The organism is Variovorax sp. P5_A3 (assembly GCF_056400665.1).
The window spans coordinates 56,612-111,966 of record NZ_JBFUKW010000025.1 but is presented as its reverse complement, the minus strand read 5'-3'; the positions used below and the strand labels follow the sequence as shown (position 1 = coordinate 111,966).

Below are 55,355 nucleotides of genomic sequence, written 5' to 3'. Positions count from 1 at the left end.
CGCGATCTTCTACAACAACGGACAGACCTGCACAGCGGGTTCTCGCCTCTACGTGCATCGCAAGGTCTATGACGAGGTCATGGAAGGCATCGTGCTCGAAGCCTCCGCGCTCACGATCGGCCACGGGCTCGACCCGGCCACGCGCATCGGGCCGCTGATCTCGGCCGAGCAGCGCGATCGCGTGGCGAACTACATCGATCAAGGCCGAAAGGCCGGCGCCGAGGTCCTGATCGGCGGCGGCAGGGTGGGCAATGCGGGCTACTTCCTGCAACCCACGGTGCTGGCCAACACGCATTCGGGCATGAGCGTGGTGCGGGAGGAGATCTTCGGACCGGTCCTGTGCGCGATGGTCTTCGACGACGACGACATCGAGAGCGTGGTGCGCCAGGCCAACGACTCGATCTACGGTCTCGCGGCGAGCCTCTACACACGTGACGTCAGCGTGGCGCATCGTGTTGCCAAGCGGCTGAAGGCCGGTACCATCGGCATCAACACGCACCATGTGGTCGACGTCGGCCTGCCTTTTGGTGGCTTCAAGCAGTCGGGCTGGGGCCGCGAGATGGGCTACGAGGCGATCGCGCAGTACACCGAGGTCAAGTCGATCGGCATCGCCCTGTGACCGCAAGGAAAGGAAGGCAGCCATGAAGATCAAGGCAGCAGTGCTCGACCGGATGGCGGCCGTGCCGCCGTACGCGAAGAGCCGGCCACTGACCATCCGCACGGTCGAGCTCGATCCCCCCGGACCCGACGAAGTGCTGGTGAAGATCGCCGCGGCCGGCCTGTGCCATTCGGACCTCTCGGTCATCAACGGCGACAGGCCGCGTCCGATGCCGATGGCGCTCGGCCACGAGGCGTCCGGCGTGGTCGAGGCGGTGGGACCTAGTGTGCGCGACCTGCAGCCGGGTGATCACGTGGTGGTCGTCTTCGTGCCGAGCTGTGGCCATTGCGCGCCCTGTGCGGAAGGCCGGCCCGCGCTGTGCGAGCCGGGGGCCGTTGCCAATGGTGCCGGCACGCTGCTGTCCGGCGAGCGGCGCCTGAGCGAGAACGGCGTACCGCTGAATCACCACCTCGGGTGTTCGGTCTTCGCCGAATACGCCACCGTGTCGCGGCGCTCTCTCGTCAAGATCGATCCGACGGTTCCGTTGGACGAAGCAGCCCTGTTCGGCTGTGCCGTGCTGACCGGTGTCGGCGCGGTGGTGAACACGGCGCAGGTGCGCCTGGGTGCCTCCGTTGCGGTGATCGGCCTGGGTGGCGTGGGCCTGGCCGCGCTGATCGGCGCGAAGGCGGCTGGCGCGCGGCACATCGTCGCTGTCGACCTGTCGGACGACAAGCTCGAGCAGGCCATGGCGCTCGGCGCGACCCACACGGTCAATGCCGGTGATCCGGAAGCCAGGGAGAAGATCCGTGCGCTCACGGACGGTGGTGTCGAGTACGCCTTCGAGTTTGCGGGCGCCATCCGCGCGCTCGACCTGGCCTATGCCGTGACGCGCCGCGGTGGCATGACGGTGACGGCCGGATTGCCGTCGTCGACCGCCAGCTTCGGACTGCCCGCCGTCAGCCTGGTCGCCGAGGAGCGCACGCTCAAGGGCAGCTACATCGGAACCTGCGTGCCGTCGCGCGACATTCCTCGCTATATCGAGCTTTACAAGCAGGGCCGCCTGCCCGTCGACAAGCTGCTGACCGGCCGATTGCGCCTGGAAGAGATCAACGAGGGCTTCGACCTGCTGCACGATGGCAAGGCGATCCGGCAGGTGGTGGTTTTCCAATGAAGGAGCAGTGGGGGACGGGCGCGCCATCCCGGACACCGCGCCCGCTCATCCACCAGGCAGTCTTGACAACTATTGATAGCCGCGCAATCATGGACACATGAGCACGAATACCATGAGTTTTGCCCTCCCCGAAGCCCTTCGCAGCTATGTCGATCAACGCGTGCGCTCGGGTCAGTATGGCAATACCAGCGAGTATCTTCGTGAATTGATTCGGCGAGATCAGGAAGAACAGGCAAAGAAGCGCCTGCGCGAGTTGATCGAGGAAGGGCTGCGTTCTGGCGGTGGTCGCACGCTCACGCGCAGGGTCGCGGCTGAGTTGAAGGAGCGTGCGTTGGGCGCTGCGCGTTGAAGCCAGCCAGGCTGCGACCACTGGCCGAGGAAGATCTTGTCGACGCCGCGACCTACTACGCGAAAGAGGGCGGGAGGGCGTTGGGCGAGCGTATGTTCGACGCGGCCCTTGCGGCTCTGAAACCGATTCAGCGTATGCCGGCGATGGGCTCGCCGCGAATGGGGCAGTTGTGCGAGATCGCCGGGTTGCGGTCGTGGCGCGTCGCGGGGTTCCCCATGCAGTGGCTTTACTTCGAAACCGAAAACCATCTGGATGTGGTTCGCTTGCTTGCCGACCGGCAAGATATAGAAGCTATTCTGAGTGCCGGCGATTGAAATTTGAACGGACCTCACCGCACGTTGATGCTCAACGAGCAATTGAAGGCGAGCATCCGTGCGAGGCTCAAAGTTCAGCGTCTCCCTAGTTCAACAACTTGCGCAGCAGATACGCGAATATTGCAATCCCGGCGAGCAAGGCCACGACTGTCGTGGCGACGCTTGAATCGGGCGAAGCAGATGGTCTTGCCGAACGCTCCGGATGTTTGACCGCCGCGGGCACCTGCGAAAGAGGATTCAAGATCGCTCCACCGGAATCGACGCCGGGAACCTGCTTCGAGTCCGGCGTTGCTGGCGCGCGTCTCGCTGGCGTGTCGTCACTCGCGGCGTCCGGCGCGGCGAATGGGTCGACTTCGCCCGCCGACGCGAGAGGGCAGGCAGCCAGGATCGCGAGAAGCAGCCCGGTCAGCAGCCTGGACGCAGCCTTCACGGCTTCGACGCGCCTGATGCCCGATCAATCCTCATCGCCATCGTGGTCGCGATCGCGATCGCGATCGCGCTCACGGTCGTCGTTCATGCGCTGCGGCACATAGCGCGGCAGGTCCCGATCGTCGAACGCGAAGACGAAGAACTGATTGGGGTTGTCGACCATTCCGCGCGTGCCATCGGTCGGAAGCTTGAGCGGATCCGCGATGGTGGCCAGGAAGTCGTTGTCGTTCGCGACGAAGAGCGTGTGCTTGGTAACGCCGTTGATCGTGACGTCCTGACCGAACGCGATGCCTTCGATCTTCGATGGGATGAGTCGCGGGTCGGTCCCTGCGGCAGTCAACTTCGCCACCACGTCGAGGAAGGGCGTCGCGCTCTTTTTCACGGCGTAGCTGCTCAGATCGCCCGATACTGCGCTGATGTCGCGGGCGCCCTCGATATCGATCACGTAGAGCTTCTTGATCTTGGCGGCCGATGCGGTGTCCGTCAGCAATGGCGTATCGGCCCTGCCGGTCCCGTCGCGCTCGTCGACCAGGAACTCGTGGTTGTTGATCGCAAGAACCTCACTGACGCCCGAGCCATCGGTGAGGAGGTACGCGTATTCATGGGTGACACCGGTGTAAGTGTCGATGGTCACGATACGCAGGCTTCCCATCTTGTCCTGCTCGAGAGCGGCTTGCATGAAGCCGACCAGCGTCCGGCCGTCGGGTGTGATGGCCAGGCCTTCCATGCCTTTGTTGGCGACACGGCCGACCGAATTGCCGTCGATCTCGACCGTGCCTCGCGTGCTCAGCTTCGTGACCGCCAGGTTGGCCGGCAGTTTGAAGCTGCGCACCCGCTTGCCGCTGGAACGGTCAAATTCGTGGACGTAGGGGCCGTACTCGTCCGAGACGTACACGCGATCGCCATCGTTCGAGACGCGAATGCTCTCCGGGTCCAGGCGGGCGTTGAGCGGATTGGTGGAAGGCTGGGCAGGATCGAAGTTGTCCGAGCGCCCGGTGAAGTAGAAGCGGCGCGCTCCGTTCAGGGCTGGCGCACCCGAACCGATCGGCGTCACTCCGTCGATGCGGTTGCCGAGGGCCACGCCGGTGCCGTAGACCAGCGGCGTCGGGCTCGACAGCAAGGTCGTCTTCCGCAAGGTCGGCGTGAGGGTGAAGGGCAGCGCCGAGCCCGCATCGCTCGGTGCCAGCGAGAGGCGCAAGGTGTGGAATCGCACGATGTAGGACACCGTATCGTCGACCAGAGGGTTGTAAGGCTTGGCATTCGGGCCGCGATCCGGCAATGCAAGGAAGGTGGTGCCTCCCGCATAGGCCAGGCCGGAGCCCATTCCGCCCAGGCGATTGCCGGGGACGCCGTTTTCGAGCGGCGCCGCGGTGCGCGCGGAGAGGTCCTCGTACGCGCCGCTGACGCTGCCGATCGCGATCAGGTCGACGCCCGCATGGGCGGCAGGGATCAGGGCCGTGGCAACCAGCGCGCGCAGCAACGATGTCTTATCGAACATTCAACTTCTCCTGTGCGCCTTGGTTGGCGTGGCCAGATCCTCGTGGCCCGCCATGACATTTCAGTGACAGTCGTTTCTCGCTCATCGATTCTTCCAACCTGGAGAGCGTCGCGCACTCGGCCTACTCCCCTTCAGCCTCGACGTAGTAGGTCTGTATCGGCGCCTCCTTGCCCTTGACTGTCACCGGCGGCATCGGCCGCAAGCGAAATTGACCTTCGACCGTGCGGCGAATGTCTTCCGTGATCAGCAGGTCGACCTGAAACTTGCCGGTGAGCCCTTCGACACGGGAGGCGACATTGATTGGATCGCCTGTGACGCTGAACTTGGAGAGCCCCGCAGTGCCGATCACGCCCGCGACCACTTCTCCGCCGTGAATGCCGACGCCGAAGCGCAGTTCAGGCAAACCCTTTTCACGCAATGTGTCGTTGTAGCGCGCCAGCTCAGTGCGCATGGCCAATGCAGCCATGACGGCGTCTCGCGCCTGCCAAGGGTTGGGTTCCATGGCGCCGAACAGGGCCAACAGGCCGTCGCCCACGAATTCGGTGACGTGGCCGTGATGGCGGGTGATCGCGACCGTCATGTGGCGAAAGTAGTCGTTCAGGATGCTCACCGTGACTGCGGGGTCGAGTCGGTCACACAAGGCCGTGAAACCGCGCAGGTCGGCAAATAGCATGGTCACCTGGCGTCGCTCGGGCGCAAACGGGTCGCCGCTACCGGTGAGTCGCTCCACCACATCAGCTGGCACGAAGCGCTCGAACTGGCCTTGCAAACGCTCCAGCTTGTCATCGGCGGCCAACAGCAGCCTTTCGAGCTGCGCGTTCCGGCGGTGACCTCGCAGGACGAGCGCTGCGGCACCCGCAATGGCGATCGCGCAGAGTCCGGCCAGAAGCCAAGCGAGCGTCATCACCTCATCAGCATGGCGAGTCGGACGGTCCCGTTCGCGAGCGCTGCGACGCCGATGGCTTCCAGCAGCGCGGCGTCGCCCAGTTCGGCCCCGAGCGCTTGCGTCGTTCGCTGAATCGTCGACGGCGTGTAGTACACCGTGTCGCGCGCCCAAGGCAGGAGGCCGGCTTCGCGCTGCGGCAGACTGGGGCAGCGCAGTGTCGTCATGGCGTTCGCTATCTCCGTGCGAGTGAGGCCCTCTTCGAGCAGCAAGCGGATCGACTCGGCCTCGCAATGCGGGCAGCCGAGCGTGCGCGCGACCACCGCGAAGATCAGCGCCTTGGCGCTGCGGCTCAGCGTTCCGGGTTCGAACGAGCCGTCGAGCGCCGCCTTCATGATGCTGCCCGCCCGCAAGCCGGCAAGCGGCGCCAGTACCACGCCAAAGGGGCCGGCTGCCAGCGTGGCATCGTCCAGCAGCGATACAGCCGGCTTGTTCGGCGCGAGCTTCTTCATCAACGGCATCGCGATGGCGAGCAGCCAACGCATCGGTCCATTGGCCATGCGTTCCAGCTTCTGCTCCGGCGGGCAAGCGATCAGCGTGGTGACACGGTTGAAGAAGCACCCGAGCGAGATCGCAAAGGCAATCTCGCCGATCTGCGTCGGCGAATAGCCACCCTTGAGCAGGGCGGCACGCTCGGCCTCGGCCGGACGCGGCCTCGATCGAGCCAGGCTTCGGCAGAAGGCGAGATACGCGCGTTCCTTGTCGTCTAGCTCGGCCATCTGCGCGTCGCGTTCGACCTGCTGTATGAAGGACTCGGAGTAGCCGATCACCTTCATGAAGGCGCGGGTCGCGCCATAGCAGTAGCGGCACGAGTTCTCCTGCGATGTCACCATGTTGCCGATGCGGTACAGCCGCTCCGGCAGGGTGTCAGGAACGTAGTTCATCGATTCGTAGGACGCCTCGCGCAGCCAGGGGATGGATGCGACCCGGCGGTCGACTTCCATGGGCTGGGCCCCGCGGCGCTTGAGTTCCGCTTCCCATGCCGCATCGCGCGTGACCGGCACGACCGGCTCACTCCACTGGATATCGCTCAGCATTTCGGCCATTGGGTCCTCCACCACATCGCACGCAAGCATTTCTCACCAGGTTGCAGCGCAGCTGCCGCAGAGCGCCCGGCGTCGTGGCGGCTCAGAAGATGCGAGCGCCCTTTGGTGGTGATTCTGACGCAAGGCCGAGCGGCCCGTTTGGCCGACCGCCGATCGAGCGTCTTGCTGCGGCTGGGCCGGCTCGCCGACATACCAGGCGTCTCGGAGGAATCGGCGAGCACGTCCAGCCAATCCGGGAGGTGCTCAGCGAATTGCCAGTCGCTCAAGGGGTCGCTAGGCGGAGGCCATCGGGGGCATCCCGCTGATTGGAATCGGGGCGGTGTCCTCTACGAACATCTGGGGGTTGCCTAGGCAGGCCGATGCTACTTCTGCCTGAAGGTGTCGTGGCAGGTCTTGCAGGTCTCGCCCAACGGGCCCATGGCGGCTTTCAGTGCGTCGAGGTTGCCGGCTTTCGCGGAGACCAGGACCTTCTCCGTGTCGGACATCAGCCTCTCGCTCAGCTCCTTGAATTTCGCCTGCTCCCGCCAGATCTCCGGCTTGGCCTTGCCGCCTTCCGTGCCGGGCCCGAATCCGGCCCAGGGAAGCCTCGATATTTCGGCCACAACCTCCGCGTTGGCCACCGCGGCCGTCGCGTCGTAGGGCACCCTGCCGCCGGCCATGGCACCCAGGCGGGCGACGTGCTGGCTCTGGAGGAACATCGCGCTCTGACGGTACTTGATGGCATCTTCGGTCTTGGCGAACTGCGCGCCGGCCGACATGGCAAAGCCGCCGCAAGCGGCAACCAGGATGAGAGGGAAAAGGGCTTTCATTCGTTGATCCTTCTTGTTCGCGCACTGCGGAGTGCGGTGATTGCCGGTTTGGATTTGCTGCGGTTCGAGACTGACGGCAGCCCTCGGCGCGGTTGATTCCGGGCTAAGGCGGAGCGTTCATTCCCGGAAACTCACGACCGGTTCAATACCCGTGAGGTAATCAAGGGCGCACCGCAACCTTGAGCACGCCAACTACATCCAGCTCAGCGTCTGGCCGCCGTCGACGGTGATGACCGCGCCGGTCATGTAGCGGCCTGCGTCCGAAGCCAACAGCAGGAAAGCGCCGTCCAGCTCGTCGAGTTGCCCGAAGCGGCGCATCGGCGTGCGCTTCAGCATGGCTTCGTGAAAGCCCTTCTGGCCGAGCACCGCCTGCATATCGGTTTCGATGTTGCCCGGGCACAAGACGTTCACCCGGATGTTCTTGCCGGCCAGTTCAAGCGCCATCACCTGGCTCAGATGGATCAGTCCGGCCTTGGATGCGGCATAGCTCGCCATGAAGCCGCCGGCGCGCAGCCCGGCGGTCGATGCTACGTTCACGATCGAACCGCGCTGCAGAACGAGCATGCGTCGCGCAGCCTCCTGCGCGACGCGAAAGGCGCCCTTCAGATTGGTGTCGACAACACGGTCGAGGTCATTGCCGGCATGCCCGACGAAGCTCTCGGCGTGAAGGACTCCGGCATTGTTGACGAGCACGTCCACCGGTGCGCCGAGCAGGCGATGCGCCTCGTCGAAGGCCGGGCTGACGGTCGTCTCATCGGTCACGTCCAGGTACACGGACGCCGCACGATGGCCGGCCGCTTCGAGCTCGGCCGCGGCCGGGGCGGTGCGTTCGGTGCGCCTCGCCGCAAGCGCGACGGCCGCGCCTGCGGCCGCAAAGGTCTGCGCCACGTGCAGGCCGATGCCGCTGGACGCACCGGACACCAGCACGGTCCTGCCCTGCAGGCTGAAGATGCCGTCCTTCATGGCCGGCCTCCGGTGCGCCAGGCCGCATCGTGGAACACGATCGCGACCGTCTCTCCTTCTGCTCGCCAGACCCGGCATCCGTCGATAAAGAACGGCTTCTGCAAGCGATGCATGGGCGCAGCGAGCGGGTCGGCGCCCTGCGGGTCGTCGCCGCCGCACAGGGCCTGGAAGGCCGTGGTCGCAATCGGTTCGAAGAGCGACACCAGGTGCGTGCAGCTCTGCCTGCCACCGAAAGTCTCGTACACCCGCGCACGCCAGCCACGGGCGAGCGGCGCGCCTACCAGCGCCGCGAACTCATCGGCCGGCGCAGTGCAGGCCGTGAACGGCGCGTCGTCGCTCGACGACTCGACGTGGCGCACGATCAGGTCGGCGTCGATCGTCACGCGGACCCACATGTCATGAATAGGCTCTCCCGCCGGAATGCGCCCCCGGCGAAAGTCATTGCTGTCGAACGCCTTGGTGTCGCGCAGATGAGCTTCGATATCCCAGAGGCCGTCCGAGCGGCGATAGGCGCGCGTCTCGACGGTGCGACGATGAACCGCTCGGCGCTCCACGGGGATCGACAGGGCCATGTGAGTCTCCGGCTTCGGTGCTTCAGGGGATCAGGCGTGCGGCACGCATGCGGGCCAGGTGCCCGAACAGCGAGGCTTCGGTCGACACCGTGTCCTGGAAGCCATGCTCCCGCAGCTTGACCGTGGAAGACATGTCGTCCCAGGTCGCGGCGAACAGGAAGTCGCCGAAGCGCCAGTTGGCCAGTTGCGACAGCCGCAAAGGCTGCAGGCCGTGGTCCGCGACGATGCGTTCCCATTGGGGCTGCGCGTCCGCGAATTCGCGCTGCAGCGAGGTCGGTGACACCCTGCCATCGGGCACGCCGAAGAACTCGGCGAGCTTCGGCCAGAGGCGGCGCCAGCGGAAGTAGTCGCCGTTGATCACGTTGTAGTCCTGGTCGGCGGCCCGCGCGTCGGTCGCCGACCAGATCATGGCGCGTGCCAGCAGGTCGCAATCGGTGCACTGTGAGATCGCATCGAACGCTGCCTGCTTGCCCGGGAAGGCAAAGGGCCTGCCCAGCGCCTTGCACAGCGTGCCGTAGGCTGCCAGCAGCGTGACGCAGTTGTGCGGGTACTGCGTGCCGACCCCCAGCACGATGTGCGGCCGCACCGTCGACCAGGTCCAGCCGCCGCGCTGGGCCCGTCGACGCATCTCGTCGTGTTGCGCGAAGTAGAACACCGGCGCCGCGCAGCGCGGATCGTCCTCTTTCGCCGGCGTCGCATAGGGGCCGAGGTGGCTGCCGTACCACTTCGTGCCGTGCACCAGACACACATGCGCAAGCCGGCTTCCCGCGCCGTCGAGTGCATCGAGCAGGTTCGCCAGCATGGCGAGGTTGGCGGCGGTCTCGCGTTGCGCATCGGCGTCGCTTGCGCGAGCGGCGAAGAACACGTGCGTGATCTCGTTGGCACAAGGCGCAAGGGCGCTGCGACAGGCTGAGGCGTCGGACAGGTCGAGCTGGACATGGCGATGGCTCGCCGGCGCGTCCGCAGGCGCCACGCCGCGCGCAAGACCCACGGTGCGCCATCCCGCGGCCTGCAGGTGCACCAGCAGGCTGGCACCGACCAGACCCAGCGCGCCGGCAACCAGGGCACAGCGCGGAGGAGCAGCAGAGGCGCCAGTCATCGGCGTTCCCGGGTCGGCAGCAGGACCATCTCGCTGACCGACACGTGCGCTGGCTGCGACAGCGCGAAACAGATCGCGCGGGCGATGTCCTCGGGTTCGAGGTACTGCGCGAAGCCCTCGTAGAACGCTTCTGCCTGCGCCGTATCGCCGTGCAGGCGGTGGCCGGCAAAGCCGCTACGCACGACGCCCGGCGCGATCTCGGTGATGCGCAGGCCGCTGTCGGTGTAGTCGGCGCGCAGCGCCTGGGCGAAGCCGCGCAGCGCATGCTTGCCGGTGCTGTAGGCAGCCAGGCCGGGTGTCGCGCGGCGCGCGGTGATGGAGCCGACGATCACCACATCGCCTGCGCCGCGCGCCAGCATTGCAGGCAGGCAGGCATGCGTGAGCCGCATCGTGGCCTCGACGTTCAGCCGCAGGCTGCTTGTCCATTCATCTACGGCATGGTCATGGAATGGCTTGCCGCCGCCCAGGTCGTGCCCGGCGCAATGGACCAGCGCCGTCACGCCTTCGAGCGCGTCCGGTGCCGCGCGCCGCAAGACCTGCGCCGGATCTTCCAGGGCCAGGTCGCCGGCACCGTAGCGGACGGCCCCGAGGCCGGCGATTTCCGGCGGCGCCGCTTCGCGTCGGCCCAGTGCCACCACTTGCCAGCCCTGCGCCGCCAATTGCAGCGTGGTCGCCTTGCCGATGCCACTGCTCGCGCCAGTGACGACCGCCAGGCGCGGCGTGGAGTGATCGAGCCTGGCCGCCATCTACAACTCCACAGACGTTGGGCGCCAGCGCGGCAACGAGATCTCGGGCGAGACATCTTCGAACCAGACTTCGACCTGGAGGCCGGCCCGCACGCGTTCCGGTTCGATGCCGGTCAGCAGGCCGGGGACCAGGAGCCCGGGCTGCTCGGCCAGTTCGACGATGGCGCTCACGAAAGGCACCAGGCGCTGCCAGGCAACATCGACTGTGCGCCGCACCACGATCCAGCTGTAGATGCGGCCGCGGCCCGACATGTCGATCCAGGTGAAGGCCGGCGATGCACAACGGTCGCAGCCGGATCCCGGATAGAAGCGGAACTTGCCGCAGCGGTCGCAGCGCTGGACGATCAGTCGGTGGTCGTGCGCCGCCTCCCAGAAGGGCGCCGTGGTGCGCGTCGGCCGGGGCAGGGGAAGGTCGATCGTCTCCGTGTTCATGCATCCACTCCGAGGATCAGTGCGCTGCCTGTCGAGGTCGCACCACCGGCCGTGACCAGGCCGAGTTCGGCGCCCTGCACCTGGCGCCTGCCCGCATGCCCGCGCAACTGGCTCACCGCCTCCACCGCGTTGTTGAGCCCATGGATGTAGGCCTCCGACAGCAGACCGCCGGCGGTGTTGACCGGCAGCTTGCCGCCGATGCGCGCATGGCCTTCCCGGAAGAAGGCGCCGGCCTCACCCTTCCTGCACAGGCCGAAGTCCTCGAACTGGCCGATGACGCTGTAGGTGAAGCAGTCATAGACCTGCGCGAAATCGAGGTCTCCGCGTTCTATGCCGGCCATGCCAAACAACCGATCGGCAATGAAGCGTGCATAGCACTCGGCATGGTCGGGCCACGAGTTGCCCCACATCAGGCCCCGATTGGCCGGGCCGCTGCCGGTGACGCCGGCACGCACCGTCACCGGCCGATGGCGCATGTCGCGTGCCCGCTCGGTCGAGGTGATGAGCAGCGCGCAGGCGCCGTCGCTCTGGAGGCAGCAGTCGTACATGCGAAACGGCTCTGCGATCCAGGGCGAGGCGCGGTAGTCGTCCAGCGTCATCGGCGTGCGCTTCATCGCGCGCTCGTTGTCGGCCGCGTGCGCGCGGCTGTTCATCGCGACGGCCGCCAGGTCTTCGTCAGTCGTCCCGTACTTGATCATGTGCCGCCGGCACAGGAGCGCGAAATGCTGGGCCGGCATGGTGATGCCGCAGGTGTCCAGAAACTGCGGTTCCGAATCCGAATGGATGCTGCTTTCGGCCAGCAGTTCGGAAAAGCGCGCCCCGCCGTAGCGCACGCCCGAAGCACCGTTGAGCGCGCGGTAGACCAGCACATTCGTGGCCTGCCCGGTCGCCACCGCCATCGCGGCATGCAGCACCACGCCGCAGGCCATGTTGCCGCCGGCACCGTAGTCGGCGTAGTGGTTTACCACCGGCAGGCCGAGACCTGTGGCGACCACGCTGGTGGTGGCCGTGTCGCCGAGGCCAAAGCTGACGATGCCGTCCACGTCGGCCGGCACCAGCCCGGCGTCGTCGATGGCGTTGCGGCAGGCTTCGAGGGCGAGCGCATCCACCGGCTTGCCGCTGTTGCGTGTGTAGTCGGTCCAGCCGATGCCGGCGATGGAAGCTGCGCTGTTGAAGTTCATGTCTTGCATTCGGGAGGGGAGGCCGGACGCACGCGGGGTGCGGCATCCGGCGCGATCCAGGTCTGGTCGGTGACGCCGCGCTCGCGCAGTTCCTGCTTGCGCACCTTCTGCGTCGGCGTCTTGGGCAGCGCCGCGAAGAATTCGATGAAGCGCGGCACCGCGAAGGACGGCATGCGCGCCACGCAGAAGGCATGCAGCGCGGCGGCGTCGGTCGCCGCGCCCGCCTTGCCTACCACGCACACCTTCACTTCCTGCTCGTTCTCGTCGTAGGGCGATCGGATGCCGATGGCCGCCACCTCCGCCACCGACTCGTGCTGCATCACCACCTGCTCGACCTCGAAGGAGGAGATGTTCTCCGCGCGCCGGCGGATGCAGTCCTTCATGCGGTCGACAAAGTAGTAGTAGCCGTCGGCGTCGCGCCGCATCGCATCTCCGGTGTGGAACCAGAGGTTGCGCCAGGCCTTCACGGTCTCTTCGGGCATCGCGTTGTAGCCGGCCATGAAGCCGTGCGGTGCGTGGGCTCGGACCTGCAACTCGCCCACTTCGCCGTGCGGTAGTTCGTGGTCGGTTTCAGGGTCGGCGATGCGGCAGGCGAACCAGCGTTCCACCACCTTGCCGCACGAACCCTCGCGGCGCGGTTCGCCGCGTGGCTGGTAGAGCGGGCAATTCGCTTCGGTGGAACCGTAGAGCTCGGTCAGCTGCACGCCGAAGCGGGCCTCGAAGTCGGGCGCGAAGGCCGGCATCGGCACCGCGCTCGCGATGCGCAGTGCGTTGTCGCCGTCATCCCGCGTGGCCGGCTGCCGATGGACGAAATCCGTCATCACCCCGAGCAGGTTGGTGACGGTGGCGCCGCTCGCGCGCACCTCGGGCAGCCAGCGGCTGGCGCTGAACTGCGCGGCGAGATGCACATGACAGCCGGCGATCAATGCCCCGTAGACCTGCAACGCCAGTGCGTTCGTGTGGAACAGCGGCAGCGCCGAATAGAAGATGTCGTCGCGGCCGATGCCCATCTGCTCGATGTAGACCTGCGGATTCAGGAACATCTGGGCGTGGGGAATCATCACGCCTTTCGACGTGCCGGTGGTGCCTGAGGTGTAGACGATGGCCGAGAGGTCGCGCGGCGTGACCTGCGCGTCGAGTTCGCGCTCCGGTGCGCGGCGCAGCGACTCGAAGTCGATGGCCTGCAGGCGCTGCGGGCGCGGCGCCGCTTCGGCGACCGGCCCCGCAACCACCAGGATTTCGAGGGCCGGCATCGCCGCTTCGGAGGCCAGCACCACCGGCAGGAACAATGCGCCGACCACCATCACGCGCGCGCCGGAGTTGCTGGCGAGGTGTTCGAGGAAGCTGCCCCGGTAGGCGGTGTTGACCGTCACCAGCACTGCTCCGAGCCGATTGATGGCGAACCAGGCCTCCACGAACTCGGTGCAATTGGGCAGCATGACCAGCACGCGATCGCCGAAGCCGACGCCCAGTTCGCGCAGGCCGTTGGCGATGCGGCGCGAGCGCAGCTCCATCGCGCCGACCGTGAGCGCAGGCCCGCCCACCATCGAGAAGAACGCGCGCTCGGGCGTTGCGCGGGCGCGCGCTTCGAGCACGGCGGGAAGGGACCAGGAGTCGCTCATGGAGAGGTGGTGTCGGATGAAACGGAGGTCGTCGCGTGCGCCGCGTGGCGCCCGGCGATGCGGCCAGAAGTGAAGGCCCAGCCGAGGTGATGGCCGTGACCTTCCAGCAGCAGGCCGCCTTGGCCGGTGGAGCCTGCGGCGTAGAGGCCGCGCACCGGCGTCGCACCGCGCACGACCACCTGCAGATCGGGCGTGACCCTGACGCCGCCGTCGGTCAGCACGACAAAGGCGTGGATCGGACCGAGCGCATGGAAGGGGCCTTGCGTCAACGCGCCTTCGATCGCGGTCGTGGCCAGCACGTCCGGGGGCATTCCCAGTTGCGCAGCGAGCGTCTTCGCATCGGGCGCCTTCGTATGCAGGTCGGGGCGCGTGCGTACGTAGTCGCCGAAGTAAGCCCAGGCAATGCCCGGTGCAGTCGACACCGCATGCGGCGGCGCGCTGTAGCGCTGCGCCAGCCGCGCGTCGAAGACCAGCCAGGCGCTGCGTGCGGGCGCCGCGGCCACCGCCTTGCCCAGGCTGCCCTCGACGGGTGCGATGCGCCGGCCGTTGCGGTCGACCAGCAGCACACCGTCGGCGAAAAGGTGCGCCTCGGGGCCCAGCACCGTGGTCATGAAGCGCATCACCAGCGGGCGCACCGCCGCGCTGGGCAGGTGATGCAGCATCCACGCCATGACCCGCGTGAGCGGTGCCCACGGCGGCATGCGCTGCGCCAGGCTCTTGCGTCGCGGCGCCGCGAATCGCATCACCGGGCCGAGGATCAGGTCGCCGTTGAGGATGTCGCCGCCAATGTCGAGCACCATGCGCTGGCAGTCGCCCGTGTTGGTTTCGTTCACTGCCGGAACACGCGCCAGGGCGTCGGAGCCAAAGCGCGCCTTGAACTCGGCGCTGCCGCTGTAGTCGCCGCCAGCCAGCACCACGCCGCAGCGCGCGCGGTAGTGCACCGGCTGGTCGTCGGCATCGCGTGCATCGATGCCGCGCACCGTGTTGCCGTCGCCATCCAGCACGACGCGTTCGGCGCGGGTCGAGACGTGGATGTCGACACCGGCGCGCCGCGCCGCACGCGTCAGGTGGTAGACGTACGAGCCGGAGGTCGGCAGCACGTTGTGCATGCGCGGAAGCCGGTGCGGCGGCTCCGGGCCGGGGCCGAAGAATTCGATGCCATGGCCGCGCAGCCAGGCGACGGTCTCGGTCACGTTCTGCACCAGCGTGCGGCGCAGCGCGAGGTTGTCGCGTGGTGCGAGCGCCCCGGCCAGCTTGGCCATGTCCTCGAAGTGATGCTGCGGATCGTCCTCGATGCCCTTGCGGCGCTGGTCCGGCGTGCGCGTTGCGGTGATGGAGCCGACTGACCAGCCGGTGCTGCCGCCGGTGCGCGAGTTCTTCTCGATCAGGACGACGCGGCGGCCCGCGCCGGCGGCTTCGATGGCCGCGGCCAGACCGGAACCGCCGCCGCCGACGACCAGCACATCGGTGTCGACGGTTCGAAGGGGCTTCACACGGGCGTCCATCGCATCGCTCACAGCGCCAGCAGGCCGCGAATTTGTTCCACTTCACCGCGCGCCGCATCGCCGCTGGCGCGGTAGACAACGCGGCCGCGATCGAGGACGGCGAGCTCGTCGGCAATGGACAAGGCGAAGCGCAGGTCCTGCGCCGCCACCACCATGGTCTGGCCGCTCTTCTTCAGGTCGTGGATCGTGCCGGCCAGCGATTTCACGAGGATCGGCGACAGGCCCTCCGTCGGCTCGTCTACCAGCAGCAGTCGGGGGTTTCCCATGAGCGCGCGCGCGATCGTCAGCATCTGTTGCTGCCCGCCGCTGAGCAGTCCGGCGCGGCGGTGGCGGAATTCCTCCAGCGCGGGAAAGGCGCGGAAGGCCTCGCGCCGCGACCAGGCGCCCCGGCGCACTTCGGCAATCTCGAGGTTCTCTTCCACCGTCAGGTCGGCGAACACGCGCCGCTCCTCGGGCACGTAGCCGATGCCCGCTTGCGCGATCTTGTGCGGCGGCAGCCCGCGCAGGTTCAAGCCGTCGAAGACGATGTCGCCCGAGCCCGGCGGCGTGATGCCGATCATGCTCTTGAGCAGCGTCGACTTGCCCACGCCGTTGCGGCCGAGCACCGACAACACCCGGCCTTCGGCGACGTCCAGGCTGATGTCGAACAGCACGTGGGCCGGTCCGTACCAGGTGTTGAGTTCAGTGCAGCGCAGCATCTTCGTTGTCTTCGCCGAGGTAGACCTCCTGCACGCGCCGGTCGGCGCGCACCGACTGCGGCGCGCCGTCGGCAATGCAGCTGCCCTGATGCAGCACGGTGATGCGGTCGGCGATGGCGAACACCATGTCGATGTCATGCTCGGTGAACAGCACCGCCACGCCGCGCTCCGCATTGATCTTGCGGATGAGGTTGATGACGACCGCACGCTCGTCGGGGCTCATGCCGGCCGTCGGCTCGTCCAGCAGCATCACGGTCGGCTTGCCGGCCATGGCGATCGCGAATTCGAGCCGCTTGCGGTCGCCCGCCGCCAGCTCGCCCGCGGTCCGGTCGGCCTGTGCGTCCAGCCGCACCAGCTGCAGCAGCGCTTGCGCCTCGTCGCGCTGCATCGAGGCCGCGCTTCGGAACATGCGCGAGCACAGCCCGCGCTGAGCCAGGAGCGCCATCTGCACATTTTCGAAGACGGTGAAGCCGGAGAAGATGCTGGTGATCTGGAAGGAGCGCGCAATGCCGCGGCGCGCGGTCTCGTGCGGCGGCCGTCCGCAGATCGGGCTGCCGCGAAACAGCACCTGTCCGGCACTCGGGGACAGGTGGCCCGAAACCACATTCAGCAGCGTGCTCTTGCCGGCGCCGTTCGGGCCGATCAGCGCGTGCACGCTTTTGTCGCGGAGTTGCAGGTTCACGCGGCTGAGGGCATGGAAACCACCGAAGGTCTTGCCGATGTCCTCGATGGACAGGATGGCGTCGCTCATCGTGATGCCGCCTGTGGTTTCCGGACCCGCCGCGCCAGCGTTCCGACAATGCCGTTCGGGAGGAAAAGAACGATCAGCAGCACCAGCGTGCCGAACACCATCAGCGGGTACTCGAAGCGGCTGGTCACTGCGAAGTTGGTGAAGACGAAGACCGCTGCGCCGATGATCGGTCCGACGAAGGTGTTGATGCCCCCGGCGAGTGCCATCAGCACCGGGTCGGCCGACTGGGCCCAGCCCAGCAGTGACGGAAATGCCATCTGCTGCAACGGCGCGCGCAGGCCGCCGGCGATGCCGGCGAAGGCACCGGCCACCATGAACACCTGCAGTTCCAGCCGGCGCACGTTGAGGCCGATATAGGCCGCGCGCTGGCGGTTGTCGCGGATCGAGCGCAGGGCCATGCCGAACGGCGATTGCGTGACGCGGTAGATCAGCCAGATGCACAGGGCGACGATGAACAGGCTGAAATAGTAGTAGTTGCGCGCCGACAGCATCCAGTCCGGCAGCGCCACCGGCAAGCCGTCGTCGCCGCCGGTGAAGCTGTACCAGCCGAGCACGAGGGTGAAGACCAGCTGCCCGAAGGCGAGCGTCAGCATGGCGAAGTACATGCCGGTCACGCGTACCGACAGCCAGCCGATCGCCAGCGCCCCGAGGGCCGCGACGACGGGTGCGGCAGCCAGGCCAAGCCAGGGCGGCACACCGTACTTGTTCTGCAGGATGGCCACCGCATAGGCGCCCAGCCCGTAATACGTGGCATGCCCGAACGACAGCATGCCGGCCTGCCCGAGCAGCAGGTTGTAGCTCATGGCGAAGAGCGACATGATGAAGAAGTCGACTGTCAGGAAGACGTAGCTCTCGCCGATCGTGAGCGGCAGCAGAGCGAACACCACGGCAGCGATGCCCCATGCGATTGCGCTGCGCGAACGTCGCTGGACCGGCAGCATGGGCGCGGGCAGGGTTGCACTCATTGGCGTGGTTCTCGCAAGGATCGTCCCGTCAGGCGGTGCTGCGCCCGAGCAGGCCCTGCGGCCGAAGCACCAGCACCGCGCACAGCGCGATAAAGATGAAGGCGATGGCCAGCTTCGGCGCGAACAGGATGCCGACCGACTTCGTGACGCCGATGATCAGCGCCCCCAGCAAGGCGCCGCCGACGCTGCCGACGCCTCCGATGATCACGACCGCGAAGCACTCGATGATGATGGAGCTGTCGATGCCCAGCGAAATCGAGCCGACCGGCGCCGCCAGTGCGCCCCCGAGTCCGGCGAGCCAGGCGCCGAGAGCGAAGACACCGGTGTACAGGCGCGGCACGTCGATGCCGAGCGCACCCACCATCTGGCCGTCGGCCACCGACGCCCGCAGCACTTTGCCGAAGCGCGTGCGCGCGAGCAGCACGTGCAACGCGAGCGCGACGACGGCGCCGACCGCGATCAGCATGGCGTAGTACGTCGGGAACGGCGTGCCGAAGATCTCGAAGGCGCCGTCGAGGGCCGCGGGGCGCGGCACCGTGCGGTTGTCGCGGCCCCAGATCAACTTGACGGCATCGGCAAGTATCAGCGTCAGCGCGTAGGTCAGGATCAACTGATACTGGTGCGCACGCGTGGCGATGCGACGCAGGAGGAAGCGCTCGATGACCAGGCCCAGCAAGGCCACGCAAAGCGGTGCGACAAGCAGCGAGAGCAGAAAGCCACCGGTGCCACCACCGATCGAGCGGGTGATCGTGAAGCTCAGGTAGGCGGCGATCATGTAGAACGAGCCATGCGCGAAATTCGCCACCCGCAGCGTACCGAAGATCAGCGTCATCCCCGAGGCGACGAGAAACAGCACCATGCCGCTGCTGACGCCGCTCAGTGCCTGGACCAGGATGCTTTCGAACATGCGCTCCCCGTGTTCTCGTGGGGGTCTTACTTGACCGCGGCCCGCGCCTGTTCGATCTCGGCCGGGCTCGGCCAGATGCTCTCGGCCGGCAGGTACTTCACGTCCGTGAGCGTCTTGAATGGGTACTTGTCGCTCTTCGCGACCGTGCCGATGTAGGAGCCGACGGTGCCCTGGTGGTCGAGTCCGCGAAAGGTGATCGGGCCGCGCAGGCCGTCGTACCGGGTCTGCTCAACGGCCTTGACGATGGCGTCAGATTCGAGCGTGCCGGCCTTCTGGATCGCTTGCGCGAGGATCTGCATTCCTTCGTAGCCCATGATGGCCCAGTCGGCCGGATAGTCGTTGTACTTGGCGCGGAACTGTTCGGTGAACTTGCTCATCCGGTCGCCATCGATCGAGAAGAAGGGGGCGCGCATCTGGGCAATGAGCCCATCAGGCATCTCGTCGCCCAGCGCCTTCAGGTCGTCGAGAAAGACAAGGCTTGCCACCTTGGTCTTCGTGAACACGCCGTAGGGCTTGCCCTGCTTCACGAAGCCGATCAGGTCGGCACCCCACAGGTAGGAAAAGATCACGTCCGGCTTGGACGACATCAGGCTCGTGATGTAGCTGCTGTAGTCGGGCTCGCCGAGCTTGGGCCAGGCTTCGGTCACCACCTGGGCTTGCGGGTTGACCTTGGCCAGCCAGTCCTTGAAGTACTTCAGGCCCTGGTGCGCGGCTTCGTAGTCGCCGCCAATGAAGGCGATGCGCTTGTTGCCAGGGCCGATGGCGGCAGCCATCGCGCGCGCTTCCATCACGCCGGATGGGACGACGGTGAACACGTAGGGATGGAAGGCCTCGGTGGTGATGCGCGGCGAGTTCGGAATGGTCATCATGACCACCTTCTTGTACTGCTTGGCTACCGCCGACACCGTCATGCCGACGGCGCTGCCGTCGGGGCCGATCAGGAAGTCGACCTGCTCGCGCGAGATCAGGTCGCGCGTGTGCGAGGTGCCCAGATCGGGCTTCAGCTGCGAGTCGCGCACCAGCAGTTCCAGCTTGCGCCCGAGCAGCCCACCGCCGGCGTTGATCTGGTCGATGGCGAGCTGCACGCCATTGACCTGCGAGCGGGCGTAGGCCGCGGCGATGCCGGTGAGATCGGTGGTGAGGCCGACCTTGATCGGCTTGTCCTGCGCCGATGCGATGCCCGGCAGCAGCATGGAGGCGAGCAGGGCGGCGGTGCCGATCGCCAGTGCGGCGCACCGGGAACGCAGGATGGAAGCGAAACGGTGAATGTCCACAGCGTTGTCTCCTTGTTGTGATTCGCCGCCGGACGAACGCCGTCGGACGTGAACCAAAGGTGCTTTTCTCTTATTTGAATGAGGCCTCATTCAATTTTATTCTTGCGCAGAGGTTCTACCCTGTCAAGGGGAGGGACCCCTGTAGGCTCGATCGCTCAGCGCGAAGTGATGCCGCCGTCCACCGGCAGCAGTACGCCAGTGATGGCACTGGCCTGGTCGCTGCACAGGAAGACCGCAGCGGCGGCGACTTCCTCCACCCGGATCAGGCGGCCGATCGGAATGCCTGCCGTAAGTTGCTCGATGGAAGGGCCGACGGCGTTCGCGGCCGCCGAACTTCTGCGGAACAGGGGCGTGTCCACCGGTCCGGGGCAAAGGGCATTCACCCGGATGCCTTCGGGTGCGAGTTCCAGCGCGAGCGTGGAGGCCAGCCCGGCGACGCCGTGTTTCGACGCACCGTAGGCGGAAAAACCCGGCCGCACCATCAGCGACTGGATCGATCCGGTGAACAGGATGCAAGGCGAGCGGCCGTGCCGGGCTGACTCGCGCAGCGCCGCAAGCGCCGCACGACTCATCAGGAAAGGGCCGAGCAGATTGGCGTCCAGCACCGCGCGCAACGCGTCGACGTCGAGAGCATCGAGCGCGCCACGCGCCAGCACGCCTGCGTTGTTATGCAGGATGTCGACGTGGCCAAAGCGCGCCAGCGTCTCTTCGACCACGCGTGCGTTGTCTTGCTGCAGGGTATGGTCGCACCGCAGCGCGCATGCGCGCGAGCCGAGACGCGCGGCCAGGCGGCCAGCCGCGTCGCTGTCGAGATCGGCCAGCATCACACAGGCTCCCTCGGCAACGAAGCGCTCGGCCGTGGCGGCGCCGATGCCCGATGCGGCACCGGTGACGATCGCAACCTTGTCAGCGAGTGCGCCCTGCAGCATTGGCGCGTTTCCGGGGAGGGGCCTTCACGGCCTTGGGCATCGCTATCTGCTCGACGATCGGCCCGAGTAGCATGTCGATGCCGACGTCGACATAGTCCTCGCGCGTGAACTGGCCCTTGAGCCGCCAGGAATTGAGCGCCCACGAATGGACGAAGACGACGATGTGGTAGGTCATCATCGCGACGTCAATCTTGCGGAAGTGCCCGGTGTTGATGCATTCGCTCACCCGCTCGGCAATAAGCGCGGTGGATTGCGTCTCCTTCGCCATCAAGCCTTTGGTCAGCGCCTTCGACAGCGAACGGGTCTCGCGATAGCCGAGCAGCGCCGCCTCGCGGTGTTCATCGATAACCCGGCAGTACGCATGCACCGCAGCACGAAAGCGCGACAGCGGATCATCCGGTGCCGCCGCCACCGCGAGCGGGATCTCGGCGAGGTAGGCGTCGAAGATCTGGCCGATCGCCGCAGCCAGCAGGTCTTCCTTGTCCTTGAAGTACTGATAGATGAGGCCGACGCTCACATCTGCGCGCTCGGCGAGATCCTGCGTCGTCGTCCGATGGAAGCCCTTGGTGCCGAAGAGATCAAGCGCCGCGGTGAGGATCTGCTGGCGGCGCGCCTCCACGAGTCCGTCGACCTTCTTGCGTCCCCGCTTGCGCGGCAGGACCAGGAGCGATCCGGCGGTTCGCCCGGGCTGGGCCATCGAATTGTTTGAATCAAGCCTCATTGAAAGAATATAAAGGGCCGCCGGCGGGCTGTCGATAGAAAAGCTCGAACCTGGATGCCGCGCCAATCCTACGATGGCCGACCGGGCCGCTCGCGGTGTTGTCGCTCGGCTCGCCTATCGCAAGACGGGGCTACCTTCGGGGTCTTGTTGTGGCTGTGGCTGACCTGCGTGGGCGCGTGGTTGAATGTGGCGAGGCAAATCCTTGGAGCGAGCAGTGGCGTCAACAAATCCCGACAACATACTCTTCTTCATCCCGGACATCAGCGGCTTCACGAAGTTCGTGACCGAGACCGAGGTGAGCCATAGCCAGCACATCATCCAGGAGTTGCTGGAGTTGATCGTGGACGCCAACCAACTCGGGCTGGAGGTTTCCGAGTTCGAAGGCGATGCGGTGCTGTTCGTTCGTCCCGGCGCGCCGCCGTCGCTGGACGAGCTTCTGGCACAGGCACGGAAGATGTTCGTGGACTTCCATTCGCACATCAAGCGGATCGAGATCCTGCGCACCTGCGCATGCGGGGCCTGCTCCAACGTCCATTGCCTGTCGCTCAAGTTCGTCGCGCATTTCGGGCCGGCCAGGACCATGCAGGTCAAGGGACATTCGAAATTCATCGGCAAGAGCATCATCGTCGCGCACCGACTGTTGAAGAATCAGGTGCCCGAGTCCGAGTACCTGCTGGTGAGCGAGGAGACGCTGAACCAACTGGCCGACGGCACCGCGACGGCCTCGTCGTTCGAGTGCGGCAACTGCAGCTACGACGAGATCGGGGAGGTCGCGTATCGACACCATTCGATGGCGCCGTACCTGGCCGAGGCGAAGGCTACGGTTTGAAGAACCAGATCGTGCCGGTCCACGACTCCGCGAAAAGTCCGTGCGGCTCATTAAGGGGGCAAGGGAAATCTACTAGAGGTGGGGATCTGGATCCGGCGAACCTAGCGCCACTTTGCCGCTACTGATGGATCGCAGAGTGGAGAGCACAAACCCACTGACATCCACAGATGACGACACAGCAGCGGGCTCCGATGGCTTGAGTTCAGGTATGGACCGGTCGCCGTCACCACAAGGCTGATAAGCCTGACCGAGGTCGGCTCACAATCAGGCCACGGCTCTCGAGCAGGAGGTACGCGCGCCGACAGGAACGCCATCTATAGCGCCGATGAGATCGCGCGGCTCGAGCTGTTGGCCCCGCATGTCATGAAGGCGCTGGCTTCCGGGCATGTTGCTACCTGATTGCCACCGCTTCGGATCTGTCCGGTTGCCAACCACCACCAAGTGCCTTGAAGGCAGTGACCGCGGCGCGTGCTGATTCGGTTTGCGCCCGGACTCGCGCATCGGAGGCACGCAGCAAGTTTTCGTCGACTTGCAGGACTTCGGTCAGACTGATGACGCCCTTTTGATAGGCCGCAAACGAAGCTTCTCGCGCGCGGCCGAGCGAATCCACTCCCTGGGCGAGTACGGCAGCCTGCTCCTCGCGCTTGACCAGGGCCGAAAAGGCGTTTTCCACGTCCTCGGTTGCCCGCAATGCGGCAAGCCGATACGCGGCCAACATCTCGGCCTCCTGGCCCTTGGCCTGGTTGATCTGCGCGTCGATGCGGCCAAAATCGAACAGACGCCAGCGCAGACCCAGCACGCCGGCGGCCTGACTGGCGCCGCTGGTGAACAGATTGCCACTGGACACCGTTGTCGCGCTGCCAATCAGTCCACTCAGGGAGAGCTTGGGGTAGTACTCGGCAATCGCGACACCAATACGCGCGTTCGATGCGGCCAGCCGACGCTCGGCCACTATCAGGTCGGGTCGGCGTCTCAGCAACTCACCCGGCGATCCGGTGGCTGCGATCTTCGGGGCGACCGGGATAACGCCAGCTTCAGCCAGTTCCGTCCGATGCGTGCCGGGCGGCGAGCCCAGCATCACATCGATTGCGTTCATGGCCGCGTCCAGACCCGCCTCGAGCTCTGGTACGGAAGCCTGAACCTGGGCAAGTGCTCCCTCGGCCTGCCTTACTTGAAGATCGGCCGCCAACCCCTTGCCATACAGAAGCTTGATGGTTGAGAGCAGTTCCTGCTGCGTCTGCACCTGTCGTTGGGCAACTCCCAGACGGGTTTGCAATCCACGGATGCTGATGTAGATGTCAGCGGTCTGTGCCGCCACGGCCAATTGCGTCGCCGCTGCGCCGGCTTCCGAAGCTTGGTACTCGGCGAGCGCCGCTTCCCGTCCACGGCGCAGGCCTCCGAACAAGTCCAGTTCCCAGCTCGCGCCGACATTGACCTCGTAATCATTGCCGTAGCGGTCGAAACCAGGTGTCGAATTCAAGATGCGCCCCAAGGGGTTTTCGACAGATAGATAGGCTCTGGCCGCTTGGCCGGTGACGTTGCCGGAAGGCAGCAACGCGGCATTCGCCGCGCCAAGTCCGGCACGCGCTTGAGCGACGCGAGCGGATGCCTGCGCCAGATCGAGGTTCTGTTCCTGTGCAAGCGTCACGAATCGAGTCAGTTGCGGATCCCCAAAACCCGTCCACCATGCAGCGAGGTCGGCACTGGCAGTTGCGTGCCGGTGATCTACTGCGGCCTCGCCCTGGAACCGCTCCGGCACGAGCACATGAGGCCGGACGTAATCGGGGCCGACGGCGCAGCCGGTCGATAGGCTGGCAACAATGAATGCGGCAAGGGTAGATTTGGCCAGCATCGGGTTTTTTCCATGCAAAACAGTGGTGACTATATTACCATATAGTCACACGTTGTCCAATCATTCCGACTGGCGTAAGCTGGACCCATGAAGCAATCTAGTACTTATGCCGTTTCGGCTCGGGGCCCAGCTGATCACGAGGTGCGAGATCAAATCGTTGTCGCAGCCACCGAGCACTTCAGCCGCTACGGCTACGAGAAAACGACCGTCTCCGACCTTGCCAAGGCCATCGGCTTCTCCAAGGCGTACATCTACAAGTTCTTTGAGTCCAAGCAATCCATTGGCGAGATGATCTGCGCGAACTGTTTGCGCAAGATCGAAACCGAGGTCGGTGCGGCTGTCGCAGAGACCGATCTGCCGCCAGAGAAGTTGCGGCGAATGTTCAAGGCCATTACTGAGGCGAGCCTTCGCCTGTTTTCCCAGGACCGCAAGCTTTACGAGATTGCCGCATCGGCCGCTACAGAGCGCTGGCAGTCGGTGCTTGCCTATGAAGAACGCATTCAGAAGTTGCTTCGGGACATCTTGCAGCAAGGCCGGCAGACCGGAGACTTCGAGCGCAAGACACCCCTGGACGAGACGGCGATGGCGATCTACCTGGTCATGCGCCCCTACCTCAACCCATTGCTCTTGCAACATAGCTATGACTATGCCGAGGAGGCGCCGGCTCACCTGTCCAACCTGGTGCTTCGCAGCCTGTCGCCTTGATGGTATGTGACTATTGACTAAATTAGTCACTAGTACCATAATGAAAGTCCAGATCACTTCGTCAATGGGACTTTCATGCTCCGGCGTTGCTTCGCTACATCTACAGTCATTTGTGCATTGCCGTTTGCGTTGGTCGCCTGCGGCGCAAAGGCACCGACCGATCCGCGTACCGAGGCGCCACTGGTACGGGCAGCTGTCGTCCTGGAGGCAACCCCCGCGTCACGTTCGTTCACGGGAACCGTAGCCGCCCGGGTGCAGAGCGACTTGGGGTTTCGCGTTTCCGGCAAGGTGCTGGAGCGGCTTGTGGATGGCGGGCAACCCGTCAAACGCGGCCAGCAGCTCATGCGCATGGATCCCATCGATCTGAAGCTTGCCGCGCACGCGCAGCAAGAAGCGGTCGCTGCCGCGCGAGCACGGGCGCAGCAGACCGCGGAGGATGAATCCCGCTACCGCGACCTGCGCGGTACCGGTGCAATATCGGCTTCGGCCTATGACCAGGTCAAGGCTGCGGCGGATGCTGCCAAAGCCCAGCTCAACGCAGCCGCAGCCCAGGCCGACGTTGCCCTTAATGCAAGCCGCTATGCGGAGCTCGTGGCCGATGGCGACGGTGTCGTCATGGAAACGCTGGCCGAACCCGGCCAAGTCGTGACCGCGGGACAAACCGTGGTGCGCTTGGCCCACGCCGGGCCTCGCGAAGCCGTTATCCAGTTGCCGGAAACCCTGCGCCCTATGGTCGGTTCCATCGGGCAAGCCACGCTCTTCGGCAAGGAAGGCGCAAGCGTGCCGGCCAAGCTCCGGCAGCTCTCGGATGCTGCGGATCGGCTCACCCGCACCTTCGAGGCGCGGTACGTGCTGGAGGGAGAGCTGGCCCATGCTCCGTTGGGCACCACGGTCACGATCCAGATTCCGGAAGAGCATTCTTCGGTACAAGGCGCCTTGCAGGTGCCGATTGGCGCCCTGTCCGACGCGGGCAAGGGACCAGGGGTGTGGGTCATCAACGGTGAGCCGGCAAAGGCTTCCTGGCGACCGGTCGAAGTCCAGCGCCTGAATGACGACAGTGCACGCGTCGCCGGCCAGATCAAGCAAGGCGATCGGATCGTTGCGCTCGGCGCGCATTTGCTGCGCGAAGGCGAACAGGTCCGGGTGGGAGTCCGCCCGTGAGCGAGGGGCGTTTCAATCTCTCAGCGCTGGCCGTACGCGAGCGCGCCATCACCTTGTTCCTGATTCTTTTGATCTCGCTGGCGGGGGGAGTCGCCTTCTTCAAACTCGGCCGCGCCGAGGACCCCGCATTCACGATCAAGGTAATGACGATCATCACTGCCTGGCCTGGCGCCACCGCGCAGGAGATGCAGGATCAGGTCGCCGAGAAGATCGAGAAGCGCATGCAGGAACTGCGCTGGTACGACCGCACCGAGACTTACACGCGACCGGGCTTGGCCTTCACAACCTTGACCTTGCTCGACAGCACACCGCCTTCGGAAGTACAGGAGGAGTTCTATCAAGCGCGCAAGAAGGTCGGCGACGAGGCGCGCAACCTGCCGTCTGGCGTGATCGGGCCGATGGTCAACGACGAATACGCAGATGTCACTTTCGCGCTGTTCGCGCTCAAGGCCAAGGGTGAGCCGCAGCGCTTGCTGGTGCGCGACGCGGAGACGCTGCGCCAGCGGCTGCTGCACGTGCCGGGCGTGAAGAAGGTCAATATCGTCGGCGAGCAGTCAGAGCGCATCTATGTTGAGTTCTCGCACGAGCGATTGGCCACGCTGGGTGTCGCTCCCCAGGACGTGTTCGCCGCGCTCAACAGCCAGAACGCTCTGACGCCGGCCGGCTCCGTGGAGACCAAGGGGCCGGAGGTGTTCATTCGCGTCGACGGCGCGTTGAACGAATTCCAGAAGATCCGCGATACGCCCGTCGTGGCGCAAGGCCGCACGCTGAAGCTCTCGGACATCGCCACGGTCAAGCGCGGCTATGAAGACCCGGCGACTGTCATGATTCGCAACGGCGGCGAGCCGGCCCTGCTGCTGGGCATCGTGATGCGCGACGGCTGGAACGGGCTCGACCTGGGCAAGGCCCTCGATAGCGAGGTCAGCACGATCAACGCCGAGCAGCCGCTGGGCATGAGCCTGAGCAAGGTCACTGACCAGGCCGTCAACATTAGCGCTGCGGTCGATGAGTTCATGGTCAAGTTCTTCGTCGCACTGCTGGTGGTCATGCTGGTGAGCTTCGTGAGCATGGGCTGGCGCGTGGGCCTCGTGGTCGCCGCCGCCGTGCCGCTGACGCTGGCGGTGGTCTTCGTGGTGATGCTCGCGACCGGCAAGAACTTCGACCGCATCACGCTGGGATCCCTGATCCTGGCGCTTGGACTGCTGGTGGACGACGCCATCATCGCCATCGAGATGATGGTCGTGAAGATGGAAGAGGGCTACAGCCGCGCCGCTGCCTCCGCCTATGCCTGGAGCCATACCGCAGCGCCCATGCTCTCGGGCACGCTGGTCACCGCTGTCGGCTTCATGCCCAATGGCTTCGCTCAATCCACTGCGGGCGAGTACACCAGCAACATGTTCTGGATCGTCGGCATAGCGCTCATCGCGTCGTGGGTGGTTGCCGTGGTCTTCACACCCTACCTGGGCGTCAAGCTGCTGCCCGACTTCAAGAAGGTCGAGGGCGGTCACGAGGCGCTCTACGGCACGCCCCGCTACAACCGCTTCCGCCAACTGCTTGAGCGCGTCATCACGCGCAAGTGGCTGGTCGCCGGCTCGGTCGTGGGCCTCTTCGTCCTGGCCGTACTCGGCATGTCGGTGATCAAGAAGCAGTTCTTCCCGATCTCGGACCGCCCTGAAGTGCTGATCGAGGTGCAGATGCCCTATGGCACGTCGATCACTCAGACCAGCGCCGCCACGGCGAAGGTGGAAGACTGGCTGGCCAAACAAGAGGAAGCCAAGATCGTCACCGCCTACGTCGGCCAGGGCGCGCCACGCTTCTATTTCTCGATGGGACCGGAGCTGCCCGATCCGTCGTTTGCCAAGGTTGTGGTGCGCACGGACAACGAGGACGAACGCGAAGCGTTGAAATACCGGCTGCGGCAGGCCGTCGCCGATGGTTTGGCCCCCGAGGCGCGCTTGCGCGTCACCCAGCTCGTGTTCGGCCCATATTCGCCGTTCCCGGTTGCCTACCGGATCACCGGCCCCGACCCCGACAAGTTGCGCAAGATCGCGGCCGACGTGCAGGAGGTCATGGACGCCAGTCCGATGATGCGCACGGTCAACACCGACTGGGGCACGCGCGCGCCCACGCTGCACTTCACCTTGCAGCAGGACCGACTGCAGGCCGTGGGGCTGAGCTCCAGCGCCGTGGCGCAACAACTGCAGTTCTTGCTGACAGGAGTGTCTATCACCGCCTTGCGCGAGGACATTCGCACGGTGCAGGTCGTCGCACGCTCGGCCGGCGAGATCAGACTCGACCCGACCAGGATCGGCGATTTCACGCTGGCTGGCGCCAACGGGCAGCGCATATCGCTGTCGCAGGTAGGCAAGGTCGATGTGCGCATGGAAGAACCAATCATGCGTCGGCGTGACCGAGTGCCGACGATCAACGTCCGGGGCGACATCGCCGATGGCTTGCAGCCGCCGGACGTGTCGGCCGCCATCACCCGGCAGCTCCAGCCCCTCATGGAGAAACTGCCGAGCGGCTATCGCATCGAGGAGGCGGGTTCCATCGAGGAATCAGGCAAGGCGACGGCCGCCATGTTGCCGCTCTTCCCCATCATGCTGGCCATCACCCTGCTGATCATCATCTTGCAGGTGCGCTCGATCTCCGCGATGGTCATGGTCTTCTTGACCAGCCCGCTGGGGCTGATCGGCGTGGTGCCGACCCTGATCCTGTTCCAGCAGCCATTCGGCATCAACGCGCTCGTCGGCTTGATTGCGTTGTCAGGAATTCTGATGCGTAACACGCTGATATTGATCGGACAGATCCACCACAACGAACAGGCCGGATTGGACCCCTTCCGCGCGGTCGTCGAGGCCACCGTGCAGCGTGCCCGGCCGGTGATCCTGACTGCCTTGGCCGCCATCCTGGCTTTCATTCCGCTGACCCATTCGGTGTTCTGGGGGACGCTCGCTTACACGCTGATAGGTGGGACCTTTGCAGGGACGATTTCGACGCTGGTGTTCTTGCCGGCCATGTATTCCATCTGGTTCAGGATCAGGCCCGGCAGCGACAGCAGGTCCTTGGTCGAGAAACCAGCATGAATATTGACCCGCTCTTTATCACTATCCCTGTACATGGAAAAGGAATTGCTATGTTGAATTCGACAATCGTTGTCGTTACCGGTGTGTCATCGGGCATCGGACGTGCCGCCGCCGAGAAGCTTGCCAGGCGGGGTTGCCGCGTATTCGGCACCGTGCGCAGTATCGGCAAAACGGTCCCACTACCCGGCGTCGAGCTTATCGAGATGGATGTTCGGGACGACGCTTCCGTTCAAGGTGGAATCAAGCTCGTCATCGACCAGACCGGCCGCATCGACGTACTGGTCAACAACGCGGGAATGAACATGATCGGCGCGGTGGAGGAAACAACGACCAGCGAGGCGGCATCTCTGTTCGACACCAACGTATTCGGCATATTGCGCACTGCACAGGCGGTACTCCCGCACATGCGAACGCAACGTCACGGAAGGATCGTCAATGTCAGCTCGGTGCTGGGCTTTCTCCCGTCTCCGTACATGGGACTCTATTCCGCCTCTAAGCATGCTGTGGAGGGGTTGTCTGAAACCCTGGATCATGAGGTGCGCCAGTTCGGCATTCGCGTAACACTGGTCGAGCCGTTTTATACCAAGACCAATCTGGAAGCCAATTCGCCTCAGGCAAAGTCAAAGATCGCGGACTATGACCGCGAACGCGACCTCGTCTCGCACACTGTCGCTGATAGTGTCAATGGCGCACCTGAGCCCTCTGAGGTGGCAAACACGATCGTCGAAGCGGCGCTTGGCACTTGGCGTATGCGCCGCACTCCCGCCGGACAGGCATCCCTCCTGAGCAAATTGCGCCGCTTCATGCCTGCAGGCCCTGTCGATGCAAGCCTGAGGAAAACGTTCGGCCTCACCTGAAGAACCTCACCGTGAAGCCATTCACTGGCAGTCCGATAAAAGAAAAAACCCATGACTCCAATGACCATCGACTGGACCGCTCAGCAGGAAGCCTCACGGCAACGATCGATTGCAGGCGGTGGCAAACCTGGTCTCGCCCGAATGGAGCAGATCGCCGGCAAGAGCGGGCGCGCGCGAACAGGTCACATCCACGCTATCTCAGAGACTTTGCCATTTCAGACATCGTGCGCTTGCTCTGCCCCACATTCACTCCCTCGTCTTCACGAGCGCGCGCTGCTGGTACCCCATTGATTCGGCAACAATGATCTTGAAGCAATGCGAACCCCGGCGAAGGCAGCCACCGCGCGGAGGTAGTGCACGCCAGGATGTCGCTGTATGGCACTGGCCACTCCGAAGCCATCACCTATCAAAGAGGGCTCAAGCGCTATTCGAGTGGTGCTAATGACTACGGGGCACCTGATCCTTTCGTTTTTGTGTTCTTGCGCGTAGTTCGGGGGGCGGAGAAAATTATGGACAGCCTAGAGCTTTTGCGAACCTTCAGCGAGGTTGCGGTTTCTGGCAGCTTTTCTCGCGCCGCCAAGCGTCTCGAACTATCGAGAGGCACCGTGAGCAAGTACATTTCGACATTGGAGAATCGGTTTGGTGTCCGTTTGCTGAACCGGACCAGCCGTGCTGTTAGCCTTACGGATGCAGGCGCATTGCTGCTTGAACGGAGCAAGCCAATCCTGGAGATGGCGGATCTTACGCAGGCAGAACTCCAGGACCGAGCGGCAACTCCGCGCGGACGCCTCCGAATTTCTGCGCCGCACGGTATTGATCAGACAGAACTACCAGTACTTGTGAATGCGTTCTTGGGTCACTATCCACAAGTTCGCATAAGTCTTTTTCTTACCAATCGCACGGTCGACCTGGCTGGCGAAGGTATTGATATTGCCTTGCGTTTCGGTCCAACTACCAATGAGAATCTCATTGTTCGAAAACTGCTTTCGATGAACTTGGCGGTCTGCGCCGCCCCAATGTATTGGAAGAGATACGGGATTCCAGAGCATCCTAGCGAGCTTGCCAATCACAACGCACTGATCAGTACGCAACTAAATCCTCTGTCTTCGTGGGGCTTTGAAGTCGACGGTGCACCGTTGGAAGTTGCGGTACATGGTCGACTAGACGCGACGGAGGCTAGTCCCTTGATTCAAGCTGCGTTGCAGGGAGCGGGCGTACTCTACTTGCCTTCAATAATGCTGCAACCGTACGTGGAGAGCGGTCGTCTTGTTCCAGTGTTGTCAGAGTTCGTTCGAGGCGACATGTGGCTCTCGGCCGCCTACCTGCAGCGCCGACATAACACGGCGGTTCAGCGCGCCTTTCTTGATTTCGTCGAAAGTCGGATCAAACCTCGCAGAGCAATGCAAAAGGGCTTGGTAGGTCGGCCGTCGAGCGCTCTGGCTTAAATCAGTGGAAGTTGGGGTCCAATGAACATCCCGCCACAGGTTCGAGGACGAGCTTCCAGAGGGCTTGCTCGCCCTGCAGCGCATGCAGGGAATGCATGAGCCCCAGTTCGCCGAAGACCGAGGTCAGGTGCTTCGCAAAAGTCTCTGTCCCGTCCATTTCCTGGGCCAGCGGCACGATCTCCTTGTCGTCCACGCGTCGCAGGCTGTCGACCGGGGCTTCCTGCAGTTCGGTGTAGTCCCGATGGTGCTGTTCGCACCCCCGCATGGAAAGAATTGCGCCTGCACATCATCTGTGCGGTCTCCACGGACGACGCTGGCACCAAAGAGGCTCGGCAGCCACTGTGACGCGATGCCACGCCTGCCGATGCGCTGACTGCTCAACCCTGTAGCAGTCCAACGGGAAAACCCGCACGCCGACACGCGCGGACTGGCCGGTATTGCAGCAGCAGGGAGTTCCGGCGCATGGCATGGCATTTGCCCCTCGAAGCTGCGGAGGACGCGTTCGCCGAGCGTTTCCGCAACCCACGACCCACCCTCTCAAGGAGACACCATGCAAATGAAGCTCTTGCCCGCGCTCATCGCGATTGGCCTGGCCGCCGCAACGGCCCATGCGCAAGTCACGGACCAGATGATCAAGTCCGAGGCCACTGCCAAGGGCAACGTCCTGACCTGGGGGATCAACACCCAGGGCCAACGCTACTCGCCGCTGAAGCAGGTCAATACAAGCAATGCCGCGAAGCTGACGCCGGTATGGGCCTTCTCGTTCGGCGGCGAGAAGCAGCGTGGGCAGGAATCGCAGCCGGTGATCGCGAACGGGAAGATGTTCGTCACCGCGTCGTACTCGCGCATCTACGCGCTCGACGCGACCACCGGCAAGAAGCTGTGGAAGTACGAGCACCGCTTGCCGGAAGGCATCATGCCGTGCTGCGACGTGGTAAATCGCGGAGCCGCGCTCTACGACAACCTGGTGATCTTCGCGACCCTCGATGCACAGCTGGTCGCGCTCGACCAGAACTCCGGCGACGTGGTTTGGAAGGAGAAGATCGACGACTACGCTGCCGGCTACTCGGCCACGGCCGCGCCGATCATTGCCGACGGTGTGATGCTGACGGGCGTGTCGGGTGGCGAGTTCGGGGTTGTCGGCCGCGTCGAAGCGCGCGACCCGAAGACCGGCAAGTTGCTGTGGACCCGCCCGACCGTGGAAGGCCATATGGGCTACACCTACGACAAGGACGGCAACAAGAAGGAGAACGGCATCTCCGGCACTGTCAACAAGAGTTGGCCGGGCGATTTGTGGAAGACCGGAGGCGCGGCCACGTGGCTCGGAGGCACCTACGATGCCAAGACTGGCCTGGCCTATTTCGGAACCGGCAATCCGGCGCCCTGGAACAGTCACCTCCGGCAGGGCGACAACCTTTACTCCTGTTCGACCGTGGCCATCGACGTCAAGACCGGCCAGATCAAGTGGAGCTACCAGGGCACGCCCAATGACAGCTGGGACTTCGACGGTGTCAACGAATTCGTCACCTTCGACATGGATGGCAAGCGGGTCGGCGGCAAGGCCGACCGCAATGGCTTCTTCTACGTGAACGACGCCAGCTCGGGGAAGCTTCTCAACGCCTTTCCGTTCGTCAAGAAGATCACCTGGGCCAGCAGCATCGACCTGAAGACCGGGCGACCCAACTTCATCCCGGAGAATCGTCCCGGAGACCCGATCGAGGGAACTGATGCCAAGAAGGGCAGTGCCGTGTTCGCCGCGCCGGGCTTCCTCGGTGGAAAAAACCAGATGCCAATGGCCTACAGCCCCGACACCAAGATGTTCTACGTGCCGTCGAACGAATGGGGCATGGACATCTGGAACGAACCTGTCGCGTACAAGAAGGGCGCGGCCTACCTCGGCGCGGGCTTCACGATCAAGCCGCTCAACGAGGATTACATCGGCTCGCTGCGCGCCTTCGACCCGAAGACCGGCAAGATGGCCTGGGAAGTCAAGAATGGCGCGCCGCTGTGGGGTGGCGTGCTCACGACCGGCGGCAACCTCGTGTTCTGGGGAACGCCCGAGGGCTACCTGAAGGCTGCCGATGCGAAAACCGGCAAGGTGGTCTGGCAGTTCCAGACCGGTTCCGGCGTCGTGGCGCCGCCGATCACCTGGATGCAAGGCGGCGAGCAGTACGTCAGCGTGGTCTCGGGCTGGGGCGGCGCAGTGCCGCTATGGGGCGGGGAGGTGGCCAAGAAGGTGAACCTGCTTGAACAGGGCGGCATGGTCTGGGTCTTCAAGATTCCCGGGGCGGCCGGCGCATCGCGCACGGCACAGGCAGTCGGCAGCGCCAAGGTTGCGTCCAACTGAGGGACCGAGTCATGGAAGACATCGACAACGGCGCATCCGTCGGGGTGACGCGGAGAACCTTCAGCGGTCGCTTGATGGCCGGCGCCTGCTTCGTGGCGTTGGTGCCTGGCGCAGCATGGGCCGAGGCGCACGTCGAGGAATCCGACGAGACCGCGATCGGCCTGGGCTACAAGCACGACACCAAGGCCGTCGACGCGAAAAAGTACCCGAAGCATGCGGCAACGCAGCGCTGCGTGAACTGCGCGATGTGGCAAGGCTCTGCGACGCAGCCGTGGGCGGGCTGCGCGATGTTCGGACGCAAGCAGATCGCGGCCGAGGGCTGGTGCATGGCATGGGCCGCCAAGCCGGCCGGAGCCTGACCCTGAAGCTCGGGCGGCCAGGGCCTGCCGGGCCCTAGGCCGGCTCGAGCTGAAGTCCGGGCGTGGCCTCCCATCGACCGGCCTTGTCGACCCACAGGGCGTCGACCTTCCAGCGATGCGCCAGCGCACGCGCCTGCAACGGACCCGCCACGAAGAAGACCTTGGTCAATGCATCCGCCATGGCGCCGCTCTCGGCCACGACGGTGACGGCCGAGAGCGTGCGGGGCGAGTAGCCGGTATGCGGGTCGAAGATATGGTGATGCAGATGGTCGGCACTGAAGGCGGTGCGGTTGTCGGCGGACGTCGCGATGCATCGACCGTCCGCCATCAGTCGCGCAATCAGCGTGGACTCGGCGTGCGGGTCGGCGATGCCGAGCGTCCAGGGGCGCGCATCGCTGTTGCTGCCCAGCGGGGCGAACTCGCCCGCATCGATCAGCGCATGCCGAATCCCGTGTGACGCGAGCACCGCGCGCACCTGATCGGCCGCATAGCCTTGCGCGATACCGTTGAGCGTTGCGGACATGAACGGCATGTCGAAGCGGATGAGGTGCGAAGAGACATCGAGTGCGCGTCAGTCCACTCGGGCGCGCGCGCTGGCGTACATGTCGGAGAAGGTGTCGTTTCGTGTCCCGCCACGAGCAGTTCGACGCCGCTGCCTCCGAAGGCCTTCTCGACCATGCCTTGCGTGATGCGCACGTGCTGCACGAGGCCGGCCTGCAGCAGGGCGTCCCAGGCCAACGGCGAATAGGTGTCGCGCCGCACGTGCGCCACCAGGCCGGGTTCTTGTCCTGCCGCAAACCCGAGTCTCTCGCGCGCCACGCGCAGCGCGGACGACAGCAGGCTCTGGTTGAGGATCCGCACGGAAGCGGTCGCCTTGGCCACGCCGTCGATGTAGACGTTGGCGCTGCCGCGCTCTTCACCCCGGTTGGCGTTGGAGCCGATCTTGATGTTCTGCGTCAGGGAGAGCCCCGCGTACTGGTCGGCGAAGCGCATCAGCGGAGCTTCGCCCAGCCCGTCGAGAAAGACGGGCTCGTGGTGCGAGAGAACCTGCACGTCGATGAACTCGCCCTTGGTGTCGAGCGCGACGAGCAGGTTGAATGGCGTGCCGGAGAAGCCGCGCCTGCCTGTGCATGACCCGAGAGGAGAAGCAGCACTGCGACCACCCAGCTCACCCACGGCCGCAGGCCGTGGACCTTCATGGAACGGCGCCCGCCGCGCTGAAGGCGCGCGAGTTGTCGTCGCTGCGGTACACCAGGCCGGCGCCGCGGCTTGCACCCGGCACGAAGCGCAACGGTTGGGTTGCAAGGGCGTCGGCGCGCTCCATCGCAGCGGCGTCGAGCATCTCGTCGATGCGACCTCGATGCGCGCTTTTCGGGCAAACCGGGTCTGTTGCCGCCGCGTCGCCGGTGACAAGAAAGGCCTGGCATCGGCAGCCTCCGACGTCGCGGTGCCGTTCGTCGCAGCCGCCGCAGGTGGGGTCCATCCAGGCCTGCCCTCGGTAGCGATTGAAAGCCTCGCTGTCATGCCAGGCCTCGCGCACGGACATCGCCTGCAGATTCGGCAGCGCGGGACCGGGCAACATGCGCGCGCTGTGGCATGGCATGGCGACCCCATCCGGCGCGACAACCATGAACACCGCTCCCCAACCGGCCATGCAAGGCTTGGGTTTGGCGTCCGCGTAGTCGGGCGATACCCAGAGGATCTTCATCCGGCCGGCCGGTCTCGCGCGGTGCGTCTCGACGACGGATTCCGCTTCGCGCAGTTCCGCCGCCGTCGGCAACAGTGCTGCGCGGTTGAGCCACGCCCAGCCGTAGTACTGCGTGTTGGCCAATTCGAGGAAGTCCGCACCCATGGCCTCGGCCATCTCGATGATGCGATCGACATGCTGAAGGTTGAAGCGATGCATGACGCAGTTCAGCACCATCGGATAGCCCGCGGCCTTGATGATTCCGGCGACCTTCGATTTCCGGTCGAAGGTCTTCGTGGAGCTCAGGAAGTCGTTGAGCTCGCGCGTCGAGTCCTGGAACGAGAGCTGGATGTGATCGAGGCCGGCCGCCTTCAGGGCGCCGGCGCGCGCCTTGGTCAGGCCCACGCCCGAGGTAAGGAGGTTGGTGTAGAAGCCGAGCCCGCGTGCGTGCGCAACGAGTTCCTCCAGGTCGTCGCGCAACAGCGGCTCGCCGCCCGAGAAGCCGAGTTGCACGGCGCCGAGCGCGCGGGCTTCGGTCAGCACGCGTCGCCAGGTCGCGGTGTCGAGTTCATCTTCGTGGCGCGCATAGTCGACCGGGTTCGAGCAGAACACGCAGTGCAGTGGGCAGCGATAAGTCAGTTCCGCCAGTAGCCAAAGGGGCGGTCGTGCCGCGCCGTGGCTTGCGGGCGTCATGACTGCGCCTCCTGCAACCAGCCGCGTTGCAGCGCCTGGCCCAGGAAGGCGACCACGTCGTCATGCAACGGCGTTTGCGCGAAGGCGATTTCGAGTTCCGCGACGATCTTTTCCACGGTGCGCCGGCCGTCGCAGCGCTGCAGGATCTCGGCGGCCGGAGCGTTGAGGCGCACCATGCCTTCGGGGTAAAGCAGCACCCAGCTGTCCTGTGTCGGCTCGAACTGCAACCGGTACAGGGCCGATAAGCGGGGGAAGTCATCGGCGCTGATCACGGCCGTTGCTCCGCCGGCATGTCGTCGGGAAAGCCGCGCTCGATCGCGTCGAGCATCGACCAGAGGATGTCGAGCTTGAAGTGCAGGATGGACAGCGCGCGTTCCTGGCGTGCGCGTGTCGTGCACCAGCGCCGCGCGATCTCGAGACCGTGCTCGACGTCGCGCGTGGCAAGCGGAATGCGCTCACGAAAGTAGGCCAGCCCCTCGACGTCGATCCACGGGTACAGCGTGGGCCAGTGGGCCAGGCGGTCCGCATGGATCTTCGGCGCGAACATTTCGGTGAGCGACGAAATGGCGGCTTCCTCCCATGGTCGAAGCCGAGCGAAGTTGACATACGCATCGACCGCAAAGCGCACGCCCGGTTGCACGTGGCGATGCGACCACAGGTCAACGGGGTCCAGCCCCACGGCCGCCGCAAGGCGGCTCCACGCCTCGATGCCGCCGGCGTCGTCGCCCGTGTAGTCGCCGCGGCCGTCGTGGTCGAGTATGCGCAGGATCCAGCGGCGACGTTCGGTGCGGTCCTGGCAGTTGGCCATCACCGCCGCATCCTTGCGGGGGATGTTGACCTGGTAGTAGAAGCGGTTGGCGACCCAGGCGCGCACCTGGAACGGCTGCAACTCACCGCGATTGAGGCGCTGGTTGAAGTGGTGGTGGATGTGATAGCGCGACTCGCAGGCGCGCAGGCGCGCCTCGAACTCGTTGGAGGCCCACAGGCGCTGCAGTTCATCGCGTGCCGCCTCCCGTGGCTTCAGGCGGGCCTCGAGGGTCTCGGTCATAGCTTGATCTCCATGCCGTCATAGGCGACTTCGATGCCATGGCCGTTGAGCACGCGGCGCTGCGCGCTTTCCTCGTCGAGGATCGGGTTGCTGTTGTTGATGTGGATAAGGACCTTGCGGCGCGCGGCGGTATTCAGCATCACGTCGACCATGCCGATGCGCGCGTCGTCGCCCATCTGCGGCAGGTGCCCCATCTCGCTGGCTGTCTTGCGGCTGAGGCCGGCGTGTTGCATCTCGTCGTCGACCCAGAAAGTGCCGTCGACCAGCAGGCAGTCGGCATCGTGCATCCACTGCATTTCGTGAGGGCCCACGTCCGCCAGGCCCGGCGAATAGAACAGCCGCTGGCCATCGGTCAGGTCTTCGATCAGCAGCGCGATGTTGTCTCCCACCGTCTGCTCGCGCCGGTGCGGCGAGTAGGGCGGTGCCTTTCCTGGAATCGCGACGGCCCTGAAGCGCAGCGACGGGAAGCCGTCCACGGTGAAGGCTGCGCTGTCTACGGTGCCGGCCACCGGCAGCATGTGCCAGCGCGTGCCGCAATAGTGTTCGAGCACGCTGAGCAAGGGAAAGACAGTGGTCAGGTCCTCGAAGACACAGGGCGTGGCATAGACATCGATGCAGGGGCCTTCGCGCATGCCGAGGAGACCGGTGACGTGATCGATCTGGGCATCCATCAACACCACGGCCTTGATCGGCGTGTCGCGAAGGCCGTGGCGCGGATGCAGTTGAGGATGCTCTCGCAACTGCTGGCCGATATCGGGCGAGGCGTTGAGGAGCACCCATGATTCGCCATCGGCGGATACGGCGATCGAACTCTGCGTGCGCGCATGCGCAGTGACTTCGCCGCGGCGCTGACCGGCGCACTGCCGACAATTGCAGTTCCATTGAGGAAAGCCGCCACCGGCCCCGGAGCCGAGCACAAGTATTTTCATGGGAAGCGATGTTTGGGCCGACGGCGGGCGGGACCCCCGCGCTGCCGCCGGCTTGCGATTGCTCAGCGGTGCGAGATGTACATCGTGATCTCGAAGCCAAAGCGCATGTCTTCAAACGCGGGTTTCGACCATTGCATGTGGTTTCCTTTGCAGCAGAACAGACTCAGGGCGGAATTGCCCAGTGGGCCCGGACTGACCCCGCAAATCGCGTGCCCGTGGCGGCGAGGCGCGGCGCAGGCAGAAAGACTGGTGTTTGCACTGATCCCGGGGTTTTGGAAGGGCACAAATCGGCCCCCGGAAGCCCTGGAGCAGAGAGACTCGCGTGGACAGTGTTCCAGGCTGGAACTGCGGCGTTCGACGCCGGTACAGGGAAGTCCCCTAGGACCGCGCCTCGCCTGGCGGGCTCACTTCCCCCAGCGAAGCTTGCGATAGATGGTGTTGCGGCTGATGCCCAGGCGCTTCGAAGCGACCGAGATATTTCCGTTGGCGGCGGCCAACGTCCTGCGTATCAACTCCACTTCCGCCTCGCCGAGCGTGCGAGGCGGGCTGGATTCGGACATCGCCTGCAGGGGCGCCGGCTCGATGCCGGATTCCGGCACGCGCTCCTCGGGCAATTCCGCAGAGCGCAACGGCACGGGCTCGGCCACCGGCGGCGCAACTCGCATCGCCACGGAGGCTTGCGGCGCCTGCACCGCGCGCCCACTCTGGACGTCTTCCAGGAAGTCGTCCGAGAGATGGTGCTCTTCGATCCGGTCTTCGCCCGCCGCCATGACGGCGGCAGTGCGCAGAACGTTGGCGAGCTGCCGCACGTTGCCAGGCCATGTGTAGCTCTTGAACAGCGCCATCACCGACGCGCTGATCTCGGGCGTGCCATGCGGGCAATCGTTGAGCAGGATGCGACGGGCCACCACATCGAGGTCGCAGCGCTCGCGCAGCGCGGGCAGCTTCACCACCAGGCCGTTCAGCCGATAGTAGAGGTCTTCCCGGAAGGATCCCGCCTCGATCATGTCGCGGAGCTTGCGGTGTGTCGCGCCGATCACCGCGATATCGACCGGAATCGACTTGACGCTCCCCAGCGGCGTCACGTTGCGCTCTTGCAGCACCCGCAGCAGGCGCGCCTGCAATGCCAGCGGCATGTCGCCGATCTCGTCGAGAAACAAGGTGCCGCCGTTGGCCTGCACGATGCGGCCGACCGCGCCCTTGCGTCGCGCGCCGGTGAAGGCGCCGTCTTCATAGCCGAACAGCTCGGCCTCGATCAGGGACTCGGGAATCGACGCACAGTTGACGGCCACGAAAGGCTGCTTGGCGCGGTTCGAGTCCTGGTGCACCGCCCGTGCGAGCAATTCCTTGCCCGTGCCCGTCTCCCCGAGGATCAGCAGCGGGATGTCGCGGTTGATGACGCGTTGAACCTTCTGCACCAGGGCCGCGACCTGCACGTCGCCGGTATTGAGGTAGTGCAGGCCCGAGAAAAGCGTTCCGTCTGCCGAGTCGGCCGTGGCGCCGGCCAGCGGGCCGCGGGGCTTGCGGGCTTCGATGGCCGCCGGACGGTGGTCGACGGGATCGGCTCGCTCTTCCGCGCCCGCGCCATGCGGCTGCATGGCCATCGATCGCTGTGGCCCGTTGAACCGTGCGCTCACATGGAATTGGCGGCCATTCGACAGGCTCAGTGTCATTGGTGCGGGAAGCGGCGTGCGGAAGTGGTCGAAAACCGCCGGCGCGGTCGTGCCGAAAAGGCTGGTGAGGCTTTGCATGCGCAGCGCGGCGCTGCTCATGTCGAGTTGGTCCAGTGCGCTGCGGTTGGCGCCGAGGATCTTGCCGTCCGCGCCGACCACGATGATCCCCTCGAGCAGCGTGCCGATGAACTCCACGCGGCTGTGAAAGTGCAGGCGCAGGCGATTGCCGTAGTCGTCCGACAGCCACTGGTTCTCGATCATGCGGGCCGACATGCGCACTAGGCCCATCGTGTGCTGGTGGTACGACCGCTGGTCGCCGGTGACGTCGAGCACGCCGAGCATGTTGCCGCGCGGGTCGAAGATCGGCGCTGCCGAGCAGGTGAGGAAATGGTTGGCGTGGATGAAATGTTCGCCGCCGTGAACCACGGTGGGCGCTTCCTCGAACAGCGCCGTGCCGATGGCGTTGGTGCCCTTGGAATGCTCTGCCCAGTTCACGCCCGGCGTCAACGCGACCTTGTCGGCACGCTGCAGGAACTTGTCGTCGCCAACCGAGTGAAGGATGGTGCCCGACACGTCGGCCAGAACGATCATGCTATCGGAGTCGACGATCTGCTCGAACAGCATTTCCATGACCGGCGCCGCGTGCGTGAACAGGCGTTGGTTGCGTTCGCGCGCGACGGTGAGGTCACCGCGCATCAGGGGTTCGAAGTCGGGGCGTTCGACACGCGTCAGCCCGAGCGCCGAGCAACGCTGGTGCCACTGTTCAATGAGTTCTGTGCGCGCCGGCTGCTGCGGAAAGGGCAGTTCTGCAGGGGTGGTCCAGGTCCTGGCGGCGGTGGCCGGCGTACGGGGGGGTGCAACCATTGTCTTGTCTCCACTGCCTCTATGCGAGCAGGTGTTCATCCAAAAAACTCTGTCTCGTCGCCTCGTGTGTCCCGTTTTGGCACAGGGGGAAGCGCCTCTACCTGTCACATCGCTTCCGTCAGTCTCAAAGGATGCCACACGGGTGGCGTTTCACGCAATTTGTGTTCCCGCCTGAAACACCTTCCGCGTGGCATAGCGTTTGCGGATTCATCCGTGTTTTTAGTTGCACACGAATGGAGATGACATGACGGACATCAAATCGCAGACAGGACGAGCCCCTTACCGGGTATTCCATAAGGGCCCGACGACGGGTCGGACGACTCGCAAGGCAGCCATGTTGCTGGCCGCTGCGCTGGGCATGGCCTGTGCCGGCCTGGCTTGGTCGCATGGCGACGTGACGCCGCAGGCCGTGGACACTGCTGGCTTGCCTGAACTCGGCAAGGAATGGCGCGCAGAGAACCCCTATCGCGCCAACGCCACGGCGATCAAGATCGGAACCTCCGCCTACAACCAGAACTGCGCGCGTTGCCACGGCATCGAGGCGATCTCCGGCGGCATCGCGCCCGATCTGCGCAGGATCGACAACGACTGCGCCGCGCAGAAGGATGCCGCGAAGAAGGCCGCCTGCCTCAAGGAGATGGACGACTATTTCCTGACGACCGTGCGCCACGGCCGAACGCGCAATGGCGCCGTGTACATGCCTCCCTTCGAGGGTGTGATGAAGCAGGAAGCGATCTGGTCGATCAAGGCCTACCTCGAGACGCGCCGCGAAAAGCCGATGTAGGAGGCCTGGATGAGCGCATCACATATTTCCCGCCGCGCCTGCCTTCATTGGATAGGCGCGGCAAGCCTCGGGGCGTCGTCGCTCGTCACGCGCGCGGCGACGCTCGACCGCATCCGCGAGCGCGGAACACTCTCGGTCGCGCTCTACAAGGACATGCCGCCGTTCCACGTGGACGGCAAGGGCGTCGACGTCGAACTGGCACAGGCGCTGGCGGACGCGCTCGGCGTCAAGCTCTCGACGATGCCCTTCAATGCTGACGAGAACATGAACGACGACCTGCGCAACATGGTTTGGCGTGGTCACTACCTGGGCTTCGGACCGGCGGACGTGCTGATGCACGTACCGGTCGACAAGCCGCTGATCGACGAGACGCCGCAGGCCCGGATCTTCGCGCCGTACTTTCGCGAACGCGTCGTGATGGCGCGGCGGCTCGACCGCCTGCTACAACTCGACACCTTGTCGGCGCTGGGCACGTCGAAGGTGGCGGTGTCGGGGCAGACGCTCGCCGGCTGGCTGATGATCGGCGCCGACGGGGGCGCCTATCGCGGCCAACTCGACACGCAGGCGAAGGACGGCGTGGCGGCCGCCCGCGCGTTGCAGCGAGGCGAAGTCGATGCAGCCGCTGGACTCGCGTCGGAGATGGAATCCGTCCTGCGTGGCGACGCACGCTTTGCGATCGCGCCATTGCCGTCCCCGCGTGCGCAGCGCAATGGCTGGGCAGTGGGGATGGCGGTCAAGAAGGACGCGACGGACCTCGCGCAGGCACTGCAGGCGGCCCTCAACGACATGGCCGGCGACGGACGTTTGCGCGAGATGTTCGAAAGCGGGAACGTCGGCTGGCAAGCACCCTGACGGGACACTGACTGGAAGGCGAGGGAGGCCGGCTACGGCCGGCCCTGCGCCTCCAGGGCTCGCCATTCCTCATCCTCGTACAGACGGGAACGCGTCAGGAAGCGCAACCCGGTCGGGCGTTCCAGCGAGAACATCCCGCCGTTGCCCGGCACCGCATCGATGATCAGGTGCGTGTGCTCCCAGTATTCGAACTGCGATCTGCTCATGTAGAAGGGCACGCCTGCGATCTCGCCGAGGGCGCTCGATGAGCGCCTGCGCGGCCGGAGTCACGGACACGCGAGAGACCGCCGCGGCAGCGGGGTCGGTGGCGCGTGTGTCGGACATGGGCGATTCGATCAGAAGAAGCCCAGCTTGTTCGGGCTGTAGCTCACCAGCAGGTTCTTGGTCTGCTGGTAGTGGTCGAGCATCATCTTGTGGTTCTCGCGGCCGATGCCCGACTGCTTGTAGCCACCGAAGGCCGCGTGGGCCGGATAGGCGTGATAGCAGTTGGTCCAGACCCGGCCGGCCTGAATGCCGCGGCCCATGCGGAAGGCGCGATTTACATCGCGGGTCCACACGCCCGCGCCGAGCCCGTACAGCGTGTCGTTGGCGATCTCGAGGGCTTCTTCTTCGGTCTTGAAGGTCGTCACCGACAGCACCGGGCCGAAGATCTCTTCCTGGAAGATGCGCATCTTGTTGTGGCCCTTGAACACCGTCGGCTTGATGTAGTAGCCCGCTGCCAGTTCACCGTCCTTGACATTGCGCTCGCCGCCGGTCAGGCACTGGGCGCCTTCCTGCTTGCCGAGGTCGATGTAGGAGAGGATCTTTTCCATTTGCTCCCGCGAGGCCTGTGCGCCGAGCATGGTCCCGGTGTCCAGCGGATGACCTTGCGTGATCGCCTCGACACGCTGGATCGCGCGTTCCATGAACCGGTCGTAGATCGATTCCTGGATCAGCGCGCGGCTCGGGCAGGTGCAGACCTCGCCCTGGTTGAGCGCGAACATCGCGAATCCTTCCAGCGCCTTGTCGAAGAATGCGTCGTCGGCCGAGAACACGTCGTCGAAGAAGATGTTGGGCGACTTGCCGCCGAGCTCCAGCGTGACCGGGATCAGGTTCTGGCTCGCGTACTGCGAGATCAGCCGGCCGGTGGTCGTCTCGCCGGTGAAGGCGATCTTGGCGATCCGCGGACTCGACGCCAATGGCTTGCCGGCTTCGAGGCCGAAGCCGTTGACGACATTGAGCACGCCCGGTGGCAGCAGGTCACCAATGATCTCGAGCAGCACCAGGATCGACGCTGGCGTCTGCTCGGCCGGCTTCAGCACGACGCAATTGCCCGCGGCCAGTGCCGGCGCCAGCTTCCACACCGCCATCAGGATCGGAAAGTTCCAGGGAATGATCTGGCCCACCACGCCGAGCGGCTCATGGAAGTGGTACGCATAGGTCTCGTGATCGATCTCGCTGATGCCGCCCTCCTGGGCCCGCACGCACGACGCGAAGTAGCGAAAGTGGTCGATGGCCAGCGGCATGTCGGCAGCCATGGTCTCGCGCAGCGGTTTGCCGTTGTCGAGCGTTTCGGCCACGGCCAGGGTCTGCAGGTTTTGCTCCATGCGGTCTGCGATCTTCAGAAGGATGTTGGCGCGCTCGGTCGGCGAGGTGCGGCCCCATGCGGCCTTCGCCTTGTGCGCGGCATCGAGCGCAGCCTCGATGTCCTTCGCGTTCGAGCGCGGAATGCTCGTGAAGATCTGGCCCGTCACAGGCGTCAGGTTGTCGAAATACTGGCCGTCGATCGGCGGAACCCACTCTCCGCCGATGTAGTTGCCGTATTGCTTCTTGTAGGGGTTCGCAATGCCGAGATTGCGCATTTCAGCCATGTCCATGAATTCATCTCCGTTGAGGTTGAGGAAGGAACGCATTGACTGCTTCGCAATCGGCGGGCCAATGCGTGCCAGCAGATGCAAGTCCTTGCGGCGCAATGGTTTTGCAAGGGGAGTGCTCCATGGGGGCGTCACCCGATGCGCCGGTTCATGTGCGGAAGTGGAGCAGGTGTGGCAGATTGAACCAGCGCAGCGCGCCTGTGCACAGGCATCGGTCTTGCACGCTTCAACTGCTTGACAGATGGAATCGAAACGCAGGGTCTCACCATCCCGCGGGCGCTTCGGCGATGTCTGCAATCCCGGGGACATGCAAGTCGGCATCGTCAGCCAGGTGTCGGATTGCGCCGCCCTCACTGCGTGCGTGCATGACATATCGCGACGATGGCAGCGAACCTGCCCGCAAGGACTTGCGCGGCAAGGACGGGTGCCGCGTGAAGCACACGCGCATCCCGGCTTCGTGCGCGATGGTCAACGCTGATCTGGAACCCTGGGCAAGTCGCGCAGGAACCGAGCGGGGCGTCGGTCCGGAGGCGTTACTTCGTTTCAGGCTTTGTGACCAAATACTCGCGGCGCATCGCCGCTCAGGGATTACCCGCGTCGGTACGGCTTTCGCACTGAATAGGATGGGCAACGCCCAATACGTTTAGATACAAATGCCAAAGATCGATCGCCGAATCTCGCCTTTTTCGAACCAACTCGTGCCCAGCGCGAACGGACAAGTCCTGCGGCGTCGCGACTTCGCCGCTTGGCTGGCTGTCGCGACGGCAAGTGTTGCCGTGGCCGGCCCGGCGTGGTCCCAGGCGGGACCGCTCAATCCGGCGGGTAATGCCCCCTTTGCACGATTGCGCATCGTTATTCCAGCGAACGAAGGTGGCGGCTGGGACCAAACCGGCCGGGCGTTGGGTGCAGCAATGCAGGCGGCGGGCGTGGTGAGCGTCATCGATTACGAGAACATCGGTGGCAAGGGCGGCACGATCGGTTTGGCGAAGTACGTGGAGAAGTACGATGCGGACCCGAACGCGCTGCTGATGGGCGGCATGGTCATGGTGGGCGCTGTCGCGCTGCAGAAGCCCGCCATCGACATGAGCCGCATTCAGCCGATTGCGCGGCTGACGAGTGACTACGAGGTGGTGGCGGTGAAGGCCGACTCGCCCATCGCCACCGTCAAGGACTTGATCGGCAGGCTTCGCGCCTACCCGGACACGACTGCAATCGCGGGCGGATCCTCGGGCGGAGTCGACCACATGTTTGCTGGCATGCTCGCGCGACTGGCCGGCAGCACGGCCAATCTCGTCTATCTTCCCAACGCGGGCGGCGCGCAAGTCGTGGAGGCGCTCGAGTCCGGCAAGGCCGTGGCCGGCATCTCGGGCTACAGCGAATTCAGCGAAAGCATCGCCAGCGGCAAGCTGCGTGCCATCGGCGTGTCCGCGAAACGTCCTTTCCTCGGGATTCCGTCCGCGCGCGAGCAGGGCGTCGACGCCGACCTCGCCAACTGGCGCGGCATCTTCACCGGGAAGGCGGTGCCACCCAAACGCCAGCAGGAACTGGTCGCTGCGGCACACCGCGCCGTTCAGACCGAGGCCTGGCAGAAGACGCTCAAGCGCCAGAACTGGGACGCATCCTGGATGGACGGAAAGGACTTCCAAGGCTACCTGGAACTTGAATTCGCCATGGCCGGCGTGATGACAATGCTCCTGAAGCTGAAGACAGGCTGAGCGGGGAAGCGCCGATGAACTGCCGGTCTGCGCTTCGGGATGAGCGCGTTGCGCATCCCTCGGATCGCCACGACAATTCAGGCGCGCCCACCGCTGGGCGCTGATCGACCTGAAGCATGTCCACAAGAAGGAAGATCACGGTGACATCTGACCCGGCTCTTCGATAGGCCCCCCGAAGCGCGGCCGGACGCGCCCCGTCGTCAGGTATCGGCGTCTGGCCCAGGTAGTCGGTTCCGGTCGGCGGACGCATCGCCATCGACTTGACCGCGTCGATCATCTCCGAATGTCTCTTGCGGACACTGTATGTGATGTGGAAAAAGAGATTCGTCGCCGAGTACGCGAACAGTTTGTGAAGATGCTCTTCAAGGCGAAGATCGTTGGGCTGCCCTGACTTCAATGCTTCGAACACTGCGATGTCCACACCGCGCCTCCGCAACACGAAATCGCGCCGGCCTGCATAGCCCGCGCTGGTGAAGCCGCCCGGCAACTGCTCGTGGGCCTGCCAGCCAAAAATGCCTTCGAGCCGGGATTCGACGATCGTGGTGAGGATGCCGTTGTAGTCATCCTCGTGAAACTTGTCGCCCGGCAGTCCCAGGAAGGACAGCGTTCGCTGAAATCCTGCCAGCGTGTCCCGGAATGCCTCTGTCACCACTGTCTCTAGGGACGGTCTTATATGGGCGGCTCCCGGATCGCAAGTAACTCGTGTGTGAAGAAGCAGGAGGCAGGGCTGCAGTCTTACTGGAATGGACGCCCCCTTTCTTCGGCGTCCGCCGGCTGCCAGAGTTGTCAGCGGGCGATGTTGCCCGCTTGCATGACGGAGGCAGCTCATGAAGATCGAAATGCACTGGCCCCACCGCTTGGCTGCGGATCAACTCGGCCGCGTCATCGGCCAGGTCCTCGATGGTGTATGTACCGGCGCTGGCCGGACTGCGACCATGGCCCCGGTGGTCGTATCGCAGCACGGTGTAGCGGTCTTCCAGCGCGATGGCGATGTCGTTCCACATGGCCAGATCACAACCCAGGGCATGGCTCAGGACTACGGCCTTGCCCTTGTTGCACAAAATTCAGCCGGGGCATAACGCGTTCGAGCAAAGGGCGATCAGTCGAGCGTGGCGCCAGATACTTTCACCCGTTCAGCCTCCACTTTGAAGTCTTGTGCCAGAAAGTTCTTGTACTCCACGGGCGTAGAGCCGATAGCCACATAAGAATAGGCGTCGATCTGAGTCCTGCGGAATTCGGGGTCCATCAGAACCTTGCGAACGTCGTTGGCGATTTTTTCAATCACGGCCGAGGGCGTTCCCGCGGGTGCCACGAACCCGATGTTGAAAGCACCATTGATGTCTTTCACGCCCGCTTCCTTGAACGTTGGCACTTCCGGCAAGGCAACACTGCGGTTGTCGCCGGAAATTGCCAGCGCCTTCAGCTTGCCCGATTTGACATGTTGCTCGACGACCGAGACACCGAGGATCGCCGAATCCACCTGACCCGAAATGATATCGGGGATCAGTGGTGCTGCGCCTTTGTAGGGGATGTGGACCATTTCCAGATTCTCTTGTTTCGCAAACATTGCCAGGGGGAGATGGACAATCCCGCCAGCGCCGGAAGAACCGTAGCTCATCGGTGTTTTTGCGTTATGCGCCAGTTGCACAAACTCTTTCAGGGTATTGGCCTTCGAGTTTTGAGGTACCAAAAATACCATAGGCACGGTGATCAACCGAGAGATGGGTGCAAAGTCCTTTTCAGCGTTATATGGCAATTTCTTGTACAGGTGCGGGTTCATGGTCAGGGCCGCCTCCGTTGCCGCAAACAAGGTGTAGCCGTCGGGCGGGCTCTTGGCGACGAAATCGGCACCAATAATCTCATTGGCCCCCGTTTTGTTGAGAATCAGCACTGGCTGTCCCCAATCCTTAGTCAGTTGATTGCCCAAGGCCCGAGACAGATTGTCCACAGGGCCGCCCGGGGCGTAAGGCACCACGATAGTCACGGGCTTGGTAGGGAAAGTTTGGGCGACAACTCCGTGCGAAGCAGCAGCAACGACAAGGGTCAGTGCAATACCAAAAAGATTTTTCATACAAATTGTGTGAATTGGGATGACAGAAGCAAGAAGATGGGTTGACTTTTTGTTCTCGAATATGGCACTAGAGATGATGCATCTTGCTTGGAAGCGCATGAAGATACCCCCATGTGAACTGACTGCTCGCAACGATATCGCGCTCCCAACCCCACGCGATAGGACAAATGCGCGCCTGAATTTGGATGATTGCGACATCGTCGGATGCGGCGTCGAAGCTTTCATGATTCCGCGGCTTGGCAATCCTATCGATCCCTTGGCGCTCGGGCGAAACTATCGATTATTGGTCGTCCCGGCAACCAGCGGTTTGGAGTGATGGCTGCGGGCCATGTTGCCCCGCAGGCGAGCTGGGTCGATGTTCCTGATTAATAGCCAAGGATTACCCGAAGAAGACTTCCTGCGAGATCGTGTTGGCCACCTGACGACGATGGAGATCATTCATGGCTCCGGCTACGCGCTTCTTCCGGAGAAGGTCTCCGAGGCTGCAGCTGTGCTTGTCTCATTCGCGCAGTCGATCGACGCGGCGAAGGGCGACGGGCCTGAATCTACCTAGAACGCGTATTTCAAAGAGCCAGCTTCTTCGTGGCTAAAGATCTTCCCAGCTCCGTTTTTCATGCGGAGCGTTTTTCCCAAAGCTCAATCTTTTCAGGAGAATTCCATGAGCATTCAACGCATCGAACCGGGCGCCCGCATGAGCAACGCCGTCGTCCACGGTAGCACCGTCTATCTCGCCGGCCGAGTCGGCGAAGGCGAGAGCGTCACTGACCAGTGCAAGAGCGCGCTTGCCCAGGTCGACAACCTGCTCGCTGCCGTCGGCAGTCACAAGTCGAAGATTCTGCAGACCATCATCTACCTCTCGGATATCGCCAATTTCGGCGAAATGAACGCCGTCTGGGAAGCTTGGATCGATCCGGCCAACCCGCCGGCCCGCGCCACCAGCGAAGCTAAGCTCACAACCCCGAAATACAAGGTCGAGTTCATCGTCACGGCTGCGATCTGATCGCTCCGATATTAGAAAGCCGGCCCTCCGATAGGCCGGCGATCGAGACGACGGAGTATCGTTCAATCGGGAGAGATCGATGATCTTCTCCCCTTCAGCCCCGTATCAGCCTGATCCGGCAGCGGAGTCCGTCGACTTGGAGATACCGGATTCTGGAACCGGGCTGGTTAGCCTGAGGCGGCTCAAGGACGAGAGCGTCAAATTCATGAAGCTGCTTGCGAGCAGTCGCTCGAGGTGATCGTTAGTGGATTATTGACCAGGTTGAGCCGCCATCGGGTTTATCTTGCTCGAAGAAGCAACTACCGAGTGAGCCAAGTTTGTGTAAACTGACATTTTCGATCGCAATAAGTCCAAATCCTGATCGCTTTTTGCGATTCTTTCGCAGAGAGAAACCCATTGCGGCGGCATCACGTCATCCACACTGACTCTTGATTGTCGTGCTTGTGATGGGGTCGTCGCAAACTGACTTCGGAAACTTCGATTGAAGTGAGAGCTATCGGAGAATCCGGTGATTGTCGCGATTTCAGTTATCGACTTGGAGCTGTTCAAAAGCAGCCAATGTCCATAGGCGAGTCGAAGTTGGCGGCAATATTGCTGGACCGGCTGCTTCATTTCCTGCTGAAAAAGCCGTTCTATCTGCCGCTTGGAAATCCCTAAAGAAGACGCAAGAGATTCAACCTTCATTGGCTCTTGTCCAAGATTTCTTTCGATAATCTTGAGCGCCCGAAGTACTCTCGCATCGAGTGGATTTTCTCTTGGTTCGGAGTTCTGCTCAGTTTCAGTGGAGGAGACCGAAAGCTCTTGCGGTGCGGGAATCTCGGCACCGATTGCGGAATAATGACGTTCCAATAACCATGATCCGAGTTCCAGCGCCGCCAGGCCTCCCGCGCAGCTGACTCGCCTGCCACTCACCATTAAGTTGACGCCTGAGACTTGCTGCACCTCCGCAAAGCGGGTATCTCGATCAGCGCCGTGATACCAATCTGTCGCGCAGGGCAATCTATCGAAAAAGCCGGCTTCGATTAACACGAACAGCCCCGAACCTGCTCCGATCAGAGTCGCGCTATTCAAATCGGCTTCCGTTAGGGCTTCCAGAATCGATCGGCGGTCTTCAATGGGAGCCGCTATCTTCCCACCTATCACGAAAACGTAGTTGCAATCGCGAGCAGCTTGGAGGGGCGCGGTCGGGGGTATTTGGATGCCGCAGGTCGTTTGAGCTGGCTTTTGTCCCAGGACTACATATTCAAAATCGACTCCGACTGCGGCTGCCGGGTCGGTGCAATGCTTCAAGATATAGACGAGGGCAGAGTACGAAAACATCGTGAAGCCCGGAAGGAGGATGAAGCCGACCTTCACTCGCCGCCGCGCCAGCTTGGCGGTTTCGGCCTTCGCACCAAAAACCGGCATCATCATGGAATCTCCTGCCACAGGGTTGCTCATCCTAACAGTTGCAATATGTCCACGCACAAATTGGATGCTCATGCCACTTGTTGCATAGAAGGTAAGCGGCGGCGGTCTTGCCGGGGGGCATCTCCATCGGTTGCCGGTAGTGCAGCAGGAGATCGTCGTTGCGGCTGATCGTGTGCACGGGCAGATGCTGCAGGACGTCCTCGAGGTACAGAGTGCGCCCTTTATCCGGCGGGAGTTCGCCGCAGGCTGGTGAGTCGCGGAAACGGCGCACTCAGCGTCGCGGGAGCGCCGGCGCGGCCGCCGCCAGGTCCCAGAACAGGCCCGTCATCAGTTGCAGCGCCTCGCGCGCCACCGGTGCCAGCAGGTGCTCGTCGGGTGCGTGCTGCTGGCAGGCGGCGTAGCTGTGCGGCACCCACACGGTGGGCAAGCCCAGGATGTCGGCGAACACATCATTGGGCAGGCTGCCGCCCAGATTGGGCAGCAGCACGGGCTTCTTGCCGGTGCTCTGCTCGATGCTGGCCAGCGTGAAGCGCACCCATGCGTTATCCGGGTCCAGCCGGGTGGCGTGCATGACCTCGGGTTCGCCGACTTCGATGCCTTCGAAGCCGTGCGTCGACAGGTGCTGCTGCACGACGTCACGCAGGCGGCTCACGTCGGTGCCGACTACAAAGCGCATGTGCATGAAGGCGTGTGCTGCCGGCGGGATGGCGTTGACCGGGAAGTCCGGGTTGCCGGTCTTGTAGGCCAGCACTTCCAGTGTGTTCCAAGCGATCACCCGTTCGGCCGGAGTCAGTCCGGGCTCGCCCCAGCCGGGGTCGACTTCGGGGTCGCCGGCGTCACCACCAAACTTCAGGCCCTGCAGCGCGGTGCGCACATTGTTCGGAATGGGCGGCGGGCGCAGGCCCTGGACACGGATCACGCCGTGGGCGTCCACCATGCTCGCAATGGCGTTGGCCAGCACCGTGCCGGGGTTGCGCAGCAGGCCGCCCCAATTGCCGCTGTGGTGCCCACCGCCGCCGCGCAGGTTCAGCGTCAGGCTGAAGTTCGCCACACCGCGCGAGCCCAGGAAGACGGTGGGCTGGTCGCGGCCCACGCGCGGGCCGTCGCTTGCGATGAGCACATCAGCGGCCAGCAGTTCCCGGTGCGCAGCGCAGAACGCGGCCAAGCCTGGCGAGCCGGTCTCTTCGCCGGTTTCCAGCAGCCACTTGACGTTGAAGCCCAACTGGCCGCGCAGCGCCAGCACGATGGCCAGCGCGGCGATGTTGATGCTGTGCTGGCCCTTGTTGTCGGCCGTGCCCCGGCCATAAAGGCGCTCACCGTCTACCGCCAGCGTCCATGGTCCCTGGCCGCAAGTCCAACTCTTTTCCTGGCCACGGATGACGTCGCCGTGGCCGTACATCAGCACCGTGGGCAAAGCATCACCTTCATGGCGGCTGGCCACCAGGAGCGGCCCGTAGGCGGGCTCGGGATTGGGGTGGATGCCGAAGCTGAAGCCCAGTCTGGCCAATGAAGGGCCGATCTCGTCGTGCAGGTAGGAGGCCAGGGCCGGCCCGGAATCTGGCTCTTGGCTGGCGGTGCGGAAGGCGACACGGCGCGACAGGTCGCGCACGAAGTCGCCCCTATCGAAATGGCCGGCAGCCTGGGCCAGTGCGGCTTCGCGTGTCATGCAGTCTCCCGCAGGCCTTCCCGAGGGAGTCCGGCCTTGTTGGGGGGGACACCCCCGATCCTGGAGAAGGTGCACTTTGGCAGGAAACGCATGAAGACACTCCGATGTGAACTGACTGCTCGGAACGATATCGCGCTCCCAACCCCGCGCGATAGGACAAATGCGCGCCTGAATTTGGATGATTGCGACATCGTCGGATGCGGCGTCGAAGCTTTCATGTTTCCGCGGCTTGGCAATCCTATCGATCCCTTGGCACTCGGGCGAAACTATCGATTATTGGTCGTCCCGGCAACCAGCGGTTTGGAGTGATAGCTGCGGGCCATGTTGCCCCGCAGGCGAGCTGGGTCGATGTTCCTGATTAATAGCCAAGGATTATTCTCAATGAAACTATATTGGTCATCGACATCTCCATTCGTCAGGAAAGTCATCGTAAGCGCCCACGAGCTGGGGCTGCGCGACAGGTTGGAGACGATCCCGACTCGCGTCGCACCGAACAAGCCCGACTTGGCTCTGTTGCCATATAACCCCCTTGGGCAACTCCCGACGCTCGTCCTGGATGACGGGGCCGCTCTCTACGACAGTCTCGTCATCATCGAGTACCTCGAACACATGGCAGGTGGTGCCAAGCTCATTCCGTTGTCGCCGGAAGAGCGAATTGAGGAGCTTCGACTGCACGCGTTGTGCAATGGCTTTCTCGACCTGCTTGTGCAATGGCGCATCGAATCGATGAAGGACACCAAGCAGATTGCGCTTATCAATGCGTTCAACTTGAAGTCGAGCATGATATGGGCAAGGCTGGAGGCGGCAGCCGAGCGCGTCGCGCAACGGCCTTTCGGGTTGTCGTCAATTACCCTGGCCATCATTGCTGAATACGCCGACTTCCGGTTTCCGCGGCTCGGCTGGCGGGAAAAATGCCCGGCGCTCTCTAGCTGGCACCGATCCATGCAGTCACGGCCCTCTTTGGCCTCTTCCAGATTTTTCGATAGCTCGAATCCTCAGTAACCAGCAAATTAGGAGACAAAATGTCAAAACTCGAGCGCAAACTGATCCCAACGCATGAAGGCCAGGTTGAACTTCTGGTCGAAGGTGAGGGCCCCCGCATCGTCTTGCTCCCCTCGCTAGCGAGAGGAGCTACTGATTTCGATGAAATTGCTCCGTTAATTGCTGCGGCTGGCTTCCGAGTCTTGCGACCTCAGCCACGCGGCATAGGCGCGAGCCGGGGGCCGACCGATGGCATCACCTTGATCGATCTTGCCGCCGACGTTGTCGCTGCGATCGAAGCTGATTGTGCGCCGGGGAAGCCTGAAGCATTGTGTGTGGTGGGCCACGCATTCGGCAACTGGGTCGCGCGGGTTCTCGCCCATCATTGGCCTTCGATGACCAAGTCCGTCGCGCTTCTCGCAGCCATTATTGGCAGCACGATCTCGCCCGAGCTCCTGATTTCCGTCAATGTCGTATCCGACAACGCCAAGCCGGATGAAGATCGCCTATTTTATTTGGAGCGCGACTTCTTCGCCCCAGGGCATGATGCTTCCGTATGGTTGAGCGGGTGGCATACGGAGGTCTCCAAATTCCAACTGGCAGCGACGAACGCAACGGCCGACAGCAGTTGGACCGAAGTAGGCAAGAATCTTCCGGTGCTCTATGTGGCGCCTGAATTCGACAAGATCGCACCGGTACCCGAAGAAGACTTCCTGCGAGATCGTGTTGGCCACCTGACGACGATGGAGATCATTCATGGCTCCGGCCACGCGCTTCTTCCGGAGAAGGTCTCCGAGGCTGCGGCTGTGCTTGTCTCGTTCGCGCAGTCGATCATGCGCGGCGAAGGGCGACGGGCCTGAATCTACGTAGATTTCGCCAGCTTTCAGCGCATCGAACCAGGCGCCCGCATGAGCAACGCCGGCGTCCACGGTAACCCCGCCTATCTCGCCGGCCGGGTCGGCGCTCGCCAGAAAAACATCCCGCTTCACCGTTCTTTTTCCCTGGAGACATCGAATGTCGATCATGTCGGAAGCGTCACCCCCTGAAGTCGATCTGAAAACGCTGCGCAAAGTGATCTTCGCGGCATCGGTCGGCAATTTCGTCGAGTGGTTCGACTTTGCCGCGTATGGTTTTCTCGCGACCATCCTCACGCGTGAGTTCTTCCCGAGTGACGATCCGGCAGTCGGGCTGCTCAATACCTTCGCCGTTTTCGCCGTCGCATTTGCCTTCCGGCCGCTGGGCGGCATTGTGTTTGGCGTGGTGGGCGATCGCATTGGCCGCAAGCGCACTCTCGCGTTGACCATCCTGATGATGGCCGGGGCGACCACGCTGATCGGTTTGTTGCCGACGTATGCCGCGATCGGCGCGTTCGCGCCCTTCCTGCTCACGGTCCTGCGCTGCGTGCAGGGTTTCTCCGCCGGCGGTGAATATGCCGGCGCGTGCGCCTACGTGATGGAGCATGCGCCGCAGCACAAGCGAGCGCGCTACGGTAGCTTTCTACCGGTATCGACGTTCTCGTCGTTCGCGTTGGCTGCGATCGTGGCCTACGCGCTCGACGCTTCGCTTTCCGCCGATGCCATGAGCAGCTGGGGCTGGCGTGTGCCGTTTCTGGCCGCCGCGCCCACCGGCCTGATCGGTCTTTACCTACGGATGAATCTCAGCGAAACCCCGGCGTTTCGCGCGCTTGAAGGCGAGCACAAAGTCGCGCATTCGCCGCTGCGCGACACGCTGCGCACGCAGGCAGCGGGCATTCTGAAACTGGGGGCGTTCATCTCGGTGACGGCATTGTCGTTCTACATGTTCACCACCTACTATGCGACTTACCTGCAAGTGGCGGGCGGGATGAACCGCGCGACTTCGCTGCTCATCACGGTGATCGCGTTGGTTTTCGCTGCGGCGCTGTGTCCACTGGCCGGTCTGTACTCGGACTGGGCAGGCCGCCGGAAGACCATGTTGACGGCGTGCG

The 55,355-nt window shown here is 64.1% G+C and carries 56 protein-coding genes and 1 pseudogene (2 of these 57 running past the window's edge); 21 read left to right on the top strand and 36 right to left on the bottom strand.

Going from position 1 to position 55,355, the window contains the following annotated elements; translation table 11 throughout:
* From AC1D3B_RS28970 to AC1D3B_RS28955, 4 genes are all read left to right on the top strand, one after another.
* Positions 1-619, top strand: the 3' end of a protein-coding gene (locus AC1D3B_RS28970; RefSeq protein WP_478194116.1) for an aldehyde dehydrogenase family protein. 884 nt of this gene lie to the left of the window's left edge; the window shows 619 of its 1,503 coding nt (coding positions 885-1,503); its start codon lies beyond the left edge, outside the window; its stop codon occupies positions 617-619.
* Between the two features lie 22 nt (positions 620-641).
* Complete coding sequence (locus AC1D3B_RS28965; protein ID WP_478194115.1) at positions 642-1,769, top strand: zinc-dependent alcohol dehydrogenase family protein; 1,128 nt, start codon at positions 642-644, stop codon at positions 1,767-1,769.
* A gap of 97 nt (positions 1,770-1,866) precedes the next feature.
* Positions 1,867-2,118: a type II toxin-antitoxin system ParD family antitoxin gene (locus AC1D3B_RS28960; protein WP_478194114.1), complete on the top strand. Its 252-nt coding sequence runs from the start codon at positions 1,867-1,869 to the stop codon at positions 2,116-2,118.
* Positions 2,115-2,432 (top strand): type II toxin-antitoxin system RelE/ParE family toxin, encoded by a 318-nt coding sequence (locus AC1D3B_RS28955; RefSeq protein WP_478194113.1) that lies wholly within the window; start codon positions 2,115-2,117, stop codon positions 2,430-2,432. Before AC1D3B_RS28960 ends, AC1D3B_RS28955 begins: the two co-directional genes overlap by 4 nt.
* Before the next feature lie 454 nt (positions 2,433-2,886).
* Here AC1D3B_RS28955 and AC1D3B_RS28950 read toward each other — a convergent pair whose 3' ends face one another.
* The 19 genes from AC1D3B_RS28950 to AC1D3B_RS28860 form a co-directional block, all read right to left on the bottom strand.
* Complete coding sequence (locus AC1D3B_RS28950) at positions 2,887-4,359, bottom strand: esterase-like activity of phytase family protein (protein WP_478194112.1); 1,473 nt, start codon at positions 4,357-4,359, stop codon at positions 2,887-2,889.
* A gap of 121 nt (positions 4,360-4,480) precedes the next feature.
* Positions 4,481-5,263, bottom strand: a complete 783-nt coding sequence (locus tag AC1D3B_RS28945; RefSeq protein ID WP_478194111.1) for an adenylate/guanylate cyclase domain-containing protein — start codon at positions 5,261-5,263, stop codon at positions 4,481-4,483.
* Entirely contained in the window at positions 5,263-6,348 is a 1,086-nt protein-coding gene (locus tag AC1D3B_RS28940; protein WP_478194110.1) for a carboxymuconolactone decarboxylase family protein, read from the bottom strand. Before AC1D3B_RS28940 ends, AC1D3B_RS28945 begins: the two co-directional genes overlap by 1 nt.
* A gap of 362 nt (positions 6,349-6,710) precedes the next feature.
* Complete coding sequence (locus tag AC1D3B_RS28935; protein WP_478194109.1) at positions 6,711-7,157, bottom strand: c-type cytochrome; 447 nt, start codon at positions 7,155-7,157, stop codon at positions 6,711-6,713.
* Between the two features lie 192 nt (positions 7,158-7,349).
* Positions 7,350-8,120, bottom strand: coding sequence for an SDR family NAD(P)-dependent oxidoreductase (locus AC1D3B_RS28930; protein ID WP_478194108.1), 771 nt, complete (start codon positions 8,118-8,120; stop codon positions 7,350-7,352).
* Positions 8,117-8,692: a DUF2889 domain-containing protein gene (locus AC1D3B_RS28925; RefSeq protein ID WP_478194107.1), complete on the bottom strand. Its 576-nt coding sequence runs from the start codon at positions 8,690-8,692 to the stop codon at positions 8,117-8,119. Before AC1D3B_RS28925 ends, AC1D3B_RS28930 begins: the two co-directional genes overlap by 4 nt.
* 22 nt (positions 8,693-8,714) lie before the next feature.
* Entirely contained in the window at positions 8,715-9,791 is a 1,077-nt protein-coding gene (locus tag AC1D3B_RS28920; protein WP_478194106.1) for an SDR family oxidoreductase, read from the bottom strand.
* Positions 9,788-10,537, bottom strand: a complete 750-nt coding sequence (locus tag AC1D3B_RS28915) for an SDR family oxidoreductase (RefSeq protein WP_478194105.1) — start codon at positions 10,535-10,537, stop codon at positions 9,788-9,790. Before AC1D3B_RS28915 ends, AC1D3B_RS28920 begins: the two co-directional genes overlap by 4 nt.
* Entirely contained in the window at positions 10,538-10,969 is a 432-nt protein-coding gene (locus AC1D3B_RS28910; protein WP_478194104.1) for a Zn-ribbon domain-containing OB-fold protein, read from the bottom strand. It abuts the gene before it with no gap.
* A complete protein-coding gene (locus tag AC1D3B_RS28905; RefSeq protein WP_478194103.1) occupies positions 10,966-12,150 on the bottom strand; it encodes a thiolase C-terminal domain-containing protein in 1,185 nt (394 codons plus the stop codon). The genes AC1D3B_RS28910 and AC1D3B_RS28905 overlap by 4 nt, the downstream gene beginning before the upstream one ends.
* Positions 12,147-13,772 (bottom strand): AMP-binding protein, encoded by a 1,626-nt coding sequence (locus AC1D3B_RS28900; RefSeq protein ID WP_478194102.1) that lies wholly within the window; start codon positions 13,770-13,772, stop codon positions 12,147-12,149. The genes AC1D3B_RS28905 and AC1D3B_RS28900 overlap by 4 nt, the downstream gene beginning before the upstream one ends.
* Positions 13,769-15,265 (bottom strand): FAD-dependent oxidoreductase, encoded by a 1,497-nt coding sequence (locus AC1D3B_RS28895; protein ID WP_478194101.1) that lies wholly within the window; start codon positions 15,263-15,265, stop codon positions 13,769-13,771. The genes AC1D3B_RS28900 and AC1D3B_RS28895 overlap by 4 nt, the downstream gene beginning before the upstream one ends.
* A gap of 20 nt (positions 15,266-15,285) precedes the next feature.
* On the bottom strand, positions 15,286-15,975 hold the full coding sequence (locus AC1D3B_RS28890) for an ABC transporter ATP-binding protein (protein WP_478194100.1): 690 nt from the start codon (positions 15,973-15,975) through the stop codon (positions 15,286-15,288).
* Complete coding sequence (locus AC1D3B_RS28885) at positions 15,959-16,726, bottom strand: ABC transporter ATP-binding protein (protein WP_478194099.1); 768 nt, start codon at positions 16,724-16,726, stop codon at positions 15,959-15,961. Before AC1D3B_RS28885 ends, AC1D3B_RS28890 begins: the two co-directional genes overlap by 17 nt.
* Positions 16,723-17,691, bottom strand: a complete 969-nt coding sequence (locus AC1D3B_RS28880) for a branched-chain amino acid ABC transporter permease (protein WP_478194098.1) — start codon at positions 17,689-17,691, stop codon at positions 16,723-16,725. The genes AC1D3B_RS28885 and AC1D3B_RS28880 overlap by 4 nt, the downstream gene beginning before the upstream one ends.
* A gap of 28 nt (positions 17,692-17,719) precedes the next feature.
* Positions 17,720-18,598: a branched-chain amino acid ABC transporter permease gene (locus AC1D3B_RS28875; RefSeq protein ID WP_478194097.1), complete on the bottom strand. Its 879-nt coding sequence runs from the start codon at positions 18,596-18,598 to the stop codon at positions 17,720-17,722.
* Positions 18,599-18,624: 26 nt separating this feature from the next.
* The gene (locus AC1D3B_RS28870; protein WP_478194096.1) at positions 18,625-19,872 is read right to left on the bottom strand and encodes an ABC transporter substrate-binding protein; all 1,248 of its coding nucleotides are present in this window, start codon (positions 19,870-19,872) and stop codon (positions 18,625-18,627) included.
* A 155-nt stretch (positions 19,873-20,027) separates the two neighbouring features.
* Positions 20,028-20,801, bottom strand: a complete 774-nt coding sequence (locus AC1D3B_RS28865; protein WP_478194095.1) for an SDR family NAD(P)-dependent oxidoreductase — start codon at positions 20,799-20,801, stop codon at positions 20,028-20,030.
* Positions 20,779-21,588: a TetR/AcrR family transcriptional regulator gene (locus AC1D3B_RS28860; RefSeq protein ID WP_478194094.1), complete on the bottom strand. Its 810-nt coding sequence runs from the start codon at positions 21,586-21,588 to the stop codon at positions 20,779-20,781. The genes AC1D3B_RS28865 and AC1D3B_RS28860 overlap by 23 nt, the downstream gene beginning before the upstream one ends.
* Positions 21,589-21,736: 148 nt before the next feature.
* Between AC1D3B_RS28860 and AC1D3B_RS28855 the strand changes: the two genes are divergently transcribed.
* Positions 21,737-22,351 (top strand): DUF2652 domain-containing protein, encoded by a 615-nt coding sequence (locus AC1D3B_RS28855; RefSeq protein WP_478194093.1) that lies wholly within the window; start codon positions 21,737-21,739, stop codon positions 22,349-22,351.
* 391 nt (positions 22,352-22,742) lie between these two features.
* Here AC1D3B_RS28855 and AC1D3B_RS28850 read toward each other — a convergent pair whose 3' ends face one another.
* Positions 22,743-24,203, bottom strand: a complete 1,461-nt coding sequence (locus tag AC1D3B_RS28850; protein WP_478194092.1) for an efflux transporter outer membrane subunit — start codon at positions 24,201-24,203, stop codon at positions 22,743-22,745.
* A gap of 87 nt (positions 24,204-24,290) precedes the next feature.
* On the opposite strand from AC1D3B_RS28850, the gene AC1D3B_RS28845 reads away from it, so the two are divergent.
* The 5 genes from AC1D3B_RS28845 (at position 24,291) to AC1D3B_RS28825 (ending at position 31,457) form a co-directional block, all read left to right on the top strand.
* A complete protein-coding gene (locus AC1D3B_RS28845) occupies positions 24,291-24,908 on the top strand; it encodes a TetR/AcrR family transcriptional regulator (RefSeq protein WP_478194091.1) in 618 nt (205 codons plus the stop codon).
* A 75-nt stretch (positions 24,909-24,983) separates the two neighbouring features.
* The gene (locus tag AC1D3B_RS28840) at positions 24,984-26,069 is read left to right on the top strand and encodes an efflux RND transporter periplasmic adaptor subunit (RefSeq protein WP_478194090.1); all 1,086 of its coding nucleotides are present in this window, start codon (positions 24,984-24,986) and stop codon (positions 26,067-26,069) included.
* On the top strand, positions 26,066-29,155 hold the full coding sequence (locus AC1D3B_RS28835) for an efflux RND transporter permease subunit (RefSeq protein WP_478194089.1): 3,090 nt from the start codon (positions 26,066-26,068) through the stop codon (positions 29,153-29,155). The genes AC1D3B_RS28840 and AC1D3B_RS28835 overlap by 4 nt, the downstream gene beginning before the upstream one ends.
* A 50-nt stretch (positions 29,156-29,205) precedes the next feature.
* A complete protein-coding gene (locus AC1D3B_RS28830) occupies positions 29,206-30,012 on the top strand; it encodes an oxidoreductase (protein WP_478194160.1) in 807 nt (268 codons plus the stop codon).
* 509 nt (positions 30,013-30,521) lie between these two features.
* On the top strand, positions 30,522-31,457 hold the full coding sequence (locus tag AC1D3B_RS28825; protein WP_478194159.1) for a LysR family transcriptional regulator: 936 nt from the start codon (positions 30,522-30,524) through the stop codon (positions 31,455-31,457).
* A 1-nt stretch (position 31,458) separates the two neighbouring features.
* Here AC1D3B_RS28825 and AC1D3B_RS28820 read toward each other — a convergent pair whose 3' ends face one another.
* Positions 31,459-31,722: a hypothetical protein gene (locus AC1D3B_RS28820; RefSeq protein WP_478194088.1), complete on the bottom strand. Its 264-nt coding sequence runs from the start codon at positions 31,720-31,722 to the stop codon at positions 31,459-31,461.
* Positions 31,723-32,007: 285 nt separating this feature from the next.
* Between AC1D3B_RS28820 and AC1D3B_RS28815 the strand changes: the two genes are divergently transcribed.
* The gene (locus AC1D3B_RS28815; protein WP_478194087.1) at positions 32,008-33,804 is read left to right on the top strand and encodes a PQQ-dependent methanol/ethanol family dehydrogenase; all 1,797 of its coding nucleotides are present in this window, start codon (positions 32,008-32,010) and stop codon (positions 33,802-33,804) included.
* Between the two features lie 11 nt (positions 33,805-33,815).
* Positions 33,816-34,163, top strand: coding sequence for a high-potential iron-sulfur protein (locus AC1D3B_RS28810; RefSeq protein WP_478194086.1), 348 nt, complete (start codon positions 33,816-33,818; stop codon positions 34,161-34,163).
* Between the two features lie 34 nt (positions 34,164-34,197).
* Here AC1D3B_RS28810 and AC1D3B_RS28805 read toward each other — a convergent pair whose 3' ends face one another.
* The 8 genes from AC1D3B_RS28805 to AC1D3B_RS28770 all read right to left on the bottom strand — a co-directional run bounded on the left by AC1D3B_RS28805 (position 34,198) and on the right by AC1D3B_RS28770 (position 41,057).
* Positions 34,198-34,686, bottom strand: a complete 489-nt coding sequence (locus AC1D3B_RS28805) for an FAD:protein FMN transferase (RefSeq protein WP_478194085.1) — start codon at positions 34,684-34,686, stop codon at positions 34,198-34,200.
* On the bottom strand, positions 34,596-35,339 hold the full coding sequence (locus AC1D3B_RS28800; RefSeq protein ID WP_478194084.1) for an FMN-binding protein: 744 nt from the start codon (positions 35,337-35,339) through the stop codon (positions 34,596-34,598). The genes AC1D3B_RS28805 and AC1D3B_RS28800 overlap by 91 nt, the downstream gene beginning before the upstream one ends.
* Before the next feature lie 19 nt (positions 35,340-35,358).
* Positions 35,359-36,543 carry a pyrroloquinoline quinone biosynthesis protein PqqE gene (pqqE, locus tag AC1D3B_RS28795; RefSeq protein ID WP_478194083.1) on the bottom strand — a complete coding sequence of 395 codons (1,185 nt, stop codon included), beginning with the start codon at positions 36,541-36,543 and terminating at the stop codon, positions 35,359-35,361.
* Positions 36,540-36,815 (bottom strand): pyrroloquinoline quinone biosynthesis peptide chaperone PqqD, encoded by a 276-nt coding sequence (gene pqqD / locus AC1D3B_RS28790; RefSeq protein ID WP_478194082.1) that lies wholly within the window; start codon positions 36,813-36,815, stop codon positions 36,540-36,542. Before pqqD ends, pqqE begins: the two co-directional genes overlap by 4 nt.
* The gene (gene pqqC / locus AC1D3B_RS28785; RefSeq protein WP_478194081.1) at positions 36,812-37,591 is read right to left on the bottom strand and encodes a pyrroloquinoline-quinone synthase PqqC; all 780 of its coding nucleotides are present in this window, start codon (positions 37,589-37,591) and stop codon (positions 36,812-36,814) included. The genes pqqD and pqqC overlap by 4 nt, the downstream gene beginning before the upstream one ends.
* Complete coding sequence (gene pqqB, locus AC1D3B_RS28780; RefSeq protein ID WP_478194080.1) at positions 37,588-38,520, bottom strand: pyrroloquinoline quinone biosynthesis protein PqqB; 933 nt, start codon at positions 38,518-38,520, stop codon at positions 37,588-37,590. Before pqqB ends, pqqC begins: the two co-directional genes overlap by 4 nt.
* A gap of 62 nt (positions 38,521-38,582) precedes the next feature.
* Positions 38,583-38,657, bottom strand: coding sequence for a pyrroloquinoline quinone precursor peptide PqqA (gene pqqA / locus AC1D3B_RS28775; RefSeq protein WP_478194158.1), 75 nt, complete (start codon positions 38,655-38,657; stop codon positions 38,583-38,585).
* Positions 38,658-38,924: 267 nt separating this feature from the next.
* Positions 38,925-41,057 (bottom strand): sigma-54-dependent Fis family transcriptional regulator, encoded by a 2,133-nt coding sequence (locus AC1D3B_RS28770; RefSeq protein ID WP_478194079.1) that lies wholly within the window; start codon positions 41,055-41,057, stop codon positions 38,925-38,927.
* 334 nt (positions 41,058-41,391) lie between these two features.
* Here AC1D3B_RS28770 and pedF point away from each other — a divergent pair, with 334 nt between their 5' ends.
* On the top strand, positions 41,392-41,841 hold the full coding sequence (gene pedF, locus AC1D3B_RS28765) for a cytochrome c-550 PedF (protein WP_478194157.1): 450 nt from the start codon (positions 41,392-41,394) through the stop codon (positions 41,839-41,841).
* Between the two features lie 9 nt (positions 41,842-41,850).
* Positions 41,851-42,693 carry a substrate-binding periplasmic protein gene (locus AC1D3B_RS28760; protein WP_478194078.1) on the top strand — a complete coding sequence of 281 codons (843 nt, stop codon included), beginning with the start codon at positions 41,851-41,853 and terminating at the stop codon, positions 42,691-42,693.
* Positions 42,694-42,725: 32 nt separating this feature from the next.
* Here the strand turns inward: AC1D3B_RS28760 and AC1D3B_RS28755 are convergent.
* A pseudogene (locus AC1D3B_RS28755) lies at positions 42,726-42,941 on the bottom strand (DUF779 domain-containing protein); the annotation flags it as partial.
* 87 nt (positions 42,942-43,028) lie between these two features.
* Positions 43,029-44,549 carry an aldehyde dehydrogenase gene (gene adh / locus AC1D3B_RS28750; RefSeq protein WP_478194156.1) on the bottom strand — a complete coding sequence of 507 codons (1,521 nt, stop codon included), beginning with the start codon at positions 44,547-44,549 and terminating at the stop codon, positions 43,029-43,031.
* Between the two features lie 695 nt (positions 44,550-45,244).
* Between adh and AC1D3B_RS28745 the strand changes: the two genes are divergently transcribed.
* Positions 45,245-46,261 (top strand): Bug family tripartite tricarboxylate transporter substrate binding protein, encoded by a 1,017-nt coding sequence (locus AC1D3B_RS28745; RefSeq protein WP_478194077.1) that lies wholly within the window; start codon positions 45,245-45,247, stop codon positions 46,259-46,261.
* Here AC1D3B_RS28745 and AC1D3B_RS28740 read toward each other — a convergent pair.
* The 3 genes from AC1D3B_RS28740 to AC1D3B_RS28730 all read right to left on the bottom strand — a co-directional run bounded on the left by AC1D3B_RS28740 (position 46,143) and on the right by AC1D3B_RS28730 (position 48,332).
* Positions 46,143-46,910: a hypothetical protein gene (locus AC1D3B_RS28740; RefSeq protein ID WP_478194076.1), complete on the bottom strand. Its 768-nt coding sequence runs from the start codon at positions 46,908-46,910 to the stop codon at positions 46,143-46,145. The two genes, AC1D3B_RS28745 and AC1D3B_RS28740, sit on opposite strands and share 119 nt — an antisense overlap.
* Positions 46,822-47,265 carry an alpha/beta fold hydrolase gene (locus AC1D3B_RS28735; protein ID WP_478194075.1) on the bottom strand — a complete coding sequence of 148 codons (444 nt, stop codon included), beginning with the start codon at positions 47,263-47,265 and terminating at the stop codon, positions 46,822-46,824. The genes AC1D3B_RS28740 and AC1D3B_RS28735 overlap by 89 nt, the downstream gene beginning before the upstream one ends.
* A gap of 95 nt (positions 47,266-47,360) precedes the next feature.
* Positions 47,361-48,332, bottom strand: coding sequence for a Bug family tripartite tricarboxylate transporter substrate binding protein (locus AC1D3B_RS28730; RefSeq protein ID WP_478194074.1), 972 nt, complete (start codon positions 48,330-48,332; stop codon positions 47,361-47,363).
* A gap of 355 nt (positions 48,333-48,687) precedes the next feature.
* Between AC1D3B_RS28730 and AC1D3B_RS28725 the strand changes: the two genes are divergently transcribed.
* Positions 48,688-48,885, top strand: a complete 198-nt coding sequence (locus AC1D3B_RS28725; RefSeq protein ID WP_478194073.1) for a hypothetical protein — start codon at positions 48,688-48,690, stop codon at positions 48,883-48,885.
* A 105-nt stretch (positions 48,886-48,990) separates the two neighbouring features.
* Complete coding sequence (locus tag AC1D3B_RS28720; RefSeq protein WP_478194072.1) at positions 48,991-49,332, top strand: RidA family protein; 342 nt, start codon at positions 48,991-48,993, stop codon at positions 49,330-49,332.
* 249 nt (positions 49,333-49,581) lie between these two features.
* On the opposite strand, the gene AC1D3B_RS28715 is transcribed toward AC1D3B_RS28720, so the two are convergent.
* Positions 49,582-50,814, bottom strand: a complete 1,233-nt coding sequence (locus AC1D3B_RS28715) for a GlxA family transcriptional regulator (RefSeq protein WP_478194071.1) — start codon at positions 50,812-50,814, stop codon at positions 49,582-49,584.
* 199 nt (positions 50,815-51,013) lie between these two features.
* A complete protein-coding gene (locus AC1D3B_RS28710) occupies positions 51,014-52,408 on the bottom strand; it encodes a M20 family metallopeptidase (RefSeq protein ID WP_478194070.1) in 1,395 nt (464 codons plus the stop codon).
* Between the two features lie 381 nt (positions 52,409-52,789).
* Between AC1D3B_RS28710 and AC1D3B_RS28705 the strand changes: the two genes are divergently transcribed.
* The 4 genes in view from AC1D3B_RS28705 to AC1D3B_RS28690 are tightly spaced (at most 48 nt apart) and all read left to right on the top strand, a layout consistent with a single transcriptional unit that may run on beyond the window.
* Positions 52,790-53,410 carry a glutathione S-transferase gene (locus tag AC1D3B_RS28705; RefSeq protein ID WP_478194069.1) on the top strand — a complete coding sequence of 207 codons (621 nt, stop codon included), beginning with the start codon at positions 52,790-52,792 and terminating at the stop codon, positions 53,408-53,410.
* A 20-nt stretch (positions 53,411-53,430) separates the two neighbouring features.
* Positions 53,431-54,249 (top strand): alpha/beta fold hydrolase, encoded by an 819-nt coding sequence (locus tag AC1D3B_RS28700; protein ID WP_478194068.1) that lies wholly within the window; start codon positions 53,431-53,433, stop codon positions 54,247-54,249.
* 48 nt (positions 54,250-54,297) lie between these two features.
* Positions 54,298-54,435 carry a hypothetical protein gene (locus AC1D3B_RS28695; protein WP_478194067.1) on the top strand — a complete coding sequence of 46 codons (138 nt, stop codon included), beginning with the start codon at positions 54,298-54,300 and terminating at the stop codon, positions 54,433-54,435.
* On the top strand, positions 54,404-55,355 hold the 5' portion of the coding sequence (locus tag AC1D3B_RS28690; protein WP_478194066.1) for an MFS transporter. Its footprint extends 419 nt past the window's final position; only the first 952 of its 1,371 coding nucleotides appear in the window; the start codon lies at positions 54,404-54,406; the stop codon falls past the right edge of the window. Before AC1D3B_RS28695 ends, AC1D3B_RS28690 begins: the two co-directional genes overlap by 32 nt.

Excerpts from the sequence above, each read along its gene's own strand:
- AC1D3B_RS28885 (WP_478194099.1), bottom strand. The coding sequence starts at position 16,726 with ATGAGCGACGCCATCCTGTCCATCGAGGACATCGGCAAGACCTTCGGT.
- AC1D3B_RS28890 (WP_478194100.1), bottom strand. The coding sequence starts at position 15,975 with ATGCTGCGCTGCACTGAACTCAACACCTGGTACGGACCGGCCCACGTG.
- AC1D3B_RS28840 (WP_478194090.1), top strand. The coding sequence starts at position 24,984 with ATGCTCCGGCGTTGCTTCGCTACATCTACAGTCATTTGTGCATTGCCG.
- AC1D3B_RS28910 (WP_478194104.1), bottom strand. The coding sequence starts at position 10,969 with ATGAACACGGAGACGATCGACCTTCCCCTGCCCCGGCCGACGCGCACC.
- AC1D3B_RS28715 (WP_478194071.1), bottom strand. The coding sequence starts at position 50,814 with ATGAGCATCCAATTTGTGCGTGGACATATTGCAACTGTTAGGATGAGC.
- AC1D3B_RS28945 (WP_478194111.1), bottom strand. The coding sequence starts at position 5,263 with ATGACGCTCGCTTGGCTTCTGGCCGGACTCTGCGCGATCGCCATTGCG.
- AC1D3B_RS28725 (WP_478194073.1), top strand. The coding sequence starts at position 48,688 with ATGTTCCTGATTAATAGCCAAGGATTACCCGAAGAAGACTTCCTGCGA.
- AC1D3B_RS28695 (WP_478194067.1), top strand. The coding sequence starts at position 54,298 with ATGAGCAACGCCGGCGTCCACGGTAACCCCGCCTATCTCGCCGGCCGG.
- AC1D3B_RS28965 (WP_478194115.1), top strand. The coding sequence starts at position 642 with ATGAAGATCAAGGCAGCAGTGCTCGACCGGATGGCGGCCGTGCCGCCG.
- AC1D3B_RS28705 (WP_478194069.1), top strand. The coding sequence starts at position 52,790 with ATGAAACTATATTGGTCATCGACATCTCCATTCGTCAGGAAAGTCATC.
- pqqC (WP_478194081.1), bottom strand. The coding sequence starts at position 37,591 with ATGACCGAGACCCTCGAGGCCCGCCTGAAGCCACGGGAGGCGGCACGC.
- AC1D3B_RS28900 (WP_478194102.1), bottom strand. The coding sequence starts at position 13,772 with ATGAGCGACTCCTGGTCCCTTCCCGCCGTGCTCGAAGCGCGCGCCCGC.
- AC1D3B_RS28770 (WP_478194079.1), bottom strand. The coding sequence starts at position 41,057 with ATGGTTGCACCCCCCCGTACGCCGGCCACCGCCGCCAGGACCTGGACC.
- pqqB (WP_478194080.1), bottom strand. The coding sequence starts at position 38,520 with ATGAAAATACTTGTGCTCGGCTCCGGGGCCGGTGGCGGCTTTCCTCAA.
- AC1D3B_RS28915 (WP_478194105.1), bottom strand. The coding sequence starts at position 10,537 with ATGGCGGCCAGGCTCGATCACTCCACGCCGCGCCTGGCGGTCGTCACT.
- AC1D3B_RS28865 (WP_478194095.1), bottom strand. The coding sequence starts at position 20,801 with ATGCTGCAGGGCGCACTCGCTGACAAGGTTGCGATCGTCACCGGTGCC.
- AC1D3B_RS28930 (WP_478194108.1), bottom strand. The coding sequence starts at position 8,120 with ATGAAGGACGGCATCTTCAGCCTGCAGGGCAGGACCGTGCTGGTGTCC.
- AC1D3B_RS28960 (WP_478194114.1), top strand. The coding sequence starts at position 1,867 with ATGAGCACGAATACCATGAGTTTTGCCCTCCCCGAAGCCCTTCGCAGC.
- AC1D3B_RS28810 (WP_478194086.1), top strand. The coding sequence starts at position 33,816 with ATGGAAGACATCGACAACGGCGCATCCGTCGGGGTGACGCGGAGAACC.
- pqqE (WP_478194083.1), bottom strand. The coding sequence starts at position 36,543 with ATGACGCCCGCAAGCCACGGCGCGGCACGACCGCCCCTTTGGCTACTG.
- AC1D3B_RS28875 (WP_478194097.1), bottom strand. The coding sequence starts at position 18,598 with ATGTTCGAAAGCATCCTGGTCCAGGCACTGAGCGGCGTCAGCAGCGGC.
- AC1D3B_RS28720 (WP_478194072.1), top strand. The coding sequence starts at position 48,991 with ATGAGCATTCAACGCATCGAACCGGGCGCCCGCATGAGCAACGCCGTC.
- AC1D3B_RS28935 (WP_478194109.1), bottom strand. The coding sequence starts at position 7,157 with ATGAAAGCCCTTTTCCCTCTCATCCTGGTTGCCGCTTGCGGCGGCTTT.
- AC1D3B_RS28825 (WP_478194159.1), top strand. The coding sequence starts at position 30,522 with ATGGACAGCCTAGAGCTTTTGCGAACCTTCAGCGAGGTTGCGGTTTCT.
- AC1D3B_RS28845 (WP_478194091.1), top strand. The coding sequence starts at position 24,291 with ATGAAGCAATCTAGTACTTATGCCGTTTCGGCTCGGGGCCCAGCTGAT.
- AC1D3B_RS28820 (WP_478194088.1), bottom strand. The coding sequence starts at position 31,722 with ATGCGGGGGTGCGAACAGCACCATCGGGACTACACCGAACTGCAGGAA.
- adh (WP_478194156.1), bottom strand. The coding sequence starts at position 44,549 with ATGGACATGGCTGAAATGCGCAATCTCGGCATTGCGAACCCCTACAAG.
- AC1D3B_RS28730 (WP_478194074.1), bottom strand. The coding sequence starts at position 48,332 with ATGAAAAATCTTTTTGGTATTGCACTGACCCTTGTCGTTGCTGCTGCT.
- AC1D3B_RS28950 (WP_478194112.1), bottom strand. The coding sequence starts at position 4,359 with ATGTTCGATAAGACATCGTTGCTGCGCGCGCTGGTTGCCACGGCCCTG.
- AC1D3B_RS28735 (WP_478194075.1), bottom strand. The coding sequence starts at position 47,265 with ATGTGGAACGACATCGCCATCGCGCTGGAAGACCGCTACACCGTGCTG.
- AC1D3B_RS28880 (WP_478194098.1), bottom strand. The coding sequence starts at position 17,691 with ATGAGTGCAACCCTGCCCGCGCCCATGCTGCCGGTCCAGCGACGTTCG.
- AC1D3B_RS28905 (WP_478194103.1), bottom strand. The coding sequence starts at position 12,150 with ATGAACTTCAACAGCGCAGCTTCCATCGCCGGCATCGGCTGGACCGAC.
- AC1D3B_RS28710 (WP_478194070.1), bottom strand. The coding sequence starts at position 52,408 with ATGACACGCGAAGCCGCACTGGCCCAGGCTGCCGGCCATTTCGATAGG.
- AC1D3B_RS28850 (WP_478194092.1), bottom strand. The coding sequence starts at position 24,203 with ATGCTGGCCAAATCTACCCTTGCCGCATTCATTGTTGCCAGCCTATCG.
- AC1D3B_RS28805 (WP_478194085.1), bottom strand. The coding sequence starts at position 34,686 with ATGTCCGCAACGCTCAACGGTATCGCGCAAGGCTATGCGGCCGATCAG.
- AC1D3B_RS28940 (WP_478194110.1), bottom strand. The coding sequence starts at position 6,348 with ATGGCCGAAATGCTGAGCGATATCCAGTGGAGTGAGCCGGTCGTGCCG.
- pedF (WP_478194157.1), top strand. The coding sequence starts at position 41,392 with ATGTTGCTGGCCGCTGCGCTGGGCATGGCCTGTGCCGGCCTGGCTTGG.
- AC1D3B_RS28920 (WP_478194106.1), bottom strand. The coding sequence starts at position 9,791 with ATGACTGGCGCCTCTGCTGCTCCTCCGCGCTGTGCCCTGGTTGCCGGC.
- AC1D3B_RS28830 (WP_478194160.1), top strand. The coding sequence starts at position 29,206 with ATGTTGAATTCGACAATCGTTGTCGTTACCGGTGTGTCATCGGGCATC.
- AC1D3B_RS28700 (WP_478194068.1), top strand. The coding sequence starts at position 53,431 with ATGTCAAAACTCGAGCGCAAACTGATCCCAACGCATGAAGGCCAGGTT.
- AC1D3B_RS28760 (WP_478194078.1), top strand. The coding sequence starts at position 41,851 with ATGAGCGCATCACATATTTCCCGCCGCGCCTGCCTTCATTGGATAGGC.
- AC1D3B_RS28925 (WP_478194107.1), bottom strand. The coding sequence starts at position 8,692 with ATGGCCCTGTCGATCCCCGTGGAGCGCCGAGCGGTTCATCGTCGCACC.
- AC1D3B_RS28815 (WP_478194087.1), top strand. The coding sequence starts at position 32,008 with ATGCAAATGAAGCTCTTGCCCGCGCTCATCGCGATTGGCCTGGCCGCC.